The sequence below is a fragment of the Ramlibacter sp. genome (genome assembly GCF_036383835.1).
GTDB lineage: Bacteria > Pseudomonadota > Gammaproteobacteria > Burkholderiales > Burkholderiaceae_C > Ramlibacter.
This window is the reverse complement of record NZ_DASVNN010000095.1, coordinates 1-47,297: the sequence shown is the minus strand read 5'-3', so window position 1 is coordinate 47,297 and position 47,297 is coordinate 1. Positions and strand designations below refer to the sequence as shown.

49 protein-coding genes, 6 tRNA genes and 2 pseudogenes are annotated in these 47,297 nt (G+C 69.1%); 28 read left to right on the top strand and 29 right to left on the bottom strand.

Annotated elements, in window-relative coordinates; translation table 11 throughout:
* Nucleotides 1-725, bottom strand: a pseudogene (locus VF522_RS15995) (phosphomannomutase/phosphoglucomutase); the annotation flags it as partial.
* A gap of 112 nt (nucleotides 726-837) precedes the next feature.
* On the opposite strand from VF522_RS15995, the gene VF522_RS15990 reads away from it, so the two are divergent.
* The 3 genes from VF522_RS15990 to VF522_RS15980 are packed head-to-tail and all read left to right on the top strand — an operon-like array spanning nucleotide 838 to nucleotide 3,729.
* Nucleotides 838-2,319 carry a DNA-3-methyladenine glycosylase 2 family protein gene (locus VF522_RS15990; protein WP_330909283.1) on the top strand — a complete coding sequence of 494 codons (1,482 nt, stop codon included), beginning with the start codon at nucleotides 838-840 and terminating at the stop codon, nucleotides 2,317-2,319.
* Between the two features lies 1 nt (nucleotide 2,320).
* Nucleotides 2,321-2,821 carry a methylated-DNA--[protein]-cysteine S-methyltransferase gene (locus VF522_RS15985; RefSeq protein ID WP_330909282.1) on the top strand — a complete coding sequence of 167 codons (501 nt, stop codon included), beginning with the start codon at nucleotides 2,321-2,323 and terminating at the stop codon, nucleotides 2,819-2,821.
* 8 nt (nucleotides 2,822-2,829) lie between these two features.
* On the top strand, nucleotides 2,830-3,729 hold the full coding sequence (locus VF522_RS15980) for a DMT family transporter (RefSeq protein WP_330909281.1): 900 nt from the start codon (nucleotides 2,830-2,832) through the stop codon (nucleotides 3,727-3,729).
* A gap of 75 nt (nucleotides 3,730-3,804) precedes the next feature.
* Here the strand turns inward: VF522_RS15980 and VF522_RS15975 are convergent, their stop codons facing one another.
* A complete protein-coding gene (locus VF522_RS15975) occupies nucleotides 3,805-4,179 on the bottom strand; it encodes a hypothetical protein (RefSeq protein ID WP_330909280.1) in 375 nt (124 codons plus the stop codon).
* A gap of 101 nt (nucleotides 4,180-4,280) precedes the next feature.
* Here VF522_RS15975 and VF522_RS15970 point away from each other — a divergent pair, with 101 nt between their 5' ends.
* Complete coding sequence (locus VF522_RS15970; protein WP_330909279.1) at nucleotides 4,281-5,030, top strand: hypothetical protein; 750 nt, start codon at nucleotides 4,281-4,283, stop codon at nucleotides 5,028-5,030.
* A gap of 199 nt (nucleotides 5,031-5,229) precedes the next feature.
* Here VF522_RS15970 and VF522_RS15965 read toward each other — a convergent pair whose 3' ends face one another.
* From VF522_RS15965 to VF522_RS15950, 4 genes are all read right to left on the bottom strand, one after another.
* Nucleotides 5,230-5,406, bottom strand: a complete 177-nt coding sequence (locus tag VF522_RS15965; RefSeq protein WP_330909278.1) for a hypothetical protein — start codon at nucleotides 5,404-5,406, stop codon at nucleotides 5,230-5,232.
* A gap of 21 nt (nucleotides 5,407-5,427) precedes the next feature.
* Nucleotides 5,428-5,595: a hypothetical protein gene (locus VF522_RS15960; RefSeq protein WP_330909277.1), complete on the bottom strand. Its 168-nt coding sequence runs from the start codon at nucleotides 5,593-5,595 to the stop codon at nucleotides 5,428-5,430.
* Between the two features lie 164 nt (nucleotides 5,596-5,759).
* A complete protein-coding gene (locus VF522_RS15955) occupies nucleotides 5,760-6,116 on the bottom strand; it encodes a hypothetical protein (RefSeq protein WP_330909276.1) in 357 nt (118 codons plus the stop codon).
* A 101-nt stretch (nucleotides 6,117-6,217) separates the two neighbouring features.
* Nucleotides 6,218-6,700 (bottom strand): acyl-CoA thioesterase, encoded by a 483-nt coding sequence (locus VF522_RS15950; protein ID WP_330909275.1) that lies wholly within the window; start codon nucleotides 6,698-6,700, stop codon nucleotides 6,218-6,220.
* 89 nt (nucleotides 6,701-6,789) lie between these two features.
* On the opposite strand from VF522_RS15950, the gene VF522_RS15945 reads away from it, so the two are divergent.
* From VF522_RS15945 to VF522_RS15935, 3 genes are read left to right on the top strand one after another with little or no spacing between them, the layout of a single operon-like run.
* On the top strand, nucleotides 6,790-7,470 hold the full coding sequence (locus tag VF522_RS15945; RefSeq protein WP_330909274.1) for an aspartate/glutamate racemase family protein: 681 nt from the start codon (nucleotides 6,790-6,792) through the stop codon (nucleotides 7,468-7,470).
* Entirely contained in the window at nucleotides 7,463-8,521 is a 1,059-nt protein-coding gene (locus tag VF522_RS15940) for an Ldh family oxidoreductase (protein WP_330909272.1), read from the top strand. The genes VF522_RS15945 and VF522_RS15940 overlap by 8 nt, the downstream gene beginning before the upstream one ends.
* A gap of 14 nt (nucleotides 8,522-8,535) precedes the next feature.
* On the top strand, nucleotides 8,536-9,510 hold the full coding sequence (locus VF522_RS15935) for a tripartite tricarboxylate transporter substrate binding protein (RefSeq protein ID WP_330909271.1): 975 nt from the start codon (nucleotides 8,536-8,538) through the stop codon (nucleotides 9,508-9,510).
* 6 nt (nucleotides 9,511-9,516) lie between these two features.
* Here the strand turns inward: VF522_RS15935 and VF522_RS15930 are convergent, their stop codons facing one another.
* From VF522_RS15930 to folC, 13 genes are all read right to left on the bottom strand, one after another.
* The gene (locus tag VF522_RS15930; RefSeq protein WP_330909270.1) at nucleotides 9,517-10,557 is read right to left on the bottom strand and encodes a D-cysteine desulfhydrase; all 1,041 of its coding nucleotides are present in this window, start codon (nucleotides 10,555-10,557) and stop codon (nucleotides 9,517-9,519) included.
* 120 nt (nucleotides 10,558-10,677) lie between these two features.
* Nucleotides 10,678-10,754 (bottom strand) — tRNA-Asp (locus tag VF522_RS15925).
* A 52-nt stretch (nucleotides 10,755-10,806) separates the two neighbouring features.
* Nucleotides 10,807-10,882 (bottom strand) — tRNA-Glu (locus tag VF522_RS15920).
* Between the two features lie 32 nt (nucleotides 10,883-10,914).
* A tRNA-Ala gene (locus tag VF522_RS15915) sits at nucleotides 10,915-10,990 on the bottom strand.
* 57 nt (nucleotides 10,991-11,047) lie between these two features.
* Nucleotides 11,048-11,124, bottom strand: a tRNA-Asp gene (locus VF522_RS15910).
* Nucleotides 11,125-11,170: 46 nt separating this feature from the next.
* Nucleotides 11,171-11,246 (bottom strand) — tRNA-Glu (locus VF522_RS15905).
* Nucleotides 11,247-11,300: 54 nt separating this feature from the next.
* Nucleotides 11,301-11,376: transfer RNA gene (locus VF522_RS15900), tRNA-Ala, on the bottom strand.
* Between the two features lie 36 nt (nucleotides 11,377-11,412).
* On the bottom strand, nucleotides 11,413-12,795 hold the full coding sequence (gltX, locus tag VF522_RS15895) for a glutamate--tRNA ligase (RefSeq protein ID WP_330909269.1): 1,383 nt from the start codon (nucleotides 12,793-12,795) through the stop codon (nucleotides 11,413-11,415).
* On the bottom strand, nucleotides 12,792-14,009 hold the full coding sequence (locus VF522_RS15890; RefSeq protein WP_330909268.1) for an O-succinylhomoserine sulfhydrylase: 1,218 nt from the start codon (nucleotides 14,007-14,009) through the stop codon (nucleotides 12,792-12,794). Before VF522_RS15890 ends, gltX begins: the two co-directional genes overlap by 4 nt.
* The gene (purF, locus tag VF522_RS15885) at nucleotides 14,010-15,518 is read right to left on the bottom strand and encodes an amidophosphoribosyltransferase (RefSeq protein WP_330909267.1); all 1,509 of its coding nucleotides are present in this window, start codon (nucleotides 15,516-15,518) and stop codon (nucleotides 14,010-14,012) included.
* 13 nt (nucleotides 15,519-15,531) lie between these two features.
* On the bottom strand, nucleotides 15,532-16,020 hold the full coding sequence (locus tag VF522_RS15880; protein ID WP_330909266.1) for a CvpA family protein: 489 nt from the start codon (nucleotides 16,018-16,020) through the stop codon (nucleotides 15,532-15,534).
* A 2-nt stretch (nucleotides 16,021-16,022) separates the two neighbouring features.
* Nucleotides 16,023-16,739 carry an SPOR domain-containing protein gene (locus tag VF522_RS15875; protein WP_330909265.1) on the bottom strand — a complete coding sequence of 239 codons (717 nt, stop codon included), beginning with the start codon at nucleotides 16,737-16,739 and terminating at the stop codon, nucleotides 16,023-16,025.
* Nucleotides 16,740-16,748: 9 nt separating this feature from the next.
* A complete protein-coding gene (gene folC / locus VF522_RS15870) occupies nucleotides 16,749-18,035 on the bottom strand; it encodes a bifunctional tetrahydrofolate synthase/dihydrofolate synthase (RefSeq protein ID WP_330909264.1) in 1,287 nt (428 codons plus the stop codon).
* 32 nt (nucleotides 18,036-18,067) lie between these two features.
* On the opposite strand from folC, the gene VF522_RS15865 reads away from it, so the two are divergent.
* Both VF522_RS15865 and VF522_RS15860 read left to right on the top strand, forming a co-directional pair.
* Nucleotides 18,068-18,424, top strand: a complete 357-nt coding sequence (locus VF522_RS15865; RefSeq protein ID WP_330909263.1) for an arsenate reductase — start codon at nucleotides 18,068-18,070, stop codon at nucleotides 18,422-18,424.
* 119 nt (nucleotides 18,425-18,543) lie between these two features.
* Complete coding sequence (locus VF522_RS15860; protein WP_330909262.1) at nucleotides 18,544-19,257, top strand: glycine zipper 2TM domain-containing protein; 714 nt, start codon at nucleotides 18,544-18,546, stop codon at nucleotides 19,255-19,257.
* A gap of 101 nt (nucleotides 19,258-19,358) precedes the next feature.
* Here VF522_RS15860 and VF522_RS15855 read toward each other — a convergent pair whose 3' ends face one another.
* The 4 genes from VF522_RS15855 to VF522_RS15840 all read right to left on the bottom strand — a co-directional run bounded on the left by VF522_RS15855 (nucleotide 19,359) and on the right by VF522_RS15840 (nucleotide 23,123).
* Nucleotides 19,359-20,171, bottom strand: a complete 813-nt coding sequence (locus VF522_RS15855; RefSeq protein ID WP_330909261.1) for an anti-sigma factor — start codon at nucleotides 20,169-20,171, stop codon at nucleotides 19,359-19,361.
* Nucleotides 20,172-20,182: 11 nt separating this feature from the next.
* Nucleotides 20,183-20,779 (bottom strand): RNA polymerase sigma factor, encoded by a 597-nt coding sequence (locus VF522_RS15850; RefSeq protein WP_330909260.1) that lies wholly within the window; start codon nucleotides 20,777-20,779, stop codon nucleotides 20,183-20,185.
* Nucleotides 20,780-20,864: 85 nt separating this feature from the next.
* Nucleotides 20,865-22,577, bottom strand: a complete 1,713-nt coding sequence (locus tag VF522_RS15845; RefSeq protein ID WP_330909259.1) for a methyl-accepting chemotaxis protein — start codon at nucleotides 22,575-22,577, stop codon at nucleotides 20,865-20,867.
* 39 nt (nucleotides 22,578-22,616) lie between these two features.
* Nucleotides 22,617-23,123: a chemotaxis protein CheW gene (locus VF522_RS15840; RefSeq protein ID WP_330909258.1), complete on the bottom strand. Its 507-nt coding sequence runs from the start codon at nucleotides 23,121-23,123 to the stop codon at nucleotides 22,617-22,619.
* A 179-nt stretch (nucleotides 23,124-23,302) separates the two neighbouring features.
* Between VF522_RS15840 and VF522_RS15835 the strand changes: the two genes are divergently transcribed.
* The 8 genes from VF522_RS15835 to VF522_RS15800 all read left to right on the top strand — a co-directional run bounded on the left by VF522_RS15835 (nucleotide 23,303) and on the right by VF522_RS15800 (nucleotide 28,313).
* On the top strand, nucleotides 23,303-23,620 hold the full coding sequence (locus tag VF522_RS15835) for a pyrimidine/purine nucleoside phosphorylase (RefSeq protein ID WP_330909257.1): 318 nt from the start codon (nucleotides 23,303-23,305) through the stop codon (nucleotides 23,618-23,620).
* Nucleotides 23,621-23,627: 7 nt separating this feature from the next.
* Nucleotides 23,628-24,959: an argininosuccinate synthase gene (gene argG / locus VF522_RS15830; protein ID WP_330909256.1), complete on the top strand. Its 1,332-nt coding sequence runs from the start codon at nucleotides 23,628-23,630 to the stop codon at nucleotides 24,957-24,959.
* An 88-nt stretch (nucleotides 24,960-25,047) separates the two neighbouring features.
* A complete protein-coding gene (locus VF522_RS15825) occupies nucleotides 25,048-25,467 on the top strand; it encodes a hypothetical protein (protein ID WP_330909255.1) in 420 nt (139 codons plus the stop codon).
* 46 nt (nucleotides 25,468-25,513) lie between these two features.
* The gene (locus VF522_RS15820; RefSeq protein ID WP_330909254.1) at nucleotides 25,514-25,981 is read left to right on the top strand and encodes a GNAT family N-acetyltransferase; all 468 of its coding nucleotides are present in this window, start codon (nucleotides 25,514-25,516) and stop codon (nucleotides 25,979-25,981) included.
* Between the two features lie 91 nt (nucleotides 25,982-26,072).
* Complete coding sequence (locus VF522_RS15815) at nucleotides 26,073-26,888, top strand: hypothetical protein (RefSeq protein ID WP_330909253.1); 816 nt, start codon at nucleotides 26,073-26,075, stop codon at nucleotides 26,886-26,888.
* A 36-nt stretch (nucleotides 26,889-26,924) separates the two neighbouring features.
* On the top strand, nucleotides 26,925-27,395 hold the full coding sequence (locus tag VF522_RS15810) for an SRPBCC family protein (RefSeq protein WP_330909252.1): 471 nt from the start codon (nucleotides 26,925-26,927) through the stop codon (nucleotides 27,393-27,395).
* Between the two features lie 87 nt (nucleotides 27,396-27,482).
* Entirely contained in the window at nucleotides 27,483-27,845 is a 363-nt protein-coding gene (locus VF522_RS15805) for an SPW repeat protein (RefSeq protein ID WP_330909251.1), read from the top strand.
* A 105-nt stretch (nucleotides 27,846-27,950) separates the two neighbouring features.
* Nucleotides 27,951-28,313 carry an SPW repeat protein gene (locus VF522_RS15800; protein WP_330909250.1) on the top strand — a complete coding sequence of 121 codons (363 nt, stop codon included), beginning with the start codon at nucleotides 27,951-27,953 and terminating at the stop codon, nucleotides 28,311-28,313.
* 6 nt (nucleotides 28,314-28,319) lie between these two features.
* On the opposite strand, the gene murB is transcribed toward VF522_RS15800, so the two are convergent.
* Entirely contained in the window at nucleotides 28,320-29,360 is a 1,041-nt protein-coding gene (murB, locus tag VF522_RS15795; RefSeq protein ID WP_330909249.1) for a UDP-N-acetylmuramate dehydrogenase, read from the bottom strand.
* A gap of 51 nt (nucleotides 29,361-29,411) precedes the next feature.
* Between murB and VF522_RS15790 the strand changes: the two genes are divergently transcribed.
* Genes VF522_RS15790 through VF522_RS15780 form a run of 3 tightly spaced genes read left to right on the top strand, consistent with a single transcriptional unit; the run spans nucleotide 29,412 to nucleotide 32,159 of the window.
* Complete coding sequence (locus VF522_RS15790; protein ID WP_330909248.1) at nucleotides 29,412-29,897, top strand: YajQ family cyclic di-GMP-binding protein; 486 nt, start codon at nucleotides 29,412-29,414, stop codon at nucleotides 29,895-29,897.
* A 4-nt stretch (nucleotides 29,898-29,901) separates the two neighbouring features.
* Nucleotides 29,902-30,537, top strand: coding sequence for a retropepsin-like aspartic protease (locus tag VF522_RS15785; protein WP_330909247.1), 636 nt, complete (start codon nucleotides 29,902-29,904; stop codon nucleotides 30,535-30,537).
* Between the two features lie 17 nt (nucleotides 30,538-30,554).
* The gene (locus VF522_RS15780; RefSeq protein ID WP_330909246.1) at nucleotides 30,555-32,159 is read left to right on the top strand and encodes an MFS transporter; all 1,605 of its coding nucleotides are present in this window, start codon (nucleotides 30,555-30,557) and stop codon (nucleotides 32,157-32,159) included.
* A 97-nt stretch (nucleotides 32,160-32,256) separates the two neighbouring features.
* Here the strand turns inward: VF522_RS15780 and plsY are convergent, their stop codons facing one another.
* The 3 genes from plsY to VF522_RS15765 are packed head-to-tail and all read right to left on the bottom strand — an operon-like array spanning nucleotide 32,257 to nucleotide 34,487.
* Nucleotides 32,257-32,892 carry a glycerol-3-phosphate 1-O-acyltransferase PlsY gene (gene plsY, locus VF522_RS15775; RefSeq protein WP_330909245.1) on the bottom strand — a complete coding sequence of 212 codons (636 nt, stop codon included), beginning with the start codon at nucleotides 32,890-32,892 and terminating at the stop codon, nucleotides 32,257-32,259.
* A 32-nt stretch (nucleotides 32,893-32,924) separates the two neighbouring features.
* The gene (locus VF522_RS15770; RefSeq protein WP_330909244.1) at nucleotides 32,925-33,416 is read right to left on the bottom strand and encodes an aminoacyl-tRNA deacylase; all 492 of its coding nucleotides are present in this window, start codon (nucleotides 33,414-33,416) and stop codon (nucleotides 32,925-32,927) included.
* 9 nt (nucleotides 33,417-33,425) lie between these two features.
* Entirely contained in the window at nucleotides 33,426-34,487 is a 1,062-nt protein-coding gene (locus tag VF522_RS15765; protein WP_330909243.1) for an aldo/keto reductase, read from the bottom strand.
* 49 nt (nucleotides 34,488-34,536) lie between these two features.
* Here VF522_RS15765 and VF522_RS15760 point away from each other — a divergent pair, with 49 nt between their 5' ends.
* Nucleotides 34,537-35,271 (top strand): DNA-formamidopyrimidine glycosylase family protein, encoded by a 735-nt coding sequence (locus tag VF522_RS15760; RefSeq protein WP_330909242.1) that lies wholly within the window; start codon nucleotides 34,537-34,539, stop codon nucleotides 35,269-35,271.
* 34 nt (nucleotides 35,272-35,305) lie between these two features.
* Here VF522_RS15760 and VF522_RS15755 read toward each other — a convergent pair whose 3' ends face one another.
* Nucleotides 35,306-36,238 (bottom strand): hypothetical protein, encoded by a 933-nt coding sequence (locus tag VF522_RS15755; RefSeq protein WP_330909241.1) that lies wholly within the window; start codon nucleotides 36,236-36,238, stop codon nucleotides 35,306-35,308.
* A 70-nt stretch (nucleotides 36,239-36,308) separates the two neighbouring features.
* Nucleotides 36,309-38,084, bottom strand: coding sequence for an acyl-CoA synthetase (locus VF522_RS15750; RefSeq protein ID WP_330909240.1), 1,776 nt, complete (start codon nucleotides 38,082-38,084; stop codon nucleotides 36,309-36,311).
* 25 nt (nucleotides 38,085-38,109) lie between these two features.
* Between VF522_RS15750 and VF522_RS15745 the strand changes: the two genes are divergently transcribed.
* From VF522_RS15745 to prfB, 7 genes and pseudogenes are all read left to right on the top strand, one after another.
* A complete protein-coding gene (locus VF522_RS15745; RefSeq protein ID WP_330909239.1) occupies nucleotides 38,110-39,108 on the top strand; it encodes an alpha/beta hydrolase in 999 nt (332 codons plus the stop codon).
* A 152-nt stretch (nucleotides 39,109-39,260) separates the two neighbouring features.
* Nucleotides 39,261-40,175, top strand: a complete 915-nt coding sequence (locus VF522_RS15740) for a hypothetical protein (RefSeq protein ID WP_330909237.1) — start codon at nucleotides 39,261-39,263, stop codon at nucleotides 40,173-40,175.
* 117 nt (nucleotides 40,176-40,292) lie between these two features.
* Nucleotides 40,293-43,769: a response regulator gene (locus VF522_RS15735; protein ID WP_330909236.1), complete on the top strand. Its 3,477-nt coding sequence runs from the start codon at nucleotides 40,293-40,295 to the stop codon at nucleotides 43,767-43,769.
* Nucleotides 43,770-44,600, top strand: a complete 831-nt coding sequence (locus tag VF522_RS15730; RefSeq protein ID WP_330909235.1) for a protein-glutamate O-methyltransferase CheR — start codon at nucleotides 43,770-43,772, stop codon at nucleotides 44,598-44,600.
* Entirely contained in the window at nucleotides 44,597-45,190 is a 594-nt protein-coding gene (locus tag VF522_RS15725) for a chemotaxis protein CheB (RefSeq protein WP_330909234.1), read from the top strand. The genes VF522_RS15730 and VF522_RS15725 overlap by 4 nt, the downstream gene beginning before the upstream one ends.
* Nucleotides 45,190-46,326, top strand: coding sequence for a hybrid sensor histidine kinase/response regulator (locus tag VF522_RS15720; RefSeq protein ID WP_330909233.1), 1,137 nt, complete (start codon nucleotides 45,190-45,192; stop codon nucleotides 46,324-46,326). The genes VF522_RS15725 and VF522_RS15720 overlap by 1 nt, the downstream gene beginning before the upstream one ends.
* Nucleotides 46,327-46,363: 37 nt before the next feature.
* Nucleotides 46,364-47,297 (top strand): annotated as a pseudogene (prfB, locus tag VF522_RS15715) (peptide chain release factor 2); the annotation flags it as partial.

Sequence of the window (47,297 nt, the reverse complement as noted above, 5' to 3'; positions counted from 1 at the left end):
CGGTCGCCGTCGCCGTCGAAGGCGAGGCCCAGGTCGGCGCCGGTCTCCTTCAATTTTGCGATCAGGTCGCGCAGGTTCTCCGGCTTGCTCGGATCGGGGTGGTGGTTGGGGAAGTTGCCGTCCACCTCGCTGTAGATCTCGATCACCTCGCAGCCGATCGCGCGGAAGACCTCGGGGGCCGAGGCGCCGGCCACGCCGTTGCCGCTGTCCACCACGATCTTCAGCGGGCGGGCCAGCTTGATGTCTTTCGCGATGCGGTCGCGGTAGGGCGCGAAGACGTTGACGTTGCGGACGTTGCCGCTCCTGTCGGCCTTCTCCCAGGCGGAGCTCTCGATGATCCTGCGCAGGTTCTGGATCTCGTCGCCGTGGATCGCGCGGCCGGCCAGCACCATCTTGAAGCCGTTGTAGTCCTTCGGGTTGTGGCTGCCGGTGACCTGGATGCCGCTGTTGGCGAGCGTGGCGGCGGCGAAATAGAGCATGGGCGTCGTCACCATGCCGACGTCGACGACGTCGACGCCGGTCGACACGAGGCCGCGGATGAGCGCGGCGCTGAGCGCAGGACCGCTGAGCCGGCCGTCGCGGCCGACGGCGACCGCCTTCTCGCCTTCCTTGCGGGCCATGGTGCCGAAGGCGCGGCCGAGCGCTTCGGCGACCTCTTCGGTGAGCGTGGACGGGACGATGCCGCGGACGTCGTAAGCCTTGAAGATGCTGGGGCTGAGCTGCATGGTGCGGATGTTGTTGTCGATGGCGGGGTCCGGTCCATTCTAGGTGGGGGGTGGCGAGGAACATGTCCGAAAACGGCTAGTCCGGTCGGGTCCGGTGCGTATCATGGCTGTCATGAGCCCTGCCGATCCGCCCCTGCACCCCGATGCGTGCTACCTCGCGCTGAAGACGCGCGACGCCCGTTTCGACGGCGCTTTCTTCACCGGCGTCACCAGCACCGGCATCTACTGCCGCCCCGTGTGCAAGGTGCGCACGCCGCGGCGCGAGAACTGCCGCTTCTTCGCGCTGGCGGCGCAGGCCGAAAGCGCCGGCTTCCGGCCCTGCCTGCGCTGCCGTCCCGAGCTGGCGCCGCACGCGCTGCGCTGGTCGGTGCAGGACGCGACGGCGGTCCTGGCCCAGCAGGCGGCCCGGCTGCTCGACGAGCCGGAAGCCTGGGGCGGCGAGATGCCGACGGTGGAGCGGCTCGCGCAGCGCCTGGGCGTGAGCGACCGCCACCTGCGGCGCATCTTCGAAACGCACCTGGGCGTGACGCCGCTGCAGTACCTGCAGACGCGGCGGCTGCTCAGCGCGAAACAGCTGCTGGCGGACACGCGGCTGCCCATCACCGGGATCGCGTTGATCAGCGGCTTCGGCAGCGTGCGCCGCTTCAACGCGGCCTTCACCGGGCACTACGGACTGAGCCCGAGCGCGCTGCGCCGCGAAGGCGGCGCGCCGCAGGCCACCTGCGAGGTGCGCCTCGGCTGGCGGCCGCCTTACGACGTGGACGCGATGCTCGGTTTCTTCCGCACGCGGGCCATCGAAGGACTGGAATCGGTGACGGATCGGCAGCTCGCACGAACGCTGGCACTCGACGCCGGCGGCCAGCGCTGGCAGGGCTGGATCACGGCCGGCTTCGACGAGGCGCAGTGCCAATTGGTGCTGCGCGTGAGCGAATCGCTGCATGGCGTGCTGCCGCTGGTGATCCGCCGCGTGCGGGCGGCGTTCGACCTCGATGCCGATCCCCATGCGATCAACGCGCGCCTGCACGGAAGCTTCCCGCTGGGGGACGGCCTGCGGGTGCCGGGATCGCTGAGCGGCTACGAACTGGCGGTGCGGGCCGTGCTGGGCCAGCAGATCACGGTGGCGGCGGCGCGCACGCTGGCGCAGCGGCTGGTGCATCGCTTCGGCGCGCCCATCGAGACGCCGGATCCGGCGCTGCACCACCTGTTCCCGGCGCCGGAGGTGCTGGCGGCGGCGGAAGGCGATGCGCTGGGCCAGCTCGGGATTGTGCGGCAGCGGCAGGCGGCGATCGTGGCGATCGCGCGGGCCGTCGCCGAAGGACGCGTCACGCTGCATCCGGGCGCCGACGTGCCTTCGACGATCGCCGCGCTCAAGGAGTTGCCGGGCATCGGCGACTGGACGGCGCAATACATCGCGATGCGGGCGCTGCGCTGGCCCGACGCCTTCCCGGCCGGCGACGTGGCCCTGCACAAGGCCCTGGGCGTGCAGCAGATGAAGCAGCCGGCGCGCGAGGCCGAGGCCGCTTCGCAGGCCTGGAAACCCTGGCGCAGTTACGCAGTAGTGCGCGCCTGGAGTGCACTGTCGCAAGGAGCATGAGATGAAGACACAGGACCCGCGCGTGTGCGCGCACTACGAGAGCCCGCTGGGCGAGATGCTGCTGGCGGCCACCGACCGCGGCGTGTGCGGCGTGTGGTTCGTCGGCCAGCGCCATGGTCCCGATGCGAGCGGCTGGCGCGAAAACCCGCACCATCCGGTACTGGTCGAAGCCATCGCGCAGCTGCGCGCCTACTTCGCGGGCGAGCGCACGCAGTTCGACTTGCCGCTGGACCTGCAACACGGCACGGCCTTCCAGCAAAGCGTGTGGCAGGCGCTGCTCGCGATCCCGCCCGGCGGCACCACGAGCTATGCGGAACTGGGCCGGCGCCTCGGCAAGCCGGAAGCGGCGCGTGCGGTGGGTGCAGCGGTGGGCCGCAACCCGGTGAGCATCGTCGTGCCCTGCCACCGCGTGCTCGGCACCGGCGGCGCGCTCACCGGCTATGCAGGCGGGCTGGAACGAAAGACCGCACTCCTGCGTCTCGAAGGCGCACTGGCACACTAGCGCCCCTCATGTCATTTGCTTCGATCATCGACTTCGTCGTCCTCGCGGCGATCTGGGGTGCGTCCTTCCTGTTCATGCGGCTGGCCGTCGTCGAGTTCGGCGTGGTCGGCACGGCCGCCATGCGCGTCGCGATCGCCACGGTCTTCCTGGCGCCGCTGATGCTGGCCAAGGGGCACGGCGCCGTCTTCCGCCGCGCGTGGTGGAAGGTGTGCCTGGTGGGCGTGCTCAATTCGGCCCTGCCCTTCATGCTGTTCGCGTTCGCGCTGCTGTCGATCACGACGGGCCTGTCGGCGATCCTGAATGCGACGGTGCCGCTGTTCGGCGCGCTGGTCGCGTGGTGGTGGCTGAAGGACCGGCCCACCGGCTCGCGCGTGCTGGGCCTCGTCATCGGCTTCGGCGGCGTCGCCGCGCTGGCCTGGGACAAGGCGAGCTTCAAGCCGGATGCGGTGTCGGGCATCGCGCCGGCGTGGGCCGTGCTCGCCTGCCTGCTGGCGACGGTCTGCTACGCGTTCGCCGCGAGCGCGACCAAGCGCTACCTCACCGGCCTGCCGCCGCTGGTGACGGCCACCGGCAGCCAGCTGGGCGCCACCCTGCTGCTGGCCTTGCCGGCCCTGTGGCTGCGGCCGGAGCAGATGCCCGGCGCGCAGGCGTGGCTGGCGCTGGCCGTGCTCGGCGTGCTGTGCACAGGCGTCGCCTACATCCTGTATTTCCGCCTGATCGAACAGGCCGGCCCCGCGCGCGCGCTGGCCGTGACCTTCGCGATCCCGGTGTTCGCGATCCTCTACGGCGCGCTGTTCCTCGGCGAACGGGTCACGCCGTGGATGCTGGTGTGGGGCGCGGTGGTGCTGCTGGGCACGGCACTGTCGACGGGGCTGCTGAAGATCCCGGCGCTGCGGCCGCAGACCTGAGCATCGGCCGGTAACCCGCATGGTGGGCAAGCGAGCTTGCCCACCCTACCCAGCCACCAGAAGTGACGAGGCCGCTCAAAAGCGCGGCAGGTCCATCAACCGCCGCCCCGGCTGCTCTTCCGCCGCCGCCAGCGTCTCGGTGCCCTCGGGCAGCACGTCCACCGTCACCTGCGGGCCCATCTGCAGGGTGCCGCGCTCGGTGGGGAACAGCGTGACGATGGTGTCGCCCTCGACCAGGCGGTCCACCACTTCGACCAGCCGCGTGGGGGCGGGACGCAGGTCCCAGTGCTGCAGGCTGGGATCGATCATCCCCATCATCACCTCCGTGACCTGGCTGCCTTCCAGGCGCACGGCGGTGATGCCGTACAGGACGGAGGGGACGGGCGCGTGGGCCAGCGCGGCGAGGTGCGCGGCGGCCGGGCACGAGGACTGCATCGATTTCTCAACCATGCCGCTCATTGTGGGCACCCACTCAGGCGCGACGATAAGCGGAGTGCGCGTAGGCGCGTGGGAGAGTGCCTACCAGCGCGCCTTACACTGACGCCTTCCCCATGACAGCCGCGGCCCCATCCACCCTTTCGCCGTCCGCGCTCACGCGGGCCCACGGGCGGCGCCTGCGCGATGTCTACCGCTCCGCCGGCTGGCCAAGCCAGGATCCGCTGGAGATCGACCTGCTCGCGGCCGGCCTGCTCGAACGCGTGCGCTCGCCCCTGGGACACGAGACGCTGCGCGTGACCGATGCGGGCATGCAGTGGCTCTCGACCGTGCTGGCGCGCAACCGCGCCGCGCTCTCGACGCACGAGCGGCTGGTGCAGCGGGTGGCGCAGGAGATGGCGCGCGCGGGCCGCCTCGCCTGGGCCGGCCTGAGCCTGCGGGCGCAGGTGGCGACCGGCGACGAGGCGAAGCCGCTGCGCTGGTGCATCGCGCGGCCGGACGTCTTCTCCATCCGCCACACCTCGGTGGAGACGTACGTCGAGCCGATCGTCCACGAGATCAAGGTGCGGCGCGCCGACCTGCTGGCGGACCTGAAGCAGGAAGCCAAGCGCGCGGCCTATCGCGATCTCGGCGAGTGCTGGTACGTGCTGGGCAGCGATGCGCGCGGTCGGGCGATCGCGGAGCCGGAGGAGGTGCCGGGCGAATGCGGGGTGATGGTCGTGCAGGGCGAGCGGATCGCCGTCGCGCGGCCGGCGCAGAGGCCGGCGCGGGCGGGATTGCCGTTCGGGGTGTGGATGGCATTGGCGAAGGCGACGCCGATCGCGAATGCGGATGACGACGTGCAGGGGATGCTGGACGCGAATTGAGCGCCCAGCGTCGGGGTTCGCCTTCGGGCTCACCACCGACCTACGAAACGGCCAGCCTACTGTTTGGGGTGCTCCGAATGCCCCTGTTCCGGATCCTTGACATGCCCCTTCTCGGGGTCGACCGGCGGGGCGGTCGGCTCCGGATTGGCCGGCTTCGGCGCATCGGCCGGGGCCGGCGAAGGGGGCGGGGCGTTCGAGGTCATTCGCGCTCGGGGGTGCGCGGCGCGCGCTCCTCGCGCGAGCCGTTCCGCTCCTTGCGCGCGTTGGCGCGCGCATCGCTGTCGGGGATGTCCCGCTCGGGCACGAAGGTCGGCTCCTCGCGCTCGAGGCCGGGGGCCGGCGGGGTGATGCCCTGGGGCGTGCGGATGTAAGGCATGGTGGACTCCTGGAAATTCGTTCAGATCACCGGCTTCTGCACGCCCGGGTCCTCCGGCTCGGCCGGCGGCAGCGCCTGCCCGAACTCGGGCTCGATGGGCAGCTGCGTGGGATTCGGGTCGGGCTTGTCGGCGCCCGGCTGCATCGGCTCGGGCTCGACGGGATGGGTCGGTGGCTGCTTGATGTTCATGTGAGAAGGGACTCTTTGGCGCCCAGCGGTCGCTCGGCCGCTCGCAGGCTCGGGTCGATGTCAGCAGGCTTCATGGGGCGCCTCCATCCACGCATGGTGCGTCGCGGCGGCACCCCGCGCCCTCGGAAGCGGGACGCATCTGCTGTAGTCGGGGGCCGAAGCAGTCAGTGCTTTTCGTCCGTCAGCCGCTGGACCTCGCGCCGCATCACGGCGCTCGGCTCGTGCGTGAAAGGCAGGCGCGGCAGCCCGATCAGGGCCTGCAGGCGGGCATGGGCACGGTCCATGTCGGCGCCGATCATGGCCAGCCCCACCTCGTGGTCGGGCTCCTTCTGGGCCATGTCCATGTAGGCATTGCGCAGGCGCTGGTAATCCGCATCCGCGCGCGCCACCTCGTCCTGCAAGGCCAGGACCTTCGCGTATTCGGCACGGCTGTATCGCATGGTCTTGCTCACCGCACGCGCGGTGGGGGAGTCGTCCTCGGCGGCGTTGGCCCGCGCGTGCGGGCCGTTCCTCGTACTCATGCGCTGAATCTAGGAACTAGCGCACGGAATGGCTGTAGGACTGCATGCCAGCCTCGTGCAGGTGCCAGCGGGGCGCGTGACGGAATGCCCGCCGGCCCCCGCTACTGCTGGGCCTGCAGCGCCTGGAAGCGCTCGTTCATCTCGCGCCGCAGCTCCTTGCGCAGCCTGGCCGCTTCGAAGCGCCGCTTCTCCTCGGGCGTGAAGGGCCGCAGCGACGGCACGGTCACCGGCTTGCGCTCGTCGTCCACCGCGACCATGGTGAAGAAGCAGCTGTTGACGTGGCGCATGGCCTGGCTGCGGATGTCCTGCGCCAGCACCTTGATGCCCACTTCCATGGAACTGGTGCCGGTGTGGTTGACGCTCGCGAGGAAGGTGACGAGTTCGCCGACGAAGATCGGCTCGCGGAAGGTGACCTGGTCCACCGACACCGTGACGACGTAACGCGCGGCATAGCGGCTCGCGCAGGCATAGGCCACCTGGTCCAGCCATTTGAGCAGGTGGCCCCCGTGCACGTTGCCGGCGAAGTTCGCCGTGTCGGGGGTCATCAGGAGGGTCATCGTGAGTTGGTGGGCGGGGAGGTCCATGTCGTGTTTGTAGCAAGAAGCGAGCCCTGGACAAATGGGTAGGGTGGGCAAGCTTGCTTGCCCACCGCCCTGCCCTTTAGCATGCCAACATGCCTCCCCCGCCCCGCATCGCCCTGATCCACGCCACCCCGCTCGCGGTGGAACCGATCCAGGCGGCCTTCCGGCGGCACTGGCCGCAGGTGCGGCCCATGAACCTGCTGGACGACAGCCTCTCCTCCGACCGCGCGCAGGCCGGCTGCCTCACCCCGGAGATGGTTCAGCGCTTCGTCGACCTCGCTCGGTACGCGCAGCGCACCGGCTGCGGCGGCATCCTCTTCACCTGTTCCGCCTTCGGCCCGGCGATCGAGGCCGCGGCCCGCGCCACCGGCCTGCCGACGCTCAAGCCCAACGAAGCGATGTTCGAGCAGGCGCTGGCGCTCGCGCAGGACACGAAGCCGCTGCGCCTCGGCCTGGTCGCCACCTTCCAGGCCTCGCTGCCTTCGATGGCCGAGGAACTGCAGGCGCTGGCCAGGGAGCGGGGCATCGCCATCGAATTGCGCACCGTCTTCGTGCCCGAGGCGATGGACGACCTCGCCCAGGGCCGGCCGGCCGACCACCACCGCAAGATCGCGCAGGCCGCCCGCGCGCTGGCCGATGGCGACGCGGTGATGCTGGCGCAGTTCTCCATGGCCGCCGCCCTGCCCCTCGTGCAGGCCGAACTGCCCTGCCCCGTCCTGAGCAGCCCCGATTGCGCCGTGCAGGCGCTGATGGAAAGAATGTCGCATGCCTGATTCCCGCATCCCGGCGCCGCAGGTGTGCCGCTTCCTCGCCACCGCGCTCGAACGACTCGGGCTGCCGGCGGACGACGCGCGCACCGTCGCCGAACTCATGACGGAGGCCGAAGTGCAGGGCTCGGACGGCCACGGCGTGATCCGCCTCGTGCCCTACGCGCGCCGCATCCGCGCCGGCGGCATGAACCTGCATCCGGACATCCGGGTCGTGAAGGAGAAGGCCGGCATGGCGCTCCTCGACGGCGACAACGGCATGGGCCACCTCGTGATGAAGAAGGCCGCGGAGATCGCGATCGGGAAGGCGCGCCATTGCGGCGTGGCCTGGGTCGGCGCGCGGCTGTCGAACCATGCCGGGCCGGCCTCGCTGTATGCGCGCATGGCGCTGCCGCACGACATGATCGGCCTGTACTTCGCGGTGGGCAACGCCAATCACCTGCCGCCCTGGGGCGGGCTCGACATGCTGCTGTCCACCAATCCGATCGCGGTGGCGGTGCCCGCGGGCGAGGAGCCGCCGGTGGTGCTGGACATGGCGACCACTGTGGCGGCCTACGGCAAGGTGAAGGCCAAGGCGCAGCGCGGCGAGCAGATGCCGGTGGGCTGGATGATCGACCGCCAGGGCGAGCCGCTGACCGACCCGAAGCGCGCCGACGAGGGCTTCCTGATGCCGATCGGCGGCTACAAGGGCTACGGCCTCGCGATGATCGTCGGCCTGCTCGCCGGCAGCCTGAACGGCGCGGCGATGGGCAGCGAGACGATCGACTTCAACCAGGACCCCGTCACGGTCACCAACACGGGGCAGGCGATCCTGGTGATCGATCCCGACGCCTTCGGCGAAGTGGCTGGATTCAAGGCGCGCGTCGACAAGCTGGTGCGCGAACTGCGCGCCAGCGAGCGCATGCCGGGCGTGGACCGCATCTGGATGCCGGGCGAGCAGAGCCACGAAAAGCGCCTCGCGAACGAGCGCGAAGGCCTCGCCCTGCCCCCTGCGCTGCGCCGGCAGCTCGACGACTTCGCGCGGGAGATGGGCATCCCGCAGCTTTCGGACACCTGAACCAGGAGACACCGATGATCCGCACCCGCCGCCTCGTCCTCTCGTTCCTGTGCGGCCTGGCCGCCACGGGCCTCGCGCACGCACAGGCCTGGCCGACGGCCAAGCCGATCCGCATGGTCGTGCCGCTCGCGGCCGGCAGCGCGGTCGACGCCGCCGCGCGCATCGTCGCGCAGAAGATGTCCCAGAACATGGGGCAGGCGATCGTCATCGAGAACAAGCCCGGCGCGGCGGGCCTGATCGGCGCGGGCGAGGTGGCGAAGGCCGCGCCCGACGGCTACACCATCGGCGGCTTCAACGACAGCATCATGACCATGGTGCCGAACCTGAACCCGAAGATGCCCTGGGACATCCTCAGGGACTTCGAGCCGGTGTCGCTGGTGGCGACCGTGGAATGGGGCCTCGTCGTGCCCACCGATGCATCCGAGAAGAGCGCAGCCGACCTGATCGCGCTGGCGAAGCAGAAGCCGGGCCAGTTGAACTACAGCTCCGGCGGCAACGGCAGCCCGCAGCACATCGCGATGGCACTGTTCGCCTCGCAGGCCGGCGTGCAGATGAAGCACGTGCCCTACAAGGGCGCGACGCAGGCGGCGATGGGCGTGGGCGGCAAGGAAGTCGACGCGGCGTTCCAGGGCATCGCCACCGTCACTTCGCTGATCAAGGCCGGCAAGGTGCGCCTGATCGGCGTGACGACGCCGCGCCGCATGCCGCAGTTCCCCGACGTGCCCACGGTGTCCGAATCGGGCCTGGCCGGCTTCGAGTTCAACTCCTGGTTCACGATCATGGCCCCGGCGGGCACGCCGAAGGACATCGTGGGCAAGCTGTCCGCCGAAGTGCAGAAGGCGCTCGGCGACGCCGAGGTCCGCGAGAAGCTCAACGCGCAGGGCCTCACGCCGCGCGGCAGCACGCCGGACGAACTGGGCACGGCGACGCGCGCCCAGCTCGCGAAGTACGGCGCGCTGATCAAGGCGAACAACATCACGGCGGAGTGAGGCCTGTCAGGCCGGCAGGTTCTTGACCTCGCCGAGCACCTCGCGCTCGTACGCATGCAGCGACGGCAGCCCGCCGGTGTGCAGGAACAGCACGTTCTCGTTCGCCTTCAGCATGCCTTCGCGCGCGAGGCCGATCAGGCCCGCCATGATCTTGCCGGTGTAGACCGGATCCAGCGGGATGCCTTCGGTGCGCGCCAGCATCTGCACGGCTTCCACCATGCGCGCGTTGGGCACGGAGTACTTCGGCTGCCAGAAGCCGCCGACGCAGTTCACGTCCTCGGGCTTGACCTTGATGTCCAGGCCCAGCAGGTCCAGCACCGCCTGCGCTTCCTTCAGCACCAGCGGCTGCTGGTCGGGCAGGTCGCGGCTCACGCCGATGCCGGTGATGGGGATGCCGATGTTGTTGCCCAGGAAGCCGGCCACCAAGCCGCCGTGCGTGCCGGAGCTGCCCGAACCGACCACGATGCGGTCGATGGCGATGTCCTGCTCGAACAGCTGCTGCTGCAGTTCCTGCGCGCAGGCGACGTAGCCGAGGCCGCCGATCGCGTTCGATCCGCCGCCGGGAATGATGTACGCCTTGCCGCCGGCGCGCGCGACGTCGTCCGCCACCTTCTGCATCTCGGCGGCCATGTTGCTGCCGCCCTTCACGACGGTGATCGCCTCGACGCCCATGAGGCGGAACATGAAGTTGTTGCCGCTCGCATGGACGTCGTAGCTGTCAGGCACGCGCTCTTCGATCACGAAGCGGCACTTCAGGCCTTCCTTCACGGCGGCGGACAACGTGATGCGGCAGTGGTTGGACTGCGGCGCGCCGCAGGTCACCAGCGTGTCGGCACCCTGCGCCAGCGCGTCGGCCACGAGGAATTCCAGCTTGCGCGTCTTGTTGCCGCCGGGGAACAGTCCCAGCATGTCGTCGCGCTTGATCCAGATGCGCGGCCCCTGCCCACCGGGGCAGGTGGCGGCCAGCGCCTTGGTGAAGTGGGGGAGGAATTCGATGGGCGTCGCGAACGGGGTGTAGCGACGGCGGGGGAAGCGGGAGAGGTCCATTGCACGATGTTAGTGCAATCGCGCCGACCACTTCCTCCGTACTACACCGTCGCACGACGGCGCAGTCTCCCGGTCGCAAACAAAAAGCCGCTGCAGTTTCCTGCAGCGGCTTTCGATTCCTGGCGGAGTGGACGGGACTCGAACCCGCGACCCCCGGCGTGACAGGCCGGTATTCTAACCAACTGAACTACCACTCCCCGCTGGCGTGGCTTCCCCCCGGACTGGATCCGGGGCGAGTGCCACGAAACTTGGCGACCCTACGGGGATTCGAACCCCGGTACTCACCGTGAAAGGGTGATGTCCTAGGCCTCTAGACGATAGGGTCGTAACCTGGACTGAAAACCAACGAAAGACAACTGGTGGAGGTAAGCGGGATCGAACCGCTGACCTCTTGCATGCCATGCAAGCGCTCTCCCAGCTGAGCTATACCCCCAGTGCTGTCTCTCACTAAACAAAACACGGGCCTGGGGGCCCGTGCTTGGGAATCACTTGGCGGAGTGGACGGGACTCGAACCCGCGACCCCCGGCGTGACAGGCCGGTATTCTAACCAACTGAACTACCACTCCGCGTCGGTGCCGGCTTCGCTCTTGCGAGACAAGTGCCGGCAAAACTTGGCGACCCTACGGGGATTCGAACCCCGGTACTTACCGTGAAAGGGTAATGTCCTAGGCCTCTAGACGATAGGGTCAAAACCTTGAACCGGAAACTCCGGCGAGTTTCTCCGATTTCCATCGACACTTGTTGGTGGAGGTAAGCGGGATCGAACCGCTGACCTCTTGCATGCCATGCAAGCGCTCTCCCAGCTGAGCTATACCCCCATGCAGGTGTCGAGCCTCGGATTCTACACCGAAAACTCAGGCGCCCCGCAGACGCTCGAGCACGCGTTCGCGCAATGACAGCGCGAGGACAGCATCGAGCGACGGCGTCTGCGCCGTTCCCATCACGAGCACGCGCACCGGCATCGCCAGCTGCGGCATCTTGATGCCGGTGGCGCGCAGCGTTTCCTTCACCGCTTCGGCGATGTCCTCCTTCGTCCACGGGCAGGCCTCGAGCATCTTCGCGAGCATCGAGATCGCCGGGCGCACGCCGTCGTGGATGTGCTTCTTCACCTCGTCGGCGTTGGGCTCGACGTCGATGTAGAAGCGCTGCGCCCAGTCGGCCAGCACGTGGGTGGTGTCGCAGCGGTCCTTGAACAGGCCGCAGATGGCGGGCAGCCGCGCGTCGACGGCGATGCCGCGCTGCTTCAGCAGGTTTTCCACGATCTGGCCGAGGCGGTCGTCCGGCGTGAGCTTCATGTGCTGGGCGTTCACCCAGCGCAGCTTGGTCTCGTCGTACTGCGCCGCGCTCTTGCCCAGGTGGTCCAGGCCGAACCACTGCACGAACTGCTCGCGGCTGAAGATCTCGTCGTCGCCGTGGGACCAGCCCAGGCGCGCCAGGTAGTTCACCACGCCCTCGGGCAGGAAGCCCTCGTCGCGGTACCAGGTCACCGCCTTGGCGCCGTGCCGCTTGGACATCTTCTCGCCCTGCTCGTTCAGCACGGTGGGCAGGTGCGCGAACACCGGCGGCTCGTAGCCGAGCGCGCGGAAGATGTTGATCTGGCGCGGCGTGTTGTTCACGTGGTCGTCGCCGCGGATCACGTGCGTGATCTCCATGTCGATGTCGTCGACCACCACGCAGAAGTTGTACGTGGGGGTGCCGTCGGGACGCGCGATCACGAGGTCGTCGAGCTCGTCGTTGCTGATCTCGATGCGGCCCTTGACCTTGTCGTCCCACACGACGGCGCCGCCGAGGGGATTGCGGAAGCGCCACACGGGCTGCACGCCTTCGGGCACCGGCGGCAGGGCCTTGCCGGGTTCGGGACGCCAGGTGCCGTCGTAGCGCGGCTTCTCCTTGGCGGCCATCTGCCGCTCGCGCAGCGCGTCGAGTTCCTGCACGCTCATGTAGCAGGGATAGACCAGGCCCTTCTCGCGCATCTCCGCGATCACCGCGCGGTAGCGGTCCATGCGCTGCATCTGGTAGAACGGCCCCTCGTCGGGATCGAGCCCCAGCCAGCGCATGCCTTCGAGGATCACGTCGACCGAAGCCTGCGTCGAGCGCTCGAGGTCGGTGTCCTCGATGCGCAGGATGAAGGTGCCGCCCTGCGAGCGCGCGAACGCCCACGGATACAAGGCGGAGCGGATGTTGCCGAGATGGATGAAGCCCGTCGGCGACGGGGCGAATCGGGTGCGAACTTTCACGAGAGCTTGTCCAGGCCGCGCAGCAGGTCGGTCTTGATGTCTTCCACGTGCTCCAGGCCCACCGCGAGGCGGATCAGCCCCTGGCCGATGCCGGCCGCCTGGCGCTGTTCCTCGGTGAGGCGGCCGTGCGAGGTGGTGGCCGGGTGCGTGATGATGGACTTGGTGTCGCCCAGGTTGGTGGCGATGCTCATGACTTCCGAGCTGTCGATCACCGTGAAGGCGTTGCGGCGCAGCGCGGCCGGATCGCCGCCCTTGACGTCGAACGACAGCACCGCGCCACCCACGCCGGACTGCTGCTGCATCGCCAGCGCGTGCTGCGGGTGCGACTCCAGGCCCGGGAAGTACACGCGCGACACGGCCGGATGCTGTTCCAGGAAGCGCGCGAGCGCGAGCGCGTTGGCGGCCTGCGCCTGCATGCGGATGCCCAGCGTCTCGAGGCCCTTGAGCACCACCCAGGCGTTGAACGGCGACAGCGTCATGCCCGCCGTGCGCACGATGGGCGCGAACACGTCCACGATCCACTTCGAAGGACCGCAGATCGCGCCGGCCATCACCCGGCCCTGGCCATCGAGGTACTTGGTGCCGGAATGGATGATGAGGTCCGCGCCGAGATCGGTGGGACGCTGCAGCGCCGGCGTGCAGAAGCAGTTGTCGACCGCGAGGATCGCGCCGGCGCCGTGCGCGAGGTCCGCCAGCGCGCGGATGTCGCACACTTCGGTCAGCGGATTGGTCGGCGTCTCGGCGAACAGCAGCCTGGTGTTGGGCCGCACCGCGGCCTTCCACTCCTGCAGGTCCGTCTGGGAGACGAAGGTGGATTCCACGCCGAACTTGCCGAATTCCTTGGCGAACAGGTTCAGCGTGGAGCCGAACACCGAGCGCGAGCAGATCACGTGGTCGCCCGCGCGCAGCACGCCCATGCCGAGCAGCAGGATCGCCGCCATCCCGGTGGCCGTGCCGATCGCGGCTTCCGTGCCCTCCATCGCCGCGAGCCGCTGCTCGAAGCTGGTGACGGTGGGATTGGAGGTGCGGCCGTAGGTGTAGCCCTCCTGCGGATGGGCGAAGCGGTGCGCCATCGTCTCGGAGTCGGGCTGCACGAAGCCGCTGGTGAGGAACAGCGCCTCGGAGTTCTCGCCCCACTGGCTCGGAGGCAGCGCGGTGCGCACCGCGAGCGTGTCGCGATGCAGTCCTTCGGGCAGTTTCTTCTTCTCGGTCACTCAGGCTTCCTGGGGATTGGGGATGGCGAGCCGGCCGGTGTTTTCCTCCAGCGGATCCTCCTGGCCGATGCGCGCCTCGTTGATCTTCTCGATGTCTTCGGCGTTGATGTCGCCGGTGACGTACACGCCGTCGAAGCAGGACGCATCGAAGCCGTCGAGCTTCGCATTGAGCCTGCCGATGGCGTTCTTCATGCCTTCCACGTCCTGGTAGATCAGTGCGTCGCAGCCGATGATCTCGCGGACTTCGTCGACCGTGCGGTCGTGCGCCACCAGTTCGGTGGCGGTGGGCATGTCGATGCCGTACACGTTGGGGAAGCGCACCGGCGGCGCGGCGCTGGCGAGGTACACCTTGCGGGCGCCGGCGTCGCGCGCCATCTGCACGATCTCGCGGCTGGTCGTGCCGCGCACGATGGAGTCGTCCACCAGCAGCACGTTGCGGCCCTTGAACTCGCTGGCGATCACGTTGAGCTTCTGCCGCACGCTCTTCTTGCGCACCGACTGGCCCGGCATGATGAAGGTCCGGCCCACGTAGCGGTTCTTGACGAAGCCTTCGCGGTAGGGGATGCCGAGCAGGTGCGCCAGCTGCGTCGCGCTGGGACGGCTGGATTCGGGGATCGGGATCACCACGTCGATCTCGCTGGGCGGCACCGTGGAGACCACGCGCTTGGCGAGGGACTCGCCGAGGTTCAGGCGCGCCTGGTAGACGGAGATGCCGTCCAGTTCGGAATCGGGACGCGCGAGGTACACGAATTCGAAGATGCAGGGCGACAGCTTCGGATGCTCGGCGCACTGCCGCGAGTGCACGTTGCCCTTCATGTCGACGAACACGGCCTCGCCCGGCGCGATGTCGCGCTCGAACTTGTGGCCGGTGCCTTCCAGCGTGACGGACTCGCTGGCGATCATCACCGTGCCGTCGGCGCCGCGGCCGAGGCACAGCGGGCGGATGCCGTACGGATCGCGGAAGGCCAGCAGGCCGTGGCCGGCGATCAGCGTCACCACGGCATACGAGCCCTTGATGCGGCGGTGCACGTTGCCCACCGCCGAGAACACGTCCTGCGGCGTCAGCGGCAGTCCGCGCGTGGTGCGCTCGAGCTCGTGCGCGAACACGTTCACCAGCACCTCGGTATCGCTCTCGGTGTTGATGTGGCGGTGGTCGGCCGTGAACAGTTCGGCCTTCAGCGCCTGCGCGTTGGTCAGGTTGCCGTTGTGCGCCAGCGTGATGCCGAAGGGCGCGTTGACGTAGAAGGGCTGCGCCTCTTCCTCGCTATAGGCGTTGCCCGCCGTCGGATAGCGCACCTGGCCCAGGCCCGCGTTGCCGGGCAGCGCGCGCATGTTGCGGGTGCGGAACACGTCGCGCACCATGCCCTTGGCCTTGTGCATGTAGACCTTGTGGCCCTGCAGGGTCACGATGCCGGCCGCGTCCTGGCCGCGGTGCTGCAGCAGCAGCAGCGCGTCGTAGATCAGCTGGTTGACCGGACCCGGGCTGACGACTCCAACGATTCCGCACATAAATCTGTTTCCTTCACGCCGGCAGATAGGCACCGAACCGCTCGGGCACCACCGGCTTCAATCCACGCAAGGCCGCCGTCGCGACGCCGGCCGTCATCGATTCCGTCCACCATACGCCATTCTTCAGGCCGCTCAGGTGGACCACCACGGCCAGGGCGAGCACGAACACCACGCCCCGCACCAGGCCGAACATGCCGCCGAGCGCCCGGTCCACCGGGCGCAAGCCGACGGCTTCGACCAGCTTCTTCGTCAGCCAGGTCAGCAGGCCCCCCGCGAACAGCGCCGCGATGAAGACCACCACGAAGCCCGCGGCGTACTGGACCGCCTCGCCGGCCCGGCTCAGCGGCAGCAGCGACGCCGCCTTCGGCGCCAGCCATTGTGCGAGCACGAAAGCGGCGATCCAGTTCAGGACCGACAGCACCTCGTACACCAGCCCGCGCCACAGCCCCAGCAGCACCGACGCCGCCAGCACGGCGACGATCACCCAGTCCAGCGCAGCCAAAGCTACAACGTGAGGACGGCCGCGGGCAAATCCAGCCCCTTGATCCTGGCCGCGGCCTTGTCGGCCTCGGCGCGGGTCGCGAACGGGCCCGCCCGCACGCGGATGCGCTTGCCGTCGCGGGTCTCGGCGACGTTGGTGTAGTTCTTCAGGCCGGCCCGCTCCAGCTTGCGCTGGGCCTGCATCGCCTTGTCGCGCTCGGCGAAGGCCCCGACCTGCACCACATAGCGCAGGCCGGACGCGTCGACCGACCTGCCTTCGAGCAGCGCCTTGGCCTTGGCCGTTTCGGGCGCCGTTTCGGCCCTGGGTTCCGGCTTCTTCTCGGCCGCCGGCTCCGGCTTCGCGACCTTTTCCGCGGGCGCGGGCTGGGCCTCGACCTTGGCGACGGGTGCGGGCTCCGGCCTGGTTTCGGTGATCACCGGTGCGGCCGCGGCGGGCGCCGGCGCGGGCGTGACCTTGCCCGACGCGACCGGCGGCTGCGTCGGCAGCTGCAGCGGCGGCACCTTGTTGCGATCCGGGATTTCAATGGGGATGTCGACCGCGACCGGACGCGGCTGCGTGTCGAACAGGATGGGGAAGCCGATGACCCCTGCCAGCACCAGCACCACGGCGCCGATCAGGCGGTGGCGGGCGCGCCGGCGCATCACTTCGATGCTTTCGGCGGGAGAGGCCGCGGCCACCGGCTCGTCGACCTTTTTCTTGCGCGACTTGAACAAGGCCATGGTGAGGGGTCAGCCGAGGTGTTTGGCGGACAGGCGGGGCACGCCGTGCGTGAGGACGCCGCCCACCGTGTAAAACGATCCGAACACGAGGATTCTATCAGCGGGCTCAGCAGCACCCACCGCGGCGCGCAGGGCGTCCTCGGGGTTGGCATGGGTGCTCGTGGGCACCTCGCGACGCCCGGGCAGCGCCTGCCAGCGTCGCTGCAGGTCCTGCGCGCTCGCGGCGCGCGCGGTGGGCAGGTCGGTGAAGTACCAGCGGTCCACCAGCGGCGCGACTTTCGCGAACATCGGCGCGAGGTCCTTGTCCGCCATCGCGCCGAACACGGCGTGCGTGGTGGGAAAGTAGCCCATCGCGTCCAGGTTGGCGGTGAGCGCCGCCACCGAGTGCGGGTTGTGCGCGACGTCCAGCACCAGCGTCGGCTGGCCCGGCACGATCTGGAAGCGGCCGGGCAGTTCGACCATCGCCAGGCCGTTGCGGATCGCCTGCGCCGTCACCGGCAGCCGCTGGCGCAGCGCCTCGAACGCGGCCAGCACGCCCGAGGCATTGAGCAACTGGTTGGCACCGCGCAACGCGGGATAGGCCAGCCCGGGATAGCGGCGGCCGCGGCCGGCCCAGGCCCACTGCTGCTTGTCGCCGGAGAAGTTGAAGTCGCGCCCGATCAGCCACAGGTCGGCGCCGAGCGCATTGGCGAACTGGATCACGCTGTGCGGCGGCACCGGGTCGCTCACGATCGCCGGCTTGCCTTCGCGCAGGATGCCGGCCTTCTCGCGGCCGATGCTCTCGCGGTCGGGCCCGAGGTACTCCATGTGGTCCAGGTCGATGCTGGTGATGATGGCGCAATCGGTGTCGAGCACGTTCACCGCATCGAGGCGGCCGCCGAGGCCCACTTCCAGGATCGCGACGTCCAGCCCGCTCGCGGCCATGAGGCTCAGGATCGCCAGCGTCGTGAATTCGAAATAGGTGAGCGTCACGCCCTCGCGCGCGGACTCGACCTGCGCGAAGTGCGGCACCAGGTCGTCGCCGCGCACGATCTCGCCGCCGATGCGGCAACGCTCCTCGAAGTGCACCAGGTGCGGCGAGGTGTAGACGCCGGTGCGGTAGCCGGCCTGCAGCGCGATCGCTTCCAGCATCGCGCAGGTGGAGCCCTTGCCGTTGGTTCCGGCGACGGTGACGACCGGGCATTCGAAACGCAGGCCCATTCGCTGCGCCACCGCGCGCACCCGCTCCAGGCCCATGTCGATGGTCTTGGGATGCAGGCGCTCGCAGTGCGCGAGCCATTCGCTCAAGGTGTTCATGCCCGCATTGTCCAGCCTCCTATGATGGCCGCATGGCGATCACCCTCTACGGCATCCCGAACTGCGACACGGTGAAGAAGGCGCGCGCCTGGCTGGCGGGCGAATCCGTGGCCCACGCCTTCCACGATTTCAAGAAGTCCGGCGTGCCGCCGGCGCAACTCGACGCGTGGCTGAAGGCCGTCGGGCCCGAGCGGCTGCTGAACCGGCAAGGCACCACCTGGCGCAAGCTGGATGCGGCCGCGCAGGCCCGGGCCGGCGACACGGCCGGCGCCAGGGCGCTGATGCTGGACCAGCCGAGCGTGATCAAGCGACCGGTGGTCGACTGGGGCGATGGAACGGTCACGGTCGGCTTCGATCCCGCCGACTGGTCGTTGCGCGCGCGCACCTGAGCCGGTATGTTTCCCGGCGGGGGTGACCACGTTTACCTCCGGTTTACGGTAAAGCTCAGCGGGCCGCCCCGGCCGGTGTCTAAACTTTTCAGCACCAAGTAGTTCAACGAGTTCTTGCCATGAAACAGACCCTCATCTTCACCGCCCTCGGCCTCGTGGCCGCGGGTGCGGGTGCGCAGGAAATCGGCCGCGTCGTTTCCAGCACGCCCGTGATCCAGCAGGTCGCGGTCCCCCGCACCTACTGCAACCAGCCCCAATACACCCCGCCGCCGCAGACCTCCGGCGCGGGCGGGCTGATGGGCGCTGTCGCCGGCGGCGCGATCGGCAGCCAGATCGGCCACGGCAGCGGCACGGCCGCGGCCGTCCTGCTCGGCACCATCGGCGGAGCCATCCTCGGCAACAACATCGAGGCGGGCGGCCAGCGCGGCCAGGCCACGCAGACCTGCGCGACCGAGACCAGCTACGAGAACCGCACCATCGGCTACAACGTGACCTACGAGTACGCCGGCCGCCAGTTCTCGACGCAGCTGCCCTACGATCCGGGCCCGACGATCCAGCTGCAGGTCACGCCCGTGACCGGCGCGCAGTCCACGATCCCCGCGACCACCGCCGGCGCCGTCGTGACGGCTCCCCCGGTGGCCGCCGCGCCGATCTACCAGACCGCCCCGGGCGTGGCCACCCAGCCGCAGGTGGTGGTGGTGCAGCAGCCGCAACCGATCGTGTACCAGTCCTATCCGGCCTACCCCGCGTATCCGGCGTACGCGCCGTACTACCGGCCGTATTTCCCGATCGGGATCTCGCTGGGGTACACGTACCACCGGCATCGTCATTGATCGACAGGGTGGGATGGTGGGCAAGCAAGCTTGCCCACCCTACCCCTCCGTCCGTGTCCCCGTAGGGTGGGCAAGCTCCGCTTGCCCACCATTCCGCCGAGTCACAGCGGCGTCCGCAACACCGCCCCCTTCCACAGCACCGGCCCCGTCGGCCCGCCCTCGCCGGGCACGCCGCCCTTGGGCTCCAGGCTGATCGCCAGCACCGGCGACTCGCCCATCAGCTGTTCCGCCGCCACCATCCGCAGCACCGGCTGCTCCGCCAGCACGCCCAGCGAACGCGGCGCGCCCGCAGGCGGGATCGCCCACAGCTGCAGCGACTTCTGCGGCCCTTCCTCGAAGCCGCTCATGCGCTTCAACATGAGCGTGCCGTGCTTCGGGTCGAACATCGCCAGCAGCGCCGGCGCCGCCTTGTCGTCGTGCAGCACGGAGACGTAGCGGATCTCGGGTTGCGCCTGCAGCTGCGCCAGCAGCTCCTGGTTGCCGCGCGCGAGCTGCAGCCCCTGCGCCTGCAACTGTGCGACCTGCGTGCGGCTGCCCTCCAGCTCGCCCTGGAGATTCAGGGACACGACGACGGCGGCCACGCTCGCGGCAACCGCCGCCAGCGCGCCGGCGCGCCACCAGTTGCGGGCACGGCGCAACGGCCCCGCCTCTTCGCCTCGTGCGGGCACGTCCACACGCGACTCGCTGGCCACGATGTTCTCGATGCGCTTCCACACGTTCGGATCCGGCGCGACGGGCGGTGCGAGTTCGGTCATGGACATGAAGCGCTCCTGCCAGACCTGCGCCGTCACGCGCAGCGCCGGATGGCCGCGGGCCAGCGTTTCGAAGCGGCGGCGCGCTCCGCCGCGCAGGGTGCCCAGCGCATAGCCGGCAGCCAGGCGGTCCACCAGTTCGGGGCGTCGGGCGATGTCCATCGTGCGTCCCTTCAGGCGTACCGGCCCATGCAGCCGCGCAACTGCTCCAGCCCGCGCCGGATCCAGGTCTTGACCGTGCCGAGCGGCAGCTTCAGCTGCTCGGCGAGTTCGTTGTGGCTCAGGTCGCGCAGGTAGGCGAGGCTCAGCACCTCGCGCTGGCGCGCCTCCAGCTTGCCCAGGCACTCGTGCAGGGCCCAGGCCTGCTCGCTCGCCTGCGCGGTGTCGACCGGGTCGGGCGCGTCCCCGGCCACGGTGTCCGCGATCGCCTCGTCCAGTTCCTGGGTCCGGTCCAGCCGCTCCGCGGCGCGCCGGCGCAGGAAGTCCAGCGCGCGGCTGCGCACGATCATCCCCATCCAGGCCATGGGCGGGCTGAGCGTCGCGCGGTAATCGCCGGCCGAGCGCCAGATCTGCACGAAGGCTTCCTGCAGCACGTCCTCGGCGCCGTCGCGGTTCGACACCACCTTCACCGCCAGCCCGTAGAGCCTGGAGGACGTCTGGTCGTACAGCTCGCGCAGCGCCCGCTCGCTGTCGCGCTGGCGCGCGGCATCCGCCAGGCGCGCGGCGACGCGCTCGAGCAGCGCGATCAGGGGAAGGTCGGCGGAGTCCATGGGCGCAGGAAGAGATTCTCTGCCTGATACGCAAAAGGCCCGGAACTGGATTCAGCCCGGGCCGGGAAAAAGCGCGGCAGGACGCCTAGAACTCGCGCCAGGCCCCGTTGCCGTTCGGTGCGTGCCCGTTGGCGGGACGCGGCAGCGCGATCTCCGGCGACGGCCCCTTCACCGCGACGGGCCTGAAGCGGATCGGCGCGGGCGTCGCGGCATGCTCGTGCGAGCGGGCCGCCTGCACCGGGACGTAAGCCGCCGCCGCGGCGCCCAGGTCGAAGCGGGACAGCGACTGCAGCAGCGACGCCGCCTGCGCCTTCATCGATTCGGTCGCGGCGGTCGCCTCCTCCACCAGCGAGGCGTTCTGCTGCACCACCTGGTCCATCTGGGTGACGGCGGTGTTGACCTGCTCGATGCCGGCGCTCTGCTCCTGGCTGGCCGCGGCGATCTCCGAGACCAGGTCGCTCACGCGCTTCACCGAGGTGACGATCTCCTCCATCGTGCGGCCCGCGGCGTCCACCAGCCGGGTGCCGGCCTCGACCTTGCCCGCCGAGTCGCCGATCAGGGTCTTGATCTCCTTGGCCGCGGCCGCGCTGCGCTGGGCCAGGTTGCGAACCTCGGTGGCCACCACGGCAAAACCGCGGCCCTGCTCGCCCGCGCGGGCGGCTTCCACGGCCGCATTCAGCGCGAGGATGTTGGTCTGGAAGGCGATGCCGTCGATGACGCCGATGATGTCGGCGATCTTGCGCGACGCCTCGGAGATGCCGGTCATGGTGCTCACGACCTCGCCCACCACCTCGCCGCCCTTGCGCGCCACTTCCGAGGCGCCCACCGCGAGCTGGCTCGCCTGGCGGGCGTTGTCGGCGTTCTGCGTGACGGTGGACGTGAGTTCCTCCATCTGGCTGGCGGTCTCCTCCAGCGTGCTGGCCTGTTCCTCGGTGCGCTGCGACAGGTCGACGTTGCCCTGCGCGATCTGGCCGCTGGTGTCCGACACCACGCGCGCGCCCTCGGACACCTGGGCCACCAGTTCGCGCAGGTTCTGCACCATGCGGCCCATGGCGTACATCAGGCTGCCGCGGTCGTTGCGTCCGACTTCGACCTGCACCGTGAGGTCGCCGCCAGCGATGCGGTTGGCGATGGCCGCCGCGTCGCCCGGTTCGCCGCCCAGCTGGCGGCGCAGCGAACGCGTGATCACGGCGCCGAGCACGATCGCCACGAGCAAGGCCAGCACCGCGACGCCGACGATCACTCCGAGGCTGCTACGGTAGGTGTGCGCCGCCTCCTTGGCCGCGTCCCTGGCCTCGGCCTCGAGCTGGTCGACGAACTTGTCGATCTGGTCGATGTAGGCCAGCTGCAGCGGGCGGGCGTGCTCCAGCATCACCTTCTTCGCCTCGTCCTGCATGCCGGCCTCGGCCAGCTTCAGGAACTGGTCCTCGTACGGGATGTACTTGCGGCGCGCCTCGACGATGTTTTCGAGCAGCTGCTTCTGGCGGTCGTTGGCGACCGTCTTCCCGAGCTGCTCCATGATCTCCTTGCGCTCCGCCTTGCCGGCGTGGATCGCCTTGAGCTCCTCCTTGACCGCCGCCGCATCCGGCAGGATGAACACGTTGCGCATGTGGCGCGCCGTCTGCAGCACCGCCACTTCCCAGCGGCCGGCCGCCAGGATCTGGGGCGTGCTGCTGTTCGCCAGGGTGTCGACCTGGCGGTTCAGGGTCATCAGGCTGGAGACGCTGACCGCGCCCAGGCCGAACATCAGCACGATCACCAGCCCGAACGCGAGCGCGAGACGGGTGGAGACCTTCATGGTTCCCGACATGGTTCTTCCTCGAATGTTTGGGGGAGTTCAGTGCACCGAGCGGTCGACCAGCGCCATCTCGGCGCCCGTCATGAGCTTCTCGATGTCCAGCAGGATCAGCATCTGCTCGCCGCAAGTGCCCAGCCCGGTGATGTACTGCGTGTCGAAGGTGCGCGAGGCGAATTCCGGCGTCGGCCGGATGTCCTGGGCCGCGAGCGTGGTGACGTCGGAGACGGAATCCACCACCACGCCGACGACGCGGCCGCCGATGTTGAGGATCACGTTGACGGTGAACTCGTCGTAGCGGGGTTCGCCGAGGTTGAACTTGATGCGCAGGTCGAGGATCGGGACGATCACACCACGCAGGTTGACGATGCCCTTGACGAACGGCGGCGCGTTCGCGATGGTGGTCGGCGGCTCGTACTGCCGGATCTCCTGCACCTTCAGGATCTCGATGCCGTAGCTCTCCGCGCCGAGGCGGAAGGTCAGGAACTCGCCTGGGCCCCCGCCCACCGCTGCCGCGCGCCCGGCAGGCGCCTGCTGAATCGCTTCCATGTCCGCGCTCCGTTGTTTGTAATTGAATGTAGCGAGGAATGGAAACCAAAGTTGTCAGTCTTCTCGAAGAATCGGGAAAATTGCAGACCCGCGTGCGAAAGCGCACGACGCCGACCGCCGAAGGGGCGCGCGCGACCGCTCGCTAAAATCGCGGATTCCCCACGCATTTCCCCTTTCCCATGACCACCGAGAAATTCGACGCCGTGTCCGTCGCGACCAAAGCCAACGTGTACTTCGACGGCAAGTGCGTGAGCCACGGCATCACCCTGGCCGACGGCACGAAGAAGTCGGTCGGCGTGATCCTGCCGGCCAGCCTCACCTTCAAGACCGGCGCGCCGGAGATCATGGAATGCGTGGCCGGCTCCTGCGAGTACAAGCTCGCGGGCACCGGCGAGTGGAAGCCCTCGAAGGCGGGCGAGAAGTTCGCCGTCCCGGCGAACAGCAGCTTCGAGATCCGCGCGACCGAGCCCTATCACTACGTCTGCCACTTCGGCTGATCCCGGTATGAGCACCATCCTCGAAAACCTGCCGCTCGGCCAGAAGGTCGGCATCGCGTTCTCCGGCGGCCTCGACACCAGCGCGGCCCTGCACTGGATGCGCAAGAAGGGCGCCGTCCCCTACGCCTACACCGCCAACCTCGGGCAGCCCGACGAGCCTGACTACGACGCGATCCCGCGCAAGGCGATGGAGTACGGCGCCGAGAAGGCGCGCCTGGTCGACTGCCGCAAGCAACTGGCGCACGAAGGCATCGCCGCGCTGCAGTCCGGCGCGTTCCACATCTCCACGGCGGGCATCACCTACTTCAACACCACGCCCCTGGGCCGCGCCGTCACCGGCACGATGCTGGTGGCCGCGATGAAGGAAGACGACGTCCACATCTGGGGCGACGGCAGCACCTTCAAGGGCAACGACATCGAGCGCTTCTACCGCTACGGCCTGCTCACCAATCCGGCGCTGCGCATCTACAAGCCCTGGCTGGACCAGGCCTTCATCGACGAACTCGGCGGCCGCGCCGAGATGTCCGCGTTCATGACGGCCGCCGGCTTCGGCTACAAGATGTCGGCCGAGAAGGCCTACTCCACCGACAGCAACATGCTCGGTGCGACGCACGAGGCCAAGGACCTGGAGCACCTGAACTCCGGCATCAGGATCGTCAACCCGATCATGGGCGTGGCTTTCTGGAAGGACGAAGTGCCGGTGAAGGCCGAGGAAGTGCGCGTGCGCTTCGAGGAAGGCCAGCCGGTCGCCCTGAACGGCAAGACCTTCGCCGACCCGGTCGAACTGTTCCTGGAAGCCAACCGCATCGGCGGCCGCCACGGCCTGGGCATGAGCGACCAGATCGAGAACCGCATCATCGAGGCGAAGAGCCGCGGCATCTACGAAGCCCCGGGCCTCGCGCTGCTGTTCATCGCCTACGAGCGGCTGGTCACCGGCATCCACAACGAGGACACGATCGAGCAGTACCGCGACAACGGCCGCCGCCTCGGCCGCCTGCTGTACCAGGGCCGCTGGTTCGACCCGCAGGCCATCATGCTGCGCGAGACGGCGCAGCGCTGGGTGGCGCGCGCGATCACCGGCGAAGTGACCGTGGAACTGCGCCGCGGCAACGACTACTCCATCCTCAGCACCGAGTCGCCCAACCTCACGTACGCGCCCGAGCGCCTGTCGATGGAGAAGGTGGAGAACGCGCCCTTCTCGCCGAAGGACCGCATCGGCCAGTTGACCATGCGCAACCTGGACATCACGGACACGCGCGCGAAGCTGGGGATCTACGCGAAGACGGGGCTGCTGGAGTCGGGCGGCGATGCGCCGCTGCCCTCGCTGGGCAAGGACTGATCGTCACCCCCGCGGAGGGGAGGGACCCAGAGCATCGAACAAGGCAGCCGTTGGCTGCCTTGTTCTTTTCCGCTACGCTCTCGTCCTGATGAGCAGCAACGATCCCTACGCGCCGCCGGTTGCGCCGGTCGCCGATATCGCTCCGCCTGAAGGCACCGAGGCGCGCCGCCGTCTCCAGCGCTACCTGTTCGCCACCTGCGTGGCCTTGCAGTTCGCGGGCACGCTGCTCTTTGCGCCGTGGCTGCTGGAACTGGTGCGCACGGGGTCGGTGAGCGCCCTCACCTTCAGCGGCACCGTGATCGGCGACCTCGCCCTCTACGGCGGCACGATGCTGGTGCTCACGCAGCGGCCGGCCGCGAAGATCGCTTTCGGCGTTGCGGCGGTGCTGCTGCTCGCGTCCTTGCGAGGCTGGACGTTCCAGTCCGCCCCTGGCTGGCTGGCCGCGTATGGCGTCCTGCTCGCAGCCTACGGCCTCTACCTGGTCCGCCGCCTGCGCCAACCGGCCTGAAGCGCTAAGCTGCAGGAGTCTGCCGCGCAGACTCCCAGGTGCAGCCATGATCACCGACCTCGCCATCCGGCTTGCCGTGCCCGCCGACGCGCCCGCCATCGCGGCGATGTCGCGCGACTACATCGAGCAGGGCCTGCCCTGGAGCTGGCAGTCGCAGCGCATCGCCCGCGCAATCCGCGACCCCAACACCAATGTCGCGGTGGCCGGCCGCGCCGACGCGCTGGTGGCCTTCGGGATCATGTCCTATCTCGAGACCGACGCGCACCTGCTGCTGTTCGCCGTGCACCACGACCATCGCCGGACCGGCATAGGCAGCGCGGTGCTGCGATGGCTGGAGGAGGTTGCGCAAGCCGCGGGCTCGAAGCGCATCCGCGTCGAGGCGCGCCGCGACAACACGGCGGCGCGGCACTTCTACAACGAGCACGGCTACCACGAGCGACAGATCGCCAGCGCCATGTACCGCGACGGCGTCGACGGCATCCGGCTGGAGAAATGGCTGCGGGCGCAGTCCTGACGCCTTCGTCGCGCATCCCCGGGCATTCCCACCCTCCTCGCCCGTGCAGGCGGGCGTATGCTGCCGCGACCCACAACGAGGAGAAGCCCGCATGACGATCGTCCAGCGCCTCGCGCGCGCCTTCTGCACCCTGCTGCTGGCGGCCGCCGCGACGGCCTGCGCACAGGCGCCCCTGCGCCCCAAGCTCACCGACGTCGGCATGGCCGATCCCGCATCGGCGATCTGGATCGGCAACAGCTTCTTCTACTACAACAACAGCATGCACGGCCACGTCGGCCAGTTCATCGCGGCGGGCATGCCGGGTTTCCGCCACCGCGCCACCTCGGTCACGATCAGCGGCTCGGGCTTCGACTGGCACGACGTCGACTCCTACTTCCGCCCCAACGCGATCGGCGCCTATTCCTTCGGCGCGAACAACGTCGTCTCCTTCAACAAGCTCGATCGCCTGTTCGACGTGGCGATCATGATGGACTGCAGCCAGTGCCCGCTGCACCCGCAGCTCGCCACCGTGTTCAAGGACTACGCGAAGCGCAATGCCGAAACCGTGCGCAGGCACGGCGCGCGCCCGGTCTACTTCATGTCCTGGGCCTACCAGGACGCGCCGGAGATGACGGCGCAGCTGGCCGAGGCGTACACGCGCGAGGGCAACGCCAACGACGCCTTCGTGATCCCGGCGGGCCTGGCCTTCGCCCGCTCGGTCGCGCAGAAGCCGGAGCTGAACCTGTACGTCCCCGACAAGCGCCATCCGAGCCTGGCCGGCACCTATCTCGCGGCGGCCACCGTATACGCCTCGCTGTTCAAGCGTTCGCCCGTCGGTTCGAGCTACACGGCCGGGCTCGATCCGGCGATTGCGCGGCACCTGCAGACGGTGGCTTGGGCGACGGTGCAGGACTACTACCGTCGCTAGTTGTGCAAGCTGGGGTTCCACCCCAGCCTACGAACCATGACCGTCGACGTTCTGACAGAAACCTTGATCGCGCGGCCGCGCGCGCAGGTGGCGGCTTTCGCGGCCGACCCGGACAACGTGCCCGCCTGGTACGAGAACATCCGCTCGGTCGAATGGAAGACCGCGCGGCCGGCGCGCGTCGGCTCGCGCATCGCCTTCGTGGCCCGCTTCCTCGGGCGCCGGCTGGCCTACACCTACGAGATCACCGAGTTCGTGCCGGGCGAACGGATGGTGATGCGCACGGCCGAGGGGCCTTTCCCCATGGAGACGAGCTACACCTGGGAATCCAGCGGCGAGGGCAAGACGCGCATGACGCTGCGCAACCGCGGCGAGCCCAGCGGATTCTCGCGGCTGGTGGCACCCTTCATGGCGTCGGCGATCCGCTCGGCGAACCGCAAGGACCTCGCCCGGCTGAAGGCGCTGCTGGAGCGTTCGGCGAGGGTGGCGCCGGACGCGGTGCAGGACTAACATGAGTGCAGTGGCGCTGGGGTTCCCTCCGGTCACCGCCAGCCTACCCATACCGCCAGCCCCCGCCCGGGGCACAAGGAGTCCGGCATGAAGCGAGTGAAACACTGGCAGGACGTGGCCAACGCCGCGCTGGGCGCCTGGCTGATCATCTCTCCCTGGATCCTGGGCTTCCAGGACGTCACCGTCGCCATGGTCGTCACCATGGCGGTCGGGGTGCTCCTCATCGCTTCCAGCGCCGGCGCCATGTCCGTGCCGGCCGCCTGGGAGGAATGGCTCGACGCGGTCCTGGGCGCGGCGCTGATGATCGCGCCGACGCTGCTCGGATTCGATGGGATCGATGCGGCGCTGACCAATGCGCTGATCACCGGGGCGGTCGTCGTCGTGCTGGCGCTGTGGGTGCTGGCGACCGACGACGAGTTCGCTTCGGGCTGGCAGCGCCCGGCCGGCTGAGGGTTCCCGGGGTCGCGTGGCTGGCCCCGGCCGGCGCGAGCTCCGAACCAGCCCCGCGAACCTCGCGAAGCGATGCCGCAGCGGTGCGGCAGAAGGAGGTTCGACATGAAGCAGATGAAGCACTGGCAGGACCCGGTGAACGCGGTGCTGGGTGCCTGGCTGATCCTGTCACCGTGGGTCGTCGGTTTCGCCAACGAGACCGTGGCGGCGGCCAACTTCCTGGTCGTGGGCGCGCTGCTGGTGGCAGCGGCCGTCGGAGCGATGGTCGTGCCCAAGGCCTGGGAAGAGTGGGTGGAAGTCGCCCTCGGCACCTGGCTGGTCGCCTCGCCCTGGCTGCTCGGTTTCGCCGGCTCGGCGATGGCGCTGCAGAACGCGCTGCTGGTCGGCCTGGCCGTGGTGATCCTGGCGCTCTGGGTGCTGGGCACCGACGACGAGTACGGCGGCTGGCTGCACCGCCTGACCGGCTGATCCCGCCTAGACCACCACGGGCTCCGGCTCCAGCCGGATCCCGAAGCGCTCGTACACGCTGGTCTGGATCGCCCGGGCCAGCGTCACCACCTCCCCGCCGGTCGCCCCGCCGCGGTTCACCAGGACCAGCGCCTGTTTTTCGTACACGCCGGCCTGGCCCACGGACTTGCCCTTCCAGCCGCAGGCGTCGATCAGCCACCCCGCGGCCAGCTTGATGCTGCCGTCGGGCATGGGGTAGTGCACGATGCCCGGGTCGCGGGCGATGATGTCCTGGCACTGCTCGGGCGTCACCGTCGGGTTCTTGAAGAAGCTGCCGGCGTTGCCGATCACGCGCGGGTCGGGCAGCTTGGCGCTGCGGATCGCGCACACCCAGTCGTAGATCTGGCGCGCGGTCGGCTGCGCGACGCCGCTTTCCGTCACCTTGCGCTGCAGGTCCAGGTAGCCCAGCACCGGCTTCCAGGGCCTGGGCAGGCGCACCCGCACCCGCAGGATCAGGGCCCGGCCGGCCAGCCCGAAGTCGCTGTCGCGGGCCGGCGAATGCTTGAACACCGAATCCCGGTAGCCGAAGGCGCACTGCGAGGCGTCCAGCGTGAACTCGCGCCCGGTCATCAGGTCGATCGCGTCCAGGCTCTCGAAGCGGTCCTGCAGCTCGATGCCGTAGGCACCGATGTTCTGCACCGGCGAGGCGCCGACCGTCCCGGGGATCAGGGCCAGGTTTTCCAGGCCGCCATGGCCCTGCTCGATGGACCAGGTGACGACGTCGTGCCAGTTCTCGCCGGCGCCGAACTCGATCACGGTGCCCTTGGGGCCGTCTTCCAGCACCTTGCGGCCGGCCACCTCCACCTTCAGCACCACCGCCTTGACGTCGCCGGTCAGCACGATGTTGCTGCCGCCGCCCAGGACGAACTTCGGCTCCTGCGCCAGCTCGGGGTGGGCCAGGACGGCGTGCACGTCCTCGACCCCCCGCACCCGCACCAGCGTCCGCGCCTTGGCGACGATTCCGAAGGTGTTGAACGGCTGCAGGGCGGCGTTGGACTCGACGATCATGGGAGAATTGTGCCGAAGCCGCCGGCTCGGCGGTGCAGGAGGACATCCAATATGCCGTCGTTCGACACGGTGTGCGAGCCGAACATGGTCGAGGTCAAGAATGCGGTGGAGAACGCCGCCAAGGAAATCGGCACCCGATTCGACTTCAAGGGCACCGCGGCCGCCATCGAGCTCAAGGAAAAGGAGATCACCCTGACCGGGGATGCCGACTTCCAGTTGCAGCAGGTGCTGGACATCCTGGTCGCCAAGTTGGCCAAGCGCAACGTGGACGTGCGCTTTCTGGACAAGGGCGACATCCAGAAGATGGGCGGCGACAAGGTCAAGCAGGTGGTCAAGGTCCGCAGCGGGATCGAGTCCGAACAGGCCAGGAAGCTGCAGAAGCTGATCAAGGACAGCAAGATGAAGGTGCAGGCCTCCATCCAGGGCGACGCCGTGCGCGTCACCGGCGCCAAGCGGGACGACCTGCAGGCCACCATGGCCCTTGTGCGCAAGGAAATGGCTGAGCTACCCTTGTCGTTCAACAACTTCCGGGACTGATTCCATGAAGCGCCTCCTCGCGGTTTCCCTGGCATTGCTGGCAGGGGCCGCCGCCGCGCAATCCGTCGCGTTGCAGGGCATGCTGGGGAACAAGGCGCTGCTGATCGTCGACGGCGCCGCTCCCAAGAGCGTGGCGCCGGGCGAGACGCACAAGGGCGTCAAGGTCGTCTCCACCCTGGGCGACCAGGCCCTGGTGGAGATCGGCGGCAAGCGCCACACGCTGCGCGTGGGCGACGCGCCGGCCAGCGTCGGCAATACCGGCAGCCCCCGCGGCAACAAGATCGTGCTGACCGCCGGTTCCGGCGGCCACTTCGTGACCCAGGGCGCGATCAACGGCCGGTCGACCCAGTTCATGGTGGACACCGGCGCCACTTCGGTGGCCATGGGCACGGCCGAAGCCGAACGCCTGGGCATCGACTACAAGAAGGGCCGCATGGGGAGCGGATCCACCGCCAACGGCATGGTGACCATGTACCTCGTGAACCTCTCGTCGGTGCGCATCGGCGACGTCGAGGTGTTCGACGTCGAGGCCGCCGTGCTGCCCGCCAACATGCCGCAGATCCTCCTGGGCAACAGTTTCCTCACCCGCTTCCAGATGACGCGCCACAACGACCAGCTCGTGCTGGAGCGCCGCTTCTAGCCTCCTACCCTCTCCTTTTGCCCGACTCCACGCTCCCCGGAACTTCGCCGCGCCCGCCCGAAAGCGCGCTCGGCCCGCTGAAGGGCCCCGTGTTCCGCATGCTGTGGTTCACCTGGCTCGCCGCCAACACCTCGATGTGGATGAACGACGTCGCATCGGCCTGGCTGATGACGTCGATCGGGCCCTCGCCGCTCTGGGTGGCGCTGGTGCAGACCGCGTCGACGCTGCCGGTGTTCATCCTCGGCCTGCCCAGCGGGGCGCTGGCCGACACGGTCGATCGCCGCCGTTACTTCATGGCCACGCAGTTCTGGGTGGCGGCGGTGGCGACCATCCTGTGCGGCGTGATCCTGCTGGACCGCCTCACCGCGCCGCTGCTGCTGGCGCTCACCTTCGCCAATGGCATCGGGCTGGCGATGCGCTGGCCGGTGTTCTCGGCCATCGTCCCGGAGATCGTGCCGCGGGCGCAGCTCGCGCAGGCGCTGGCGCTCAACGGCATCGCCATGAACGCCTCGCGCATCATCGGCCCCCTGGTGGCCGGCGCGCTGATCGCCAGCGTGGGCAGCGCCTACGTGTTCGTGCTGAACGCGGCGCTGTCGATCCTGGCCGGCATCACCATCATGCGCTGGCGGCGCGTGCACCAGGAAAGCCCGCTGGGGCGCGAGCCGCTGCCCAACGCGATGCGGGTCGGCCTGCAGTTCGTCCGGCAGTCCGGGCGCATGAAGGCGGTGCTGCTGCGCATCGCGCTGTTCTTCCTGCACTCCACCGCCCTGCTCGCGCTGCTGCCGCTGGTGGCGCGCGCCATGCCCGGCGGCCAGGCCGGCACCTTCACGGTGCTGCTGGCGTCCATGGGCGTGGGCGCGATCATCGCGGCGCTGCTGATGCCACGCATCCGGGCCTGGCTGCCGCTGCAGCCGCGGACGGTCGCCGGCACCGCGGTCCAGGCCGCGGCAGCGGTGGTCGTCGCCTATGCGCCCAACATCTACCTGGCCGTGCCGGGAATGATCTTCGCCGGCGCTGCCTGGATCACGGTGGCGAACTCGCTGACGGTGGCCGCGCAGATGTCCCTGCCCGACTGGGTGCGCGCCCGCGGCATGTCGATCTACCAGATGGCCCTGATGGGATCCACCGCCATCGGCGCCGCGCTGTGGGGGCAGGTGGCCACCTGGAGCAGCATCCACACCGCGATCGCGATCTCGTCGGCGACCAGCATCACCGCCATGCTGCTGGCCCAGCGCATCAAGATCGACCGCGGCACCGAGGAGGAGCTGACCCCCTCGCGCGTGCTCAAGGTCCCGGAGATGCAGGAGCCGCCGACCGCCGGGCGCATCCTGGTGCGGGTGGAATACCTGATCGACCCGAAGCGGTCCGGGGACTTCCAGGCGCTGATGCAGGAAAGCCGCCGCAGCCGCCTGCGCCAGGGCGCGCTCGACTGGCAGCTGCTGCACGACCTCTTCGAGCCGGGCCGCTACGTCGAACAGATCGTGGACGCGTCCTGGACGGAGCACCTGCGCCGCTTCGACCGCATCAGCGAGGCCGACGTGCAGCTGCGCGACAAGCGGCTGTCGTTCCACGTCGGCGAGGAGCCGCCGCGGGTGACGCGTTACCTGATCGAGCAGGAGTAGGAGATCGGTCATCCCCGCGCAGGCGGGGACCCAGGCGCGCCGCATCGCGGCGCTTCTTGAATGCCCTGGATTCCCGCCTGCGCGGGAATGACGATTCCTAAGCGGCTTTCTTCTTCGACCCCAGCTTGCTCTCCGTCCCCTTGAACAGCCGCTCGATGTTCGCGCGGTGCCGCCACGCCAGCAGCAGCGCCATCGCGAACAGCGCCATCGCGATCGGCCGTTCCGCGTACCACTGCAGGCGGTCGCCCAGCAGGTAGTACAGCGGCGCGAACACCGCCGACACCAGCGAGGCGAGCGAGGAGTAGCGGAAGAAGAAGGCGATGATCAGCCAGGTGAGGCCGGTCGCCACGCCCAGCAGCCAGTGGATGCCGAACACCACGCCGATGAAGGTCGCCACGCCCTTGCCGCCCTGGAAGCGGAAGAACACCGGATAGAGATGCCCCAGGAAAGCGGCGAGCGCCACCAGCCCGATCGTGCCGTCCTCCAGGCCGTAAGGCTTGCCGAAGTGCTTGACCAGCATCACCGGCACGAAACCCTTCATCGCATCGAGCAGCAGCGTCACGACGGCGGCCGCCTTGCTGCCGGAACGCAGCACGTTGGTGGCGCCCGGGTTCTTGCTGCCGAAGGTGCGCGGGTCCGACAGGCCCATGGTCTTGCTCACGATCACCGCGAAGGCGAGCGAACCCACCAGGTAGGCGGCGACGATGGCGGCCACGGAATACAGCGTGTCCATGCGGGTTCCCTCCTCTTTTTTAGTACCCGCTCTTATTCTGCCAGCGCGCAGTGCACGGGCTTCGCAGCGAGCAGCCTGGCGCACACCTGCGGATCGATCCCCACCAGGTAACCTCGGCGGCCCCCGTTGATGACGATGCGCGGCAGCGACAGGATCGTCTCCTCGATGTACACCGGCATCGCCTTGCGCGTGCCGAAGGGCGAGGTGCCGCCCACCAGGTAGCCGCTGTGCCGGTTGGCCACTTCCGGCTTGCAGGGCTGCACGGACCTGGCGCCGATCTGCCGCGCGAGGTTCTTGGTGGACACCGTGCGGTTGCCGTGCATCAGCACCACCAACGGCCGCGCCTTGTCGTCTTCCATGACCAGCGTCTTGACCACCGTGAACGGATCGAAGCCGAGCACCTGCGCGCTGTGCTGCGCGCCACCGTGTTCCAGGTATTCGTACGGATGCTCGGTGAACGCGACGCCGTTCGCCTTGAGCCAGGCGGTGGCGGGGGTTTCGCTGACGTGGTCCTTCCTGGCCATGGTCTTTCGTTACGCTGCCGGATCCCGCTGCTCCCAGCGGATCCTGTCGATCTCCGCCAGCAGCTCCGGCGGCAGCTTCGTGCCCCAGGCATCGAGGTCCTCCTCGAGCTGCGCCACCGACGTGACCCCGATGATGGTGCTGGCCACGCGCCAGTTCGCGTAGCACCAGGCGAGCGCCATGCGCGTGGGCGCAAGACCGTGCGCGCGGGCCAGCGCGTTGTAGCGCCGCGCGGCCGCCAGCGCGTCGGGGCGGCCCCAGCGCTGCGCGCGCACGCTCTCGTACTTCGCGATGCGCGCGGTGCGCGGGGCCTGCGGGCCGTCGATGCCGCTCTCGTCGTACTTGCCCGTGAGCAGGCCGAACCCCAGCGGCGAATACGCGAGCAGCGACACGCCCAGGCGGTGCATGGTCTCGTCCAGGCCGTTGTCGACGCCGCGGCTCACCAGGCAGTACGGGTTCTGCACGGTGGCCACGCGCGGCAGGTCGTACTGCTCCGCGAGCCGCACGAACTCGTGCACCCCGTACGGCGTCTCGTTCGACAGGCCGATGAAGCGCACCTTGCCCTGCCGCACCAGCCGGTGCAGCGCCTCCAGCTGCTCGTAGATCGAGGTCTTGCTGCGTTCCTGGGCCGGGTCGTAGTAGATCTGCCCGAAGGCGGGGGCGTTGCGCTCCGGCCAGTGGATCTGGTACAGGTCGATCGCCTCGGCCTGCAGGCGCCGCAGCGAAGCCTCGCAGGAAGCGACGATGTCCTGCTGCGTCATGCCGGTGCCCTCGCGCACCCACGGCATGCCGCGCGAGGGGCCGGCCACCTTGGTGGCCAGCACGATCTTCTCGCGCATGCCGGGACGCGCGGCCAGCCACCGGCCGATGATGGTTTCGGTCGCGCCGAAGGTGTCCTTGCGGGCGGGCACGGAGTACATCTCCGCGGTGTCGAGGAAGTTGATGCCGCGTTCGACGGCGCGATCGAGGATCGCGTGCGAATCGGCTTCGTTCACCTGCTCGCCGAAGGTCATGGTGCCCAGGCAGACGGGCGTGACGCGCAGGTCGCTCTGGCCGAGCTGGATGGTTTGCATGGCGTTACAGAGGAGACGTGGGAATGAACCGGTCGAGCATATTACGTCCATGCCGGAAGGTCCCTCGATCGTCATCCTCCAGGAACAGGTCACCGCCTTCGCCGGCCGCACCATCGAGCGGGTCTCCGGCAACACCACGATCGAGAAGGAGCGCCTGCTGCTGCAGGAGGTGGAGGCCTTCCGCAGCTGGGGCAAGCACTTCCTGGTGGAGATGCCGGACTTCAGCCTGCGCGTGCACTTCATGCTGTTCGGCAGCTACCGCATCAACGAGCAGAAAAGCTGGGCGGTGCCGCGGCTCTCGCTCGGATTCGACAACGGCGAGCTGAACTTCTACGCCTGCTCGGTGCGCTTCATCGAGGAGCCGCTGGACCTGGTGTACGACTGGTGGGCCGACGTGATGTCGCCGCACTGGGACCCGCTGCTCGCGCGCAAGCGCCTGCGCGCGCGGCCGGACACGCTGGTGTGCGACGCCTTGCTGGACCAGGACCTGTTCGCCGGCGTCGGCAACATCATCAAGAACGAAGTGCTGTTCCGCATCCGCGTGCATCCGCTGTCGAAGGTGGGCGCGCTGCCTGCGCCCAGGCTGCGCGAGCTGGTGGAACAGGCGCGGCAGTACAGCTTCGACTTCTACGGGTGGAAGAAGCAGTTCGTGCTGAAGAAGCACTGGCTCGTCCACACGAAGAGGACCTGTCCGCGGTGCCTCATTCCCCTGGACAAGGGGCACTTGGGAAGGACGAACCGGCGCAGCTTCTGGTGCGGGAACTGCCAGGTGTTGTACGAGTAGAGGAAGCCGGGGTTGCACCCCGGCCTGCGGACACCTACTCGGTGGGGACGTTGGTGCTGCCGCTCGCCGAGGCCGGCGGGCCGCCCATCGATTCCACCGGCGGCGGGGAGAAGGGCTCCGGCTCCGAGCGGGTCACGGGCGCGGGTTCCGGCGCCGGCTTCTCGCGCTCGACGGAGCGCGATTGCGCTTGCGGGGCGGGCTTGGGCGGCTCGGGCGCCTTGGCGGCCGGGGGCGGCTTGACCACGGGGCGCGCGGCGGCCACCGGCGGCGCAGCCGCAGGTGCGGACGCCGCGGCCGCCGGCTGCGGCGCATTGCCCACCACCCGCGTCGCTTCGCCCATGCGTCGCTCTTCCGCATTGGGCGCCGCCACCAACGGTGCCGGAGCGGTCAGGCGCTGCAGCGCGTCCAGGCCTTCCTGCGCGAAGCGCGTCTTCTCGTGCGCGGCGCCGCGTTGCTTCAGGTACACCTGCAGGCTGCTCGCGTAGAGCGCCTCGGCGCGCTTGAGCAGTTCGTCGCGCTTCGGCGCGTCGGGCGGCGCGGCCACCTGCGCGTAATGGCGGCCGAGCTGGTATTGCGCGTCGGCCAGCGGGATCGGGTCGTTCTTCACGTCCTCGCCGGAGCGGCACGCCATCAGGAACGCGGTCTCCGCGTCGCGCGGCTTGCCGGCGGCAGCCGCTTCCTTGCCGGAGAGGATCAGCGTGGCGACGGCGCCGGGCGAATTGCCCTGCAGGTCCTTGTCGAGCGGCAGCAGGCCGTCTTCCTTGCCGGCCGGGGTGACGATGGGCGCGAAGGAGCAGTCGATGCGACGGCTCTGGCCGGCGGCCGTCGGCTGCAGCGCTGCGGCCGGCGGTGCGGCGGCGGTGCGGCCCCGTTCCTCGCGGCCTTGCGTGAAGAGCGCGCCAGCCAGCACGACACCCACGAGGATGCCGCCCACGAACAATCCGCCACGAGCCCAGTTGAACGCCATGCCGCGCAGCGTAGTGCCCGGCCGTGGCCCGGCAGGCGGGACGCCGGTGACGGAGCGCGACGGACCGGTCCTACGCCGGCCGCAGGCGCGCCCGTTCCTCCTCGCGCAGTCGCAGCACGCGGCGCTGCACCTTGCCGGTGGTGGTCATGGGCAGCGCGTCGACGAACTCGATCTCCTTGGGATATTCGTAGGGCGCGAGCTTGCCCTTCACGTGCAGCTGCAACTGCGCCACCAGGTCGGCGTCGAAATTCGCGACGTCGCGGGTGGTGATCGCGCGCGCCTCGACGACGTGCGGCGCCAGCACCACGTAGGCCTTCACCAGCGCGCCGCGCTCCGGGTCGGGCTTGGGCACGACGGCGGCATTGACCACCGCCGGGTGCTTCACGAGGCAGTTCTCGATCTCGCTCGGGCCGATGCGGTAGCCCGCGGCCTTGAACACGTCGTCGGCGCGGCCCTGGTACCAGAGGAAGCCGTCCTCGTCGCGCGTGGCGAGGTCGCCGGTGCGGCACCAGTCGCCGGTGAACTTGCGTCGCGTCGCCTCCGGGTTCTTCCAGTAGCCGAGGAAGAAGATCGGGTCGGGATCGCCGTGCACGTCGCAGCGGTTCACGGCGACGTCGCCCGGCACGCCGGGCGCGCATTCGTTGCCTTCGTCGTCGATCACCGCCACGCGATGGCCCGGGTAAGGCCGTCCCATGCTGCCCGGGCGCGCCGGCCAGCCGATGCCGTCCTGCGTGCGGCCGTTCATGGCGCAGTTGCCCACGACGTAGTTGATCTCGGTCTGGCCGAACATCTCGTTGACGACGACGCCCAGTTCGTCGCGGCAGTAGGCGAAGACGGCATCGCCGACCGCCTCGCCCGCGCTCATGATCGCCTGCAACTTCAGTGCGAAGTGCGCGCGAGGCCGCGGGAAGGCCTTCATCATCGCCTTCAGCGCGGTGGGGAACAGGAAGGTGTGCGTGACGCCATGTTCCTGCAGCAGCGTGAAGGCGAGTTCGGGGCTGAAGCGGCCGTTGCAGGCGACGATGGGACGGCCGAAGTAGAGGGAGGGAAGCAGCGCATCCATCAAGCCGCCGGTCCAGGCCCAGTCCGCGGGCGACCAGAAGATCGCGGCACTGTCATCCCGGGCTTGACCCGGGATCCACGCCGCGTCGGGCGGGAACCCGAACCAGTTCTGGCTGCACACGAACCCCGGCAAATTCCCGATCAAGGCCCGGTGCGGGATCAGCGCGCCCTTCGGCGGACCCGTGGTCCCGCTGGTGTAGATCAGCACGGCGCCGTCATCCGCATGCGTGCTGGCCGGCGCGAACTCCGTGCCGAGCGACGCCCGCTGCGACTCCCAGCCGATGTCCGCCTGCGCCGCGGCGGCGCCCACGCCGACCACCGTGTGCAGCAAAGGGCATTGCGCGCGCACCTGCGTGACGTTCGCGATCGAGCTCTCGTCGCAGATCGCCACCACCGCCTCGCTGTCCTGCAGCCGGTATTCGAGGGCCTCGGGGCCGAACAGCATCGACAGCGGCATCGCCACCGCCCCGAGCTGGAACACCGCCATGTAGGCGATCGCGGTCTCGAAGCGCTGCGGCATCACGATCGCGACGCGGTCGCCGCGGCGCACGCCCAGGCCCACCAGCAGGTTGCTCATCGCGTTCGCCTCGCGCTGCAGTCCGGCGAAGCTGAGGGTGGACGCGCCGGCGGCCGCATGCGCGCGGATCGCGACGCGCTGCCCGCCATCGGGTCCGTTCGCCCAGCGCTCGCAGCAGGCCTGCGCGATGTTGAACCGTTCCGGCACCTGCCAGCCGAAGGCGCGATGCATCGCCGACCAGTTGTCCCTGCCTTGACTGCCCGCCATCGTCCGCTCTCCTATGATCCGCCGAATGTACCAACCGAAGCGCGCGAGCCGCAGCGAGTTTGTCCCCATCCGCAACCTGCGCTATCACGTGCGGACCTGGGGCGAGCCGGCACCCGGGAAGGTGCCGCTGGTGATGGTGCACGGCTGGATGGACGTGGCCGCGTCGTACCAGTTCGTGGTGGACGCGTTCGCGCGCGAGCACTACGTCATCGCGCCCGACTGGCGCGGCTACGGCCTCACCGGCCTCGCCGGGCCGCCCCAAGAGGCCGAGCGCCCCCTCGGGGGGCAGCGACCACACGAAGTGGGGAGTTTGGGGGCCATGTCCTTGCCGCCTGCCGACAACTACTGGTTTCCCGACTACCTCGCCGACCTCGACTTCCTGCTCGATCACTACGCGGCCGATGCGCCGGTGGACCTGGTGGGCCACAGCATGGGCGGCAACGTCGCGATGCTCTACGCGGGCTCGCGCCCGGAGCGCATCCGCTCGCTCGTCAATCTCGAGGGCTTCGGCATGGCGGCCACGCGGCCCGCGCAGGCGCCGGGACGCTACGCGAAATGGATGAACGAGCTGAAAGCCTTCCATCGCGGCGAGCTGGCCTTGAAGTCCTACGACGGCGTCGAAGGCGTGGCGCGCCGGCTGATGAAGACCAACAAGCGGCTGACGCAGGACAAGGCGGGCTGGCTGGCTCAGCACTGGGCACGGCGCGAGGCGGACGGCCAGTGGCGCATCCTCGGCGACGCCGCGCACAAGATCGTCAATGCCAACCTCTTCCGCGTCGACGAGGTGCTGGAGCTCTACCGCGCGATCCGCGCGCCGGTGCTGGCGGTCGAGGCGAGCGACGACAGCCTCGGCCAGTGGTGGCAGGGCCGCTATACGCTGGCCGAGTACCACGAGCGCCTGAAGGCCATTGCCGACCTCCGGATCGGCCGCATCGACGACGCCGGCCACATGCTGCACCACGACCAGCCTGAGGCACTCGCGAAACTGATCGAGGCATTTCTTCCTCTCGGTGAGAACCCTTAGTGGTGGAAAAAGGCGCATCCCCCTCGAAAGCGTGAATTTTTTTCGCCAGTGACGAGCGTGCAACGGTTTGTTCGTAACACCGCTTGTCGTAGGAGTCGTCCTACCCCATAGTCGGACACATTCGACGGGGGTAACTCATGTGGAAGTCGGTGGTGACCGCCTTTCTGGCGGCCGCGGTGATCAGTCCGGTGCACGCCCAAGCGGATGAGTTCGAGCAGGGCCTGGGGACCATGTGGGAAGTCCTCTGGCACCAGAGCGGCACGCCCACGCGGCTGGTCCGTTGGGAGCAGGAGATCCGGGTGCGGGTCTTCGGCGTCAACCTCGCCAACCACAAGCAGCACACCCTGCAGGCGCTGGCGGACGTCACCGCCGAGGCCGGCATCCGCCTCGTCGACGTGAGCGACCGGCCCGACGCCGCCCAGGTCGCCAACGTCAGCATCGAGATCACGCCCGACGGCATGCTGGAAGACAACCAGCCCTGCGTGACCTACCTGAATTTCCAGACCGAAACGAAGATCGACTCGGCCGCCATGCAGATGCGCAACCGCGACGCCTGGCGCTGCGCCTACCACGAGGCGATGCACATCATGGGCGTGCGCGGCCATCCGGCCGGCAAGACCGTGCTCAGCTACTTCCCGACCAAGGTCGACGGCCTGCTGCCGCTGGACCGCACGATGCTCCGCGCCTGGTATTCACCGCGCATGCGCGGCGGCATGACGCCCTTCGAGGTGTTCGCCGTGATGGCCGACGAGCTCGTCACCGGGCAGGTCGACATCACCAAGGCCGCCAGCGCGCGCGACCGCTTCTACGCCCGCACCATCGACCAGATGCAGTCCTTCGCCGACGGCAACGGCGACGTGCCGATGATCGTCAAGCGCTCGGGCAAGTCGACGGCCGAGGGCATCCGCTTCGGCCGCATGGAGATGAGCTACTTCCTCGGCATCGCCTACATGGAAGGCGTCACCGTCGCGCAGGATCCCACGCAGGCCGTGCGCTGGCTGCAGCGCGCCGCCAACCTCGGCAGCCGCACCGCGCAGGCCCGCCTGGGCGCGGCGACCGCGCGCTGACGCTCCTTCATCCTTTCGTTCCAACGGGGCCCGCGGGCCCCGTTTCGTTTGGGGACGCAGAGCCCCACGGCTGAGCCCTTTCGGGCAAACTGGCCGGCTGCCCTGTAGCAGCCCGTCATGCCTTTTTCGAGTCCCAACGCACCCACGGCCTTCCGCCGCATCCTCACCCGCAACCTCCTGCTGCCGCTGGGCCTCGGCATCGCCAGCGCCCTGGTGTTCCTTGCGCTGCTGTCGTACCTGGTGGACGCACTGCGCGAAGTGGAGCGTTCCGACCAGGTGCTGCAGCGCGCATCCAACGTGCAGAAGCTGGATCTCGACATGGAGTCCGGCGTGCGCGGTTATCTGGCCGGTGGAGCGGACGAACGTTTCCTGCAGCCGTACCAGAAGGCCATCGAGACTATCGGCCCCGAGATGCAGAGGCTGCGCCAGCAGGTGCAGGAGAACCGGGAGCAGGTGGAGCGCCTGGACCGCATCGAAGCCTTGCAGACGAAGTGGCAGGCCAATGCGCAGGACCGCATCCGCGCCAAGCGGGAGGCCCCCGCATCGTTCGTGGAAGGCAGCATCGGGCTCGAACTGAAGGACGGCGTGCGCGAGGAGTTCGACGAGTTCTTCCGCGTCGAGCGCCGGGCCCGCGTCGAACGCACGCAGGCAGCCAACCGCAACACGACGCTCGGGGCCACGGCCTTCGTGCTGCTGATGCTGGCGGTGGGCGCGGGCCTCGCCTGGCGCGGTCGGCGTGACCTGATGGGGCTGTCGGAGACCTACGAGACCGCGCTGCAGGAGCAGGTTCGCCAGTCCGAGGCCGTGCAGGCCTTCGCCTGGTTGCGCGAAGGCCAGTCGCGCCTGGGCCAGCGGCTGGCCAACGAGCAGGAGCTCGCGGGCGTGGGCCACGGTGCGCTGGAGGCCTTGTCCGAATACCTCGACATCGTGGTCGGTGCGCTGTACACGCCGGAGGTGGGCGGCGGCTTCGTGCGCGCCGCGGTGTGGGGCTGGTCGCCCGGAGGCGGCGAGACCGGGGAGCGCATCCCCGCCGGCCGCACGCTGGTGGCCGAATGCGCGAAGCAGCGGCGGCAGATCACGCTCGCCGACGTGCCGCCCGGCTACCTGCACGTGAACAGCGCGCTGGGCGACGCGAACGTGCGTTCGGTGATGGTTTCGCCGGTGGAATACGAAGGGCGGCTCGTCGGCGTGCTGGAGGTGGGATGGCTGCGCGCCATCCAGCCGCGCGACGGCGAGTTGCTCGCCGGCGTCGGCAGCCTCCTGGGGTCCTCGATCGAATCGGCGCGCTACCGCGAGCGGCTGCAGGAAGCGCTGGACCGCAGCCAGCAGCTCAACGAGGAACTGCAGGTGCAGCAGGAGGAACTGCGCACCGCCAACGAGGAACTCGAGGAACAGTCGCGGGCGCTGAAGGAATCGCAGACGCACCTGGAAAGCCAGCAGGCGGAGCTGGAGCAGACCAACACGCAGCTGGCCGACCAGACCGAGCGGCTGGAGCAGCAGCGCGACCAGCTGCGCGACGCGCAGGTGCAACTGGAGGAGCGGGCCGGCGAATTGCAGCGCGCGAGCCGCTACAAGTCCGAGTTCCTCGCCAACATGTCGCATGAACTGCGCACGCCGCTGAACAGCTCGCTGATCCTGGCGCGCCTGCTGGCGGACAACGCGCAGGACAACCTCACGGACGAACAGGTGAAGTTCGCCGAGTCGATCCATACGGCCGGAAACGACCTGCTGAACCTGATCAACGACATCCTCGACATCGCCAAGGTCGAGGCCGGCAAGCTGGAAGTGCGGCCGGAAGTGACGCCCATGCAGTCGCTGGTGGAAGCCTTGCGCAACATGTTCGAGCCGGTCGCGGCGAAGAAGAACCTGCAGCTGCGGGTGGAACTCGCCGAGGACCTGCCTGCCTCCATCTTCACCGACCGCCACCGGCTGGAGCAGGTGCTGCGCAACCTGGTGTCCAACGCGGTGAAGTTCACCGAGCAAGGCAGCGTCGTGCTGCGCGTGGCGCGCGAAGGCACCGACCGCGTCCGCTTCGAAGTGCGCGACAGCGGCATCGGCATCGACACCTCGCAGCAGCACCTGATCTTCGAGGCCTTCCGCCAGGCCGACGGCACCAGCAGCCGCAAGTACGGCGGCACCGGCCTGGGCCTGTCGATCTCGCGCGACCTCGCGCGCCTGCTGGGCGGCGACATCTCGGTGCAGAGCACGCCCGGCCGGGGCAGCACCTTCACCGTGGTCCTGCCGCTGGAATACCGCGAAGCGCTGGCGCAGGAGCCGATGGCGATGGCACCGCCGCTGGCCACGCCGGCGCCCCATCCCCGGCCCGCCCCGGCGGCGACGCCCGCACCGGCCGCCGCCCCCGTCCTGCCCGCGTTCCCCGACGACCGCGACGAGCCCGCGGACGGCCGCCGCACGGTGCTGGTGGTGGAGGACGACACGCGCTTCGCGCAGATCCTGTTCGACCTCGCGCACGAACTGGGCTACCGTTGCATCGTCGCGCACGATGCCGACGAAGGCTGCCGCCTCGCCTTCCAGCACCTGCCCGATGCGGTGCTGCTGGACATCCTGCTGCCCGACGACTCGGGCCTGGCCGTGCTGCAGAAGCTGAAGGGCGATCCGCGCACGCGGCACGTGCCGGTGCACGCGCTCTCGGCCGAGGACCGCTCCGAACACGCGCTGCAGCTGGGAGCGATCGGCTACGCGCTCAAACCCACCACGCGCGAGGAACTGCAGCAGGTGTTCTCGCGCCTGGAAGCCAAGCTGAGCCAGAAAGTGAAGCGGGTGCTGCTGGTGGAGGACGACCAGCGCCAGCAGGAAAGCGTGAAGGCGCTGATCGGCGACGGCGACGTCGAGATCGTCGCGGTGGCCGAAGGCGGCGCCGCGCTGCAAGCCCTGGCGGAATCCGTGTTCGACGTCATGATCATCGACCTGAAGCTGCCGGACATGGGCGGCCAGGAACTGCTGCAGCGCATGGCCGCGGGCGAGAGCCGCTCCTTCCCGCCGGTGATCGTCTATACCGGGCGCAACCTCACGCGCGACGAGGAGGCGGAGCTGATGCGCTACTCGCACTCCATCATCATCAAGGGGGCCCGCTCGCCCGAGCGGCTGCTCGACGAGGTGACGCTGTTCCTGCACAAGGTGGAGAACCAGCTGTCGAGCGAGCGGCAGAAGATGCTGCGCGCCGCGCGCAGCCGCGACAAGGCCTTCGAGGGCCGGCGCATCCTGGTGGTGGACGACGACATGCGCAACATCTTCGCCCTCACCAGCGCCCTGGAGCACAAGGGCGCGCAGGTCGACGTGGCACGCAACGGCGTCGAGGCGCTGCAGAAGCTGGAACAAGCGCCCGACGAGGTCGATCTGGTCCTGATGGACATCATGATGCCGGAGATGGACGGCTTCACCGCCACCCGCGAGATCCGCAAGAACCCGCGCTGGGAGAAGCTGCCGATCATCGCGGTGACCGCCAAGGCGATGAAGGAGGACCAGGAGAAGTGCCTGGCCGCGGGCGCCAACGACTACCTGTCCAAGCCGATCGAGCTGGAGCGGCTGTTCTCGCTGATGCGGGTCTGGATGCCCAAGCTGGAGCGCATCTGAATGTCGCATCAACTCGCGGACATCGAGATCCGCCTGCTCGTGGAGGCGATCTACCTGCGCTACGGGCAGGACTTCCGCGACTACGCGCAGGCCTCGCTCAAGCGCCGCGTGCTGCAGGCGCAGCACCGCATGGGCGCGGCTTCGATCACCGCGCTGCAGGAGCGGGTGCTGCACGATGCCGAGGGCTTCGCGCAGCTGCTGCAGTACCTCACGGTGCCGGTCAGCGAGATGTTCCGCGACCCGCCCTACTTCGTGGCGCTGCGGCGGCACGTGGTGCCGGTGCTGCGCACCTACCCCTCGCTCAAGGTGTGGGTGGCCGGCTGCAGCACCGGCGAAGAGCCCTACTCGCTCGCGATCCTGCTGAAGGAAGAAGGATTGCTGGAGCGCAGCATCCTCTACGCCACGGACATCAACCACGCCTCGCTCGAGAAGGCCAGGCGCGGCGCGTTCGCGCTGGACGCGATGCAGGGCTTCACGCGCAACTACCAGCGCGCCGGCGGCCTGCGCAGCTTCAGCGACTACTACACGGCGGCCTACGGCGGCGCGCTGTTCGACCGCTCGCTGCGCGACAGCATCACCTTCGCCGACCACAGCCTGGCCACCGACGCGGTGTTCTCCGAAACCCACCTGGTGTCCTGCCGCAACGTGCTGATCTACTTCAACCGCCCGCTGCAGGACCGCGCGCTCGGGCTCTTCCACGAGTCGCTGGCGCACCGCGGCTTCCTCGGGCTGGGATCGAAGGAAACGCTGGAGTTCTCGTCCCATGCCGGGCGCTTCGAGCCCGTGAGCAAGCCGGACCGCCTCTACCGCAAGAAACCGGAGGCCGGATGAAACGCCAACTTCCCTCCGATTTCGCTTTCGCCGCGCAGGTCGTCGCGATCGGCGCGTCCGCGGGCGGCATCGACGCCCTGTTCGAGCTGCTGGAGCCGCTACGCGATCCGGTGCGCGCCCCCATCGTCGTGGTGCTGCACCTGCCGGAACAGCACGAAAGCCGGCTGGTGCAGGTGTTCGGGCACCGCACCCGCCTGCCGGTGGAGGAAGCGCAGCCGCACGCGCCGGTGGCGGGCGGCACCCTGTTCTTCGCGCCGCCCGGCTACCACCTGCTGGTGGAAAGGGACCGCAGCTTTTCCCTCAGCTGCGATCCGCCGGTGCACTTCTCGCGCCCCTCCATCGACGTCTTCTTCGAATCCTGCGCCGACACCTATGGCGCGCAGCTGCTGGCCATGGTGCTCACCGGCGCCAACGACGACGGCGCGCGCGGCCTCGCCGCCGTGAAGGCCGCCGGCGGGCTGACGGCGGTGCAGGATCCGCTCGAAGCCCTCCACCCCGCGATGCCGGAAGCCGCCATCCGGCTGGCCGACCCGGACTTCGTCCTGCCCCTCCAAGGCCTGGCCAGCCTGCTCCAAACCGCGATCCGCTGATGACCCCCGAATCCAACGACGTCAACGTCCTGCTGGTCGACGACCTGCAGGAGAACCTCGTCGCGCTGGAAGCGCTGATCCGCCAGCCGGGCCGCCGCATCTTCACTGCCCGCTCCGGCGAACAGGCGCTGTCGCTGATGCTCGAGCACGCGTTCGCGCTGGCGATCCTGGACGTGCAGATGCCCAACATGAGCGGCTTCGAACTCGCCGAGCTGATGCGCGGCACGGAGCGCACGCGCGCCATCCCGATCGTGTTCGTCAGCGCCGGCGGCCGCGAACTGAACTATGCCTTCCGCGGCTACGAGTCGGGCGCGGTCGATTTCCTCTACAAGCCGCTGGATCCGCACGCGGTGCGCAGCAAGGTCAGCGTGTTCGTGGAACTGTTCCGCCAGCGCCAGGAGCTGCAGGAGGCCAAGGCGCAGCTGCAGCGCGCGGTGAGCATGCGAGACGACTTCATGTCCATGATCGCCCACGAGCTGCGCAATCCGCTGAACTCGGTGTACCTGCAGGCGCAGCTGCGCCGCAAGATGTTCTCCGGCAGCAAGGCGCAGGACCCGCAGGCCATGCTGAAGATGGTGGAACGCGACGAGCGCCAGATCCGCAGCATGGTGCGCCTGCTGGACGACATGCTGGACGTCTCGCGCGCCCGCACCGGCATGCTGGCGATCGTGCCGGCGCCCTTCGACCTGGTCGCTTCGGCGCAGGTGGTGGTGGAGGCGATCCAGGAACAGGCCAGGGGCGCGGGCGTGCAGTTCACCCTGGCCGCCCCGGCCACGCTGGCCGTGGAAGGCGACGAGTTCCGCATCGAGCAGGTGATCACCAACCTGCTGACCAACGCGCTGCGCTACGGCGAGGGCCAGCCGGTGGCGGTGGCCGTCGGCACGCGGGAGGACGAGCACGAAGCTTTCGTGACGGTGCGCGACCAGGGCATGGGCATCGCGCCGGCCGACCAGGAGCGCATCTTCGAGCAGTTCGAGCGCACCGAAGGCGCGGCCCAGGTGGCCGGCCTCGGCCTGGGCCTGTACATCGCCCGCCAGATCGCCCAGGCGCACCAGGGGCGGCTCGAAGTCCGCAGCGCGCCCGGCCAGGGCGCCGAGTTCATCCTGTCCCTGCCGCTGCCCGGTTCGGCCGCATGAGGGAAAATATGCGATTCCTTGGAAGGGCTTGAACAAAATGGACGCAGAACGCATCAACCTCATCGGTACCACCCTGCAGGACCTGCAGGCCCGGACGGCCGATCTACGGAGGTATCTTTGACTTCGATGCCAAGTCGGAGCGCCTGAGGACCGTCAACGCCTCGCTGGAAGATCCCGGGGTCTGGAACGATCCCAGGAAGGCCCAGGAACTGGGCAAGGAGAAGAAGGCTCTGGACGGCGTCGTCGTGACCATCCAGGACCTGGAACGCGAGCTGTCGGACAACCTCGAGCTCTATGACATGAGCAAGGAGGAAGGCGACGAAGCGGGCCTGGCGACGATCGAGGCGGAAACCGCCAAGCTCGAGGACATCGTCAAGGACCTCGAGTTCCGCCGCATGTTCAACCAGCCGGCCGACCCGAGCAACTGCTTCCTCGACCTGCAGGCCGGCGCCGGCGGCACCGAGGCCTGCGACTGGGCCAGCATGCTGCTGCGGCAGTACCTCAAGTACGCCGAGCGCAAGGGCTTCAAGACCACGGTCGAAGACGAGACGCCCGGCGACACCGCCGGCATCAAGAGCGCCACGATCAAGATCGAGGGCGACTACGCCTTCGGCCTGCTGCGCACCGAGACCGGCGTGCACCGGCTGGTGCGCAAGTCGCCGTTCGACTCCTCCGGAGGCCGGCACACCAGCTTCGCCAGCGTGTTCGTCTATCCCGAGGTCGACGACTCGATCGAGATCGACATCAACCCGGCGGACGTGCGCACGGACACCTACCGCGCCTCGGGCGCCGGCGGCCAGCACATCAACAAGACCGATTCGGCGGTGCGGCTGACGCACATGCCCACCGGCATCGTGGTGCAGTGCCAGGACAGCCGCTCGCAGCACTCCAACCGCGACGTCGCCTGGCGCCGCCTGCGCTCGCGCCTGTACGACTTCGAGATGCGCAAGCGCCTGGAGGCGCAGCAGAAG

Excerpts from the sequence above, each read along its gene's own strand:
- VF522_RS15940 (WP_330909272.1), top strand. The coding sequence starts at position 7,463 with ATGCCTGATTCCCGCATCCCGGCGCCGCAGGTGTGCCGCTTCCTCGCC.
- VF522_RS15950 (WP_330909275.1), bottom strand. The coding sequence starts at position 6,700 with ATGGACCTCCCCGCCCACCAACTCACGATGACCCTCCTGATGACCCCC.
- VF522_RS15785 (WP_330909247.1), top strand. The coding sequence starts at position 29,902 with ATGAAGCGCCTCCTCGCGGTTTCCCTGGCATTGCTGGCAGGGGCCGCC.
- VF522_RS15850 (WP_330909260.1), bottom strand. The coding sequence starts at position 20,779 with ATGGACTCCGCCGACCTTCCCCTGATCGCGCTGCTCGAGCGCGTCGCC.
- VF522_RS15790 (WP_330909248.1), top strand. The coding sequence starts at position 29,412 with ATGCCGTCGTTCGACACGGTGTGCGAGCCGAACATGGTCGAGGTCAAG.
- VF522_RS15770 (WP_330909244.1), bottom strand. The coding sequence starts at position 33,416 with ATGGCCAGGAAGGACCACGTCAGCGAAACCCCCGCCACCGCCTGGCTC.
- VF522_RS15965 (WP_330909278.1), bottom strand. The coding sequence starts at position 5,406 with ATGCCTTACATCCGCACGCCCCAGGGCATCACCCCGCCGGCCCCCGGC.
- VF522_RS15750 (WP_330909240.1), bottom strand. The coding sequence starts at position 38,084 with ATGGCGGGCAGTCAAGGCAGGGACAACTGGTCGGCGATGCATCGCGCC.
- VF522_RS15735 (WP_330909236.1), top strand. The coding sequence starts at position 40,293 with ATGCCTTTTTCGAGTCCCAACGCACCCACGGCCTTCCGCCGCATCCTC.
- VF522_RS15960 (WP_330909277.1), bottom strand. The coding sequence starts at position 5,595 with ATGAACATCAAGCAGCCACCGACCCATCCCGTCGAGCCCGAGCCGATG.
- VF522_RS15840 (WP_330909258.1), bottom strand. The coding sequence starts at position 23,123 with ATGGAAGCGATTCAGCAGGCGCCTGCCGGGCGCGCGGCAGCGGTGGGC.
- VF522_RS15730 (WP_330909235.1), top strand. The coding sequence starts at position 43,770 with ATGTCGCATCAACTCGCGGACATCGAGATCCGCCTGCTCGTGGAGGCG.
- VF522_RS15765 (WP_330909243.1), bottom strand. The coding sequence starts at position 34,487 with ATGCAAACCATCCAGCTCGGCCAGAGCGACCTGCGCGTCACGCCCGTC.
- folC (WP_330909264.1), bottom strand. The coding sequence starts at position 18,035 with ATGAACACCTTGAGCGAATGGCTCGCGCACTGCGAGCGCCTGCATCCC.
- VF522_RS15805 (WP_330909251.1), top strand. The coding sequence starts at position 27,483 with ATGAAGCGAGTGAAACACTGGCAGGACGTGGCCAACGCCGCGCTGGGC.
- VF522_RS15815 (WP_330909253.1), top strand. The coding sequence starts at position 26,073 with ATGACGATCGTCCAGCGCCTCGCGCGCGCCTTCTGCACCCTGCTGCTG.
- VF522_RS15985 (WP_330909282.1), top strand. The coding sequence starts at position 2,321 with ATGAAGACACAGGACCCGCGCGTGTGCGCGCACTACGAGAGCCCGCTG.
- VF522_RS15980 (WP_330909281.1), top strand. The coding sequence starts at position 2,830 with ATGTCATTTGCTTCGATCATCGACTTCGTCGTCCTCGCGGCGATCTGG.
- VF522_RS15935 (WP_330909271.1), top strand. The coding sequence starts at position 8,536 with ATGATCCGCACCCGCCGCCTCGTCCTCTCGTTCCTGTGCGGCCTGGCC.
- VF522_RS15875 (WP_330909265.1), bottom strand. The coding sequence starts at position 16,739 with ATGGCCTTGTTCAAGTCGCGCAAGAAAAAGGTCGACGAGCCGGTGGCC.
- VF522_RS15855 (WP_330909261.1), bottom strand. The coding sequence starts at position 20,171 with ATGGACATCGCCCGACGCCCCGAACTGGTGGACCGCCTGGCTGCCGGC.
- VF522_RS15720 (WP_330909233.1), top strand. The coding sequence starts at position 45,190 with ATGACCCCCGAATCCAACGACGTCAACGTCCTGCTGGTCGACGACCTG.
- VF522_RS15975 (WP_330909280.1), bottom strand. The coding sequence starts at position 4,179 with ATGGTTGAGAAATCGATGCAGTCCTCGTGCCCGGCCGCCGCGCACCTC.
- VF522_RS15745 (WP_330909239.1), top strand. The coding sequence starts at position 38,110 with ATGTACCAACCGAAGCGCGCGAGCCGCAGCGAGTTTGTCCCCATCCGC.
- VF522_RS15865 (WP_330909263.1), top strand. The coding sequence starts at position 18,068 with ATGGCGATCACCCTCTACGGCATCCCGAACTGCGACACGGTGAAGAAG.
- VF522_RS15760 (WP_330909242.1), top strand. The coding sequence starts at position 34,537 with ATGCCGGAAGGTCCCTCGATCGTCATCCTCCAGGAACAGGTCACCGCC.
- plsY (WP_330909245.1), bottom strand. The coding sequence starts at position 32,892 with ATGGACACGCTGTATTCCGTGGCCGCCATCGTCGCCGCCTACCTGGTG.
- argG (WP_330909256.1), top strand. The coding sequence starts at position 23,628 with ATGAGCACCATCCTCGAAAACCTGCCGCTCGGCCAGAAGGTCGGCATC.
- VF522_RS15930 (WP_330909270.1), bottom strand. The coding sequence starts at position 10,557 with ATGGACCTCTCCCGCTTCCCCCGCCGTCGCTACACCCCGTTCGCGACG.
- VF522_RS15955 (WP_330909276.1), bottom strand. The coding sequence starts at position 6,116 with ATGAGTACGAGGAACGGCCCGCACGCGCGGGCCAACGCCGCCGAGGAC.
- VF522_RS15845 (WP_330909259.1), bottom strand. The coding sequence starts at position 22,577 with ATGAAGGTCTCCACCCGTCTCGCGCTCGCGTTCGGGCTGGTGATCGTG.
- VF522_RS15990 (WP_330909283.1), top strand. The coding sequence starts at position 838 with ATGAGCCCTGCCGATCCGCCCCTGCACCCCGATGCGTGCTACCTCGCG.
- VF522_RS15825 (WP_330909255.1), top strand. The coding sequence starts at position 25,048 with ATGAGCAGCAACGATCCCTACGCGCCGCCGGTTGCGCCGGTCGCCGAT.
- VF522_RS15725 (WP_330909234.1), top strand. The coding sequence starts at position 44,597 with ATGAAACGCCAACTTCCCTCCGATTTCGCTTTCGCCGCGCAGGTCGTC.
- purF (WP_330909267.1), bottom strand. The coding sequence starts at position 15,518 with ATGTGCGGAATCGTTGGAGTCGTCAGCCCGGGTCCGGTCAACCAGCTG.
- VF522_RS15860 (WP_330909262.1), top strand. The coding sequence starts at position 18,544 with ATGAAACAGACCCTCATCTTCACCGCCCTCGGCCTCGTGGCCGCGGGT.
- VF522_RS15800 (WP_330909250.1), top strand. The coding sequence starts at position 27,951 with ATGAAGCAGATGAAGCACTGGCAGGACCCGGTGAACGCGGTGCTGGGT.
- murB (WP_330909249.1), bottom strand. The coding sequence starts at position 29,360 with ATGATCGTCGAGTCCAACGCCGCCCTGCAGCCGTTCAACACCTTCGGA.
- VF522_RS15755 (WP_330909241.1), bottom strand. The coding sequence starts at position 36,238 with ATGGCGTTCAACTGGGCTCGTGGCGGATTGTTCGTGGGCGGCATCCTC.
- VF522_RS15835 (WP_330909257.1), top strand. The coding sequence starts at position 23,303 with ATGACCACCGAGAAATTCGACGCCGTGTCCGTCGCGACCAAAGCCAAC.
- VF522_RS15810 (WP_330909252.1), top strand. The coding sequence starts at position 26,925 with ATGACCGTCGACGTTCTGACAGAAACCTTGATCGCGCGGCCGCGCGCG.
- VF522_RS15820 (WP_330909254.1), top strand. The coding sequence starts at position 25,514 with ATGATCACCGACCTCGCCATCCGGCTTGCCGTGCCCGCCGACGCGCCC.
- VF522_RS15945 (WP_330909274.1), top strand. The coding sequence starts at position 6,790 with ATGCCTCCCCCGCCCCGCATCGCCCTGATCCACGCCACCCCGCTCGCG.
- VF522_RS15970 (WP_330909279.1), top strand. The coding sequence starts at position 4,281 with ATGACAGCCGCGGCCCCATCCACCCTTTCGCCGTCCGCGCTCACGCGG.